Genomic DNA, 56,242 nt, shown 5'->3' on the forward strand with positions numbered 1-56,242 from the left:
AGCAGCTCGACGACCTGCGCGGTGCGCGCGGGGCGGCAGGCGGCGTACAGGCCGAACAGGCCCGCGTCGCGGTACCCGGCGCTGAAGGAGTAGACGGAGTAGGCGAGCCCCCGCTGCTCGCGGATGTTCTGGAATAGCCGCGAGGACATGCCGCCTCCGAGGACGGACATGAGCACGGACAGCGCATGACGGTCCTCGTCGACCGCGCTGATCCCGGTGCCGCCGAGGTAGATGTGGTTCTGCTCGGCGGGACGGTCCAGGCGGTGCGGGGCGAGCGCGGCGACCTCCCCCGCGCCGAGGGCGGGGCCGCCCGCAAGGGCCGCGTCCTGGCGCGGGCGACGGCGGGGCAGCGCGCCCTCCGCGAGGTCCCAGCCGCCGCGGCGCAGGCCCTGGGTGATCCACGCGGCCAGCTCGTGGTGGTCGAGGTCGCCGACGGCGGTGACCACGAGGTTCTCGGGGCGGTAGTGCTCGCGGAAGTGGGTGCGCACCTGCTCGATGCCGAGCGCGGTGACGGTCTCCGCGGTGCCGCCGACGGGGCGCCCGATCGGGGTGTCGGGGCCGAGGACGTCGGCGAGGAAGGTCTCGTAGCCGACGTCCTGCGGGTCGTCCTCCGCCATCGCGAGCTCCTCGAGGATCACCTCGCGCTCGGTCGCGAGCGCCTCCTCCTCGAGCAGGCTCGAGGTGATCATGTCGGTGAGGACGTCGACGGCCATGGGGAGGTCCGCGGAGCGCACGCGCCCGTAGTAGAGGGTGTGCTCCTTCGCGGTGACGGCGTTGGAGTCGCCGCCCACCTCGTCGAAGGCGGCGGCGATGTCGAGGGCGCTGCGACGGGAGGTGCCCTTGAACAGCAGGTGCTCGAGGACGTGCGTGGAGCCGGCGTGCTCGGGTCGCTCGTCGCGGGACCCGACGGGCAGCCAGAGGCCCACGGTCGCGCTGCGCACGGAGCGGTCGGTCTGGGTCAGCAGCCGCACACCGCCGGGGAGGACGCTGCGGCGCACCCCGGCGGCGGGGTCGAGCAGGACGTCGGACGCGGGGTCGTCGAAGGCGAGGTCGAGAGGCATCGATCGATTGTTCCACGCCCGCAGGGGGTCACGGCCGAGTCCTCGCTCACAGCGGACGCGCCGCGTGCCGGGCGCGGACGCTCCGAGGGCGGCACCCCGTGCGGGGTGCCGCCCTCGGCGGCGGGGGGCGGTGGCCGGATCGCTCCGGGTCACCGCTCCCCCGAGGGGATCACTCGGCGGGGGTCTCCGCCGGCGCCTCGGAGGACTCCGGGGCGTCGTCCTCGACCACGGCGAGGCTGATCTTGCCGCGCGCGTCGATCTCGCGGATCTCGACCTCGATCTTCTGGCCGACCTTGACGACGTCCTCGACGCTGTCCACGCGCTTGCCGTCGTTCAGCTTGCGCAGCTGGGTGACATGCAGCAGCCCGTCCTTGCCCGGGGTGAGGGACACGAAGGCGCCGAAGTCCACCACGCGCACCACGGTGCCGAGGTAGCGCTCGCCGACCTCGGGGACCTGCGGGTTCGCGATGGCGTTGACCGCGGAGCGGGCCGCCTCGGCCGAGGGGCCGTCGGTCGCGCCGATGTAGACGGTGCCGTCGTCCTCGATCGTGATGTCCGCGCCCGTGTCGTCCTGGATCTGGTTGATCATCTGGCCCTTCGGGCCGATGACCGCACCGATCTTGTCCACCGGGATGGTGACGGCGAGCACGCGCGGGGCGTGCGGCGACATCTCGTCCGGGGTGTCGATCGCCTCGGCGAGGACACCGAGGATGTGCAGGCGCGCCTCGCGGGCCTGGGACAGCGCGGCGGCGAGCACGGAGGCCGGGATGCCGTCGAGCTTGGTGTCCAGCTGGATCGCGGTGACGAACTCCGAGGTGCCGGCGACCTTGAAGTCCATGTCGCCGAAGGCGTCCTCCGCACCGAGGATGTCGGTGAGGGCGGCGTACTTGGTCTCGCCCGCTACCTGGTCGGAGACCAGGCCCATGGCGATGCCGGCGACGGGGGCCTTGAGCGGCACACCGGCGTTGAGCAGCGCGAGCGTCGAGGCGCACACGGAGCCCATCGAGGTGGAGCCGTTGGAGCCGAGCGCCTCGGACACCTGGCGGATCGCGTAGGGGAACTCCTCGCGGCCCGGGAGCACCGGCACCAGGGCGCGCTCGGCGAGCATGCCGTGGCCGATCTCGCGGCGCTTCGGGGAGCCGACGCGGCCGGTCTCGCCGGTGGAGTACGGCGGGAAGTTGTAGTGGTGGATGTAGCGCTTGCGGTCGACCGGCCCGAGGGAGTCGATCTGCTGCTCCATCTTGAGCATGTTCAGCGTGGTGACGCCCAGGATCTGGGTCTCGCCGCGCTGGAACAGGGCGGAGCCGTGCACGCGCGGGAGCACCTCGACCTCGGCGGAGAGCTGGCGGATGTCCCGCAGCCCACGGCCGTCGATGCGCACACCGTCGGTGAGGATCTTCTGGCGCACGAGCTTCTTGGTCAGGGCGCGGTAGGCACCGGAGACCTCCTTCTCGCGGCCGGCGAGCGGCTTACCCTCGCCGGCGAGCTCCTCGAGGGCCGCGGCGAGCAGCTCCTCGGTCTTCTCCTCGCGCTCGGTCTTCGCGGCGATCTGCATGACCGCGGCGAGACGCTCGGAGACGGCGCCCTTGACGATGCCGTAGGCGTCCTCCTGGTAGTCCAGGAAGAGGGGGAACTCGCGGACCGGCTTGGCGGCGGTGCGGGCGAGCTCGATCTGCGCCTCGCAGAGGCTGCGGATGAAGACCTTGGAGGCCTCGAGGCCCTCGGCCACGACCTCCTCGGTGGGGGCGATCGCGCCCTGCTCCTTGATGAGGCTCCAGGAGTTGTCGGTGGCCTCGGCCTCGACCATCATGATCGCGACGTCGTCGCCGACGATGCGACCGGCGACGACCATCGAGAAGACGGCCTCGTCGAGCTGGGCGAAGGTCGGGAACGCGACCCACTGGCCGCCCTGGGCGGTCGGCATGAGCGCGATGCGCACGGCGCCGATCGGGCCGGAGAAGGGCAGGCCGGAGATCTGGGTGGAGGCGGAGGCGCCGTTGATGCCCACCACGTCGTACGAGTCGTCGGGGGCGCAGGCCATGACCGTGAGGACGACCTGGACCTCGTTGCGCAGGCCCTTGACGAAGGCGGGGCGCAGCGGGCGGTCCGTGAGGCGCGCGGCGAGGATCGCGTCGGTGCCGGGGCGGCCCTCACGACGGAAGAAGGAGCCGGGGATGCGGCCCGCGGCGTACATCCGCTCCTCGACGTCGACGGTGAGGGGGAAGAAGTCGAACTGGTCCTTGGGCTTGTTCGACACGGCGGTGGCCGAGAAGACCATCGTGTCGTCGTCGAGGTAGACGGCGACGGCGCCGGCGGCCTGCTGGGCGAGGCGGCCGGTCTCGAAGCGGACCTCGCGACGGCCGAACGAGCCGTTGTCGATGACCGCGGTGGTCGCGGTGATGTCAGGGCCTTCCATGGCCATGAGGTATCTCCTTGTGTTCGGTGGTGCCCCTGCCGGTGCGGCCATCGTCAGTCACGCGCGGGATCGGATCGCGGGGATCCGCTCCGCAGGTCACTGCCGAGGACCGAACCTGGTCGGGGGCGGGGTTCCGGTGCCCGCCGAAGTGCGGGCACATCGAACCGCCGCCCGCCCCGGAGGGCGAGCGGCGGTGAGGATCAGCGGCGGATGCCGAGGCGCTGGATCAGCGCGCGGTACCGCTCGATGTCGACGCCCTGGAGGTACTTCAGGAGTCGCTTGCGCTGGCCGACGAGCAGCATCAGGCCACGACGCGTGTGGTGGTCGTGCTTGTGCGACTTGAGGTGCTCGGTCAGGTAGGTGATGCGGTGGGTGAGCAGCGCGATCTGGACCTCGGGCGAGCCGGTGTCACCCTCCGAGGTGCCGTACTCCGCGATGATCTGCTGCTTGGTGGCGGTGTCGAATGCCATAGCTCTCCCTGGTCGTTGCGCGGCGCCGCGGGTCCTGCTGACCCGGGCTCTCTGTGCGAGCGTCCTGCCCGCGCGCGGCTCTCCCGTGAGGGGTGCTGCGAGGGGGTGCGGACTGCTCTCCGCGGCCGATGTCACGGCATGGCCAGGGTATCAGCCGGCGCTCTCCGGCCGGGAGGCGTCGACCTCGAGAGTGCGGCGGGTCACCTCGACATCCTCGTGCATCTGGACCACGAGCGCGTCCACGGACTCGAAGCGCAGCGTGGGCCGCTGGTAGTCCACGAACTCGAGCCGCACGGTGTCCCCGTAGAGGTCCAGCGTGTGGTCGCCGTGCACGTAGGCCTCGACGACCCGCTGGGGGACGCCGTCCACGGTGAACGTGGGGTTCGTGCCGATCGAGATCGTCGCGGGCGCGCCCGCGAGCGGCGGGCAGCCCTCGTGGCGGGGGTCCTGCTCGAGCACGGTCAGCCGGCCCGCGTAGACGCCGTCGGCCGGGACGAGTCCCGCGGGGTGCGGGCCGAGGTTCGCGGTGGGGAAGCCGAGCTCCCTGCCGCGCTGGAAGCCGTGGTGGACCGTGTCGGTCACCGTGTGGCGGCGGCCGAGCATCTCCGCGGCGGCGGCGACGTCGCCCCGCAGGAGGTCCGCGCGGATCGCGGAGGAGGAGATGCGGCCGCTCCCCTCCCCCTCGGGGCCGACGTCCGCGACGGTGACGACCTCGAAGCCGAGCTCCTCGCCGAGCGCGCGCATCGTGTGGATGGTCCCCGAGTTCCCCTTGCCGAAGAGGGCGTCCTCGCCGAGCACGACGCAGCGGGCGCCGAGCCCCTCGACGAGGAAGGTGCGCACGAAGTCCTCGGGGCTGTGCTGAGCGAACTCGAGGGTGTACTCGAGATCCAGGACGCCCGCGACCCCGGCGAGCAGGAGCAGGCGGTCGCGGTCCGCGTGGCCCGTGAGCAGGGGCGGCTCCGCGACGCCGGTCATGACGTGGCGGGGGTGGGGCCAGAAGGTGAGGGCCACGGGGGCGAGGTCGCGCGCCTCGGCATGGCGCACGAGCTGGTCGAGCACGGCGCGGTGGCCGCGGTGGACGCCGTCGTAGTTGCCGATCGAGACCGCCGTCGGGCCGAGGTCCGCGGGCACCTCCGCCGGGGAGTGCCAGATGGGCGTGGGGGTCACGGGGCAGCGGATCCTTCCGGGCAGGGCGCGCGGCCCACGGCGGTGGCGCGGGGGCTCCCGGACGCCGTGGGCCACTGTAACCCCGGTGCTCCCGGCCCGCGGGCGGCCGCGCGGCCACGATGTGACCTCCCTGTGACGAACATCGGAGAGTCCTGCAGGACCCCGGGGTACCGGGCTCGGCTATCGTGGACAGGAAAGGGTGGTATGGGGCTCTCCCCGTCGCCTCCGCGCGAGCGCGCGGTGCGGCACCGACGCCGCCCGGGAACGGAACGATGACCATGACGAACGTGACCGACACGGCCACGGGCCGCCACGGCCGCCGGCGCGTGGCCCTCGTGCTGCTCGCGATCCTCGCGGTGCTCGCGGTGATCCTCGCGGGCGGCGCGCTGGCGTACGCCAAGCAGTTCGACGGCAAGGCGCTGCCCGGCACCACGGTGCTCGGCCAGGACGTCTCCGGCAAGAGCGCCGAGGAGATCGCCGCCCTCGTGGCGGGGAAGGCCGACGACGTCACCGTCACGATCGACGCCGGCGAGAACAGCAAGGACGTCTCCCTCGCCGATCTCGGCGTGAGCGTGGACGCAGACGCCACCGCCGCCTCCGCGCTCGACCGCGACCGGGCACTCCCCGACGTCGTCGCCTCGACCTGGTCCGGCGAGCACGCCGTGACGCCGGTCGTGGACGTCGACCGGAAGAAGGCCGCCGAGGTCGCGAAGGGGCTCGTCCCCGCGGACCGCACCCAGCCGGTCGACGCGAAGGTCGAGTACGACGAGGACGCCGGCACCTGGAACGCGGTGCCCGGCACCGCCGGCCAGGGCGTCGACCCGACGGCCCTCGTCGACACCGTCACCGAGAAGGCCGCCTCCCTCGAGTCCTTCACCGTCGAGCAGCCCATCGAGGAGATCGCCCCCGCGATCACCACCGACGAGGCGGAGAAGACCGTGGGCGAGATCGCCTCGCTCCTGGACCAGTCGATGGTCATCAAGGACGCCGACGGCGAGGTCCTCGAGATCTCTAAGGAGCGCCGGAGCAGCTGGCTCTCGGTCGCCGCCGACGAGGCCGGATCCGCCCTCGAGGTCTCCGTCGACGAGGACGCCGTGCGCGACTGGGTCGCCGAGCGCGCCGAGAAGCGGACCAAGGAGAAGAAAGACGGCATCGAGCAGGTCGACGAGTCCGGCAAGACCGTGAAGGTCGTCGCCGAGAAGCAGGACGGCGTCGAGATCACGAACACCGACGCCGTCGCGGACCAGCTCATCTCCTCCCTCCAGGGCACGAGCCCCTTCGAGGGAACCTTCGAGACGAAGTCCGTCGCCGCCGAGATCCAGAAGGTCGACGCCCCCGCCGAGGAGGACGAGGACAAGGCCAAGGACGACAAGGACAAGGCCACCTCCGAGGACTCCGAGGAGAAGGAGGAGGAGAACGCCACGCCGACCGGCGAGAAGTGGATCGACGTGAACCTCTCCGACAAGACCGTGACCGCCTACGTCGGCGACACCCCCGTGTGGGGCCCGCGCTCGATGGTCGACGGCAAGTCCGGCTACGAGACCGTCGAGGGCTCGTTCGAGGTCTACCTGACCTACGAGAAGCAGGACATGACCAACGCCTCCCGCTACCCGGTGGGCCACGAGAAGTACTACTACACCGAGGACGTCCCCTGGGTGCAGTACTTCCACGGCGGCTACGCCTTCCACGGCGCGCCCTGGCGCTCCTCCTTCGGCTACTCCGGCTCGCACGGCTGCATCAACCTGCCGGTGTCCGATGCGAAGTGGCTCTACGACTGGGGCGGCATGGGCACCCGGGTCGAGGTCCATCGCTGACCATCCCCTCCCCCGCATGCGCAGCGCCCCCGTCCGGTGATCCGGGCGGGGGCGCTGTGCGTGCGGCGGGGACGGAGCGAGCGACGGCGGGCCGAGCGGCGCCGGGCTCCGCTCAGCTCCGGGCGTCGAGGGGGACGACGAGCAGCGGCTTCCAGCGGCCCTTCTCGGCGCGGACCACGGCGCACAGGGCGCCGGCCGCGTCGAGGGCCGCGACGAGCTGCTCGGAGGTGCCCTCCGCCCCGGGGAGGGGCCGGCCGACGGCGAGGTCCGATGCGCCGGACTCGTCGACCGTGATCGTCGGGAGGACCGCCGCGGCGGTCGTCCCGAGGCCCCGCAGCGGGAGCTCCACGTCGTCGCCCTCGCCGCGGGCGGGGACATGCAGACCCTCGTCCACTCCGAAGGGGCCGACCGCGGTGCGCCGCAGCGCCGTGAGGTGGCCGCCGACGCCGAGGGCGGCGCCGAGGTCCCTGGCCAGGGCACGCACGTACGTGCCCGAGGAGCAGCTGACCACGACGTCGAGGTCGAGGTGCGGGCCCTCCTCACGACGCCCGAGCACCTCGAAGCGGGAGATGCGGACGCCGCGCGCGGCGAGCTCCACGTCCTCCCCCGCGCGGGCGCGGGCGTAGGCGCGCTTCCCGTCGACCTTGATCGCGGAGACGGTCGACGGCACCTGCTGGATCTCCCCGCGCATCGGGACCAGCGCCGCCTCGACCTGGGACTCGGTGAGGTGGGCGGCGGGGACGACCTCGCCGATCTCCTCGCCCTCACAGTCGTCGGTGGTCGTCGCGCGGCCCAGCCGGATCGTCGCGGTGTAGGTCTTGTCCAGACCCACGAGGTAGGTCAGCAGGCGGGTGCCCTGGCCGACGCCGAGCACGAGCACGCCCGTGGCCATCGGGTCGAGCGTGCCGGCGTGGCCGACCTTCTTCGTGCCGAGCAGCCAGCGGACGCGGGCCACGACGTCATGGCTCGTGCGGTCCGGCGCCTTGTCGACCAGGAGGATGCCGTGGGGACCGCTCACGCGGTGGTGCCCCCGCGCACCTCGTCATCGGCGTCGAGCTCCTCGGAGTCGTCCTCGAGGTCGTCCTCGATGTCCTCACGAGGGGTCCGGTAGGGGTCCTCCTCGCCGGCGAAGGCGGCGCCCTCCTTCGTGCGGGCGAGGTCCTCGTCCCGGGTGCGGGCGGTCACGAGGAGGTCCTCGATGGAGCGGGCGTTCTCCGGGATCGCGTCGAGGATGAACTCGAGGGTCGGGGTGAGGCGCACGCCGGTCTCGCGGCCCACCTCACGGCGCAGCATGCCCTTCGCGCTCTCGAGCGCGGCGGCGGTGCCCTCGCGCTCCTCGTCGGTCCCGTACACGGTGTAGAAGACCGTCGCGTGCTGGAGGTCCCCGGTCACGCGGACGTCGGTGACGGTCACGGTCCCCAGACGCGGGTCCTTGACCTTCGTGTCGAGCTGGGTGGCGACGATCTGCTGGATGCGATGGGCGAGGCGCCGCACGCGGGGGTTCTCGGTCATGAGGGGTCCTCCTGGGGACGGGTATCCGTCGCGGCGCCGAGGGCGGTGAGCTCCTCGAGCCGCGGGTGGGTCGTGGGCACCGCGAGCAGGACGTCGCGGTCGATGGACTGGTCCACGCGGTGGCGGAACGCTCCGTCGTGGCTGATCAGGCGCAGGCCCGCCGCCTCGAGCGCGCGGGAGGCGTCGGCGTGGCCCAGAGTATGCCGGTTCACCGCGAGCGCCACCCCGGCGCCGTCGCGCAGCAGGGCGCGCCAGCGGGGCGCGACCTCCTCGAGCACCGTCAGCGGGGAGCGGTCCCAGCCGCCGGCGGAGCGGGAGCCGTGCTGGACGCCGTAGGGCAGATCCGCGACGAGGGCGTCGATCGAGGCGTCCGGGAGCAGCTCGCCGAGGCGGCGGGTGTCGCAGCCCAGCAGTGTGAGGCGCTGGCCGCCGGTCTCGCGCTGGACGCGCTTGTCCTCCGCGAGCTCGACGTCCACGCGAGTGCCGAGCTGCTCGCCGCGCACGCTGAGCCGGCTCGCGGCGACCGTGTGCTTGTAGCGGTGGGTGCGCAGGTAGGTGGAGAGGAACGCCCGGTAGGCGTCGACGTCCTTGCGGTCGATCTCCGCGCCGACGGGGCTGAGCCCGAGCCGCAGCGCACGGTTCAGGGTGGTGCCGCGGCCGGCCATCGGGTCGAGCAGCCGCAGGCTGCCGTCGCGCAGTCCGGCGCGGCGCGTGGAGAGCGCGGCGGCGAGGTTCACGAGCAGGGCGGTGAACTGCTCGTTGGTCTTGCCGGGGTACTTCAGGATGGTCTCGAGGTCGTCCCGGTGACGCAGGGTCGAGGGGACCGCGAGCGGCCGGAGCAACGGCTCCTCCGGATCCCCCGGCTCATCCCCCACGAGCTCGAACAGCCCGTAGGTCGCGGAGAGCGTGGAGAGCAGGGCGGGGAGCTCGCGCGCGGAGTCCGCATCACCACCGGTCAGGGACACCTCGAGGGCGGGGATCCCACCCACCGGGCGCTCGCGCACGGCGACGCCGGACCCCAGGTGCGCACCGAGGACCCAGCGGGCCTCGGCGAGCACGAGGGGCCCGGCGGCGGAGGTGTAGACGCGGTTCGCGGACGGGGCGCGCAGCGCCAGGAGGGATCGGGTCATCTCGGGTCACCTCCTGATCGGGAGGTCCGGGTGCCGCTGGTGCGGCACCCGGACCCTCGACGATCAGCTGCGGGGCTTCTCCTGCATCTCGTAGGTCGTGATGACGTCCTCGAGCTGCAGATCGTTGTACGAGCCCAGGTTGATACCGCACTCGTACCCGTCGCGCACCTCGGTGACGTCGTCCTTGAAGCGACGCAGACCGGCGATCTCGATGTTCTCCGAGACGACCACACCACCACGGGTGATGCGGGCCTTCGCCCCGCGGCGGATGATGCCGCTGCGGACGATCGAGCCGGCGATGTTGCCGAACTTCGAGGAGCGGAAGATCTCGCGGATCTCCGCCGAGCCGAGCTCGACCTCCTCGTACTCCGGCTTGAGCATGCCCTTGAGGGCCTGCTCGATCTCGTCGATGGCGTTGTAGATGACCGAGTAGTACTTGATCTCCACGCCCTCGCGGTCGGCGTACTCCGCGTTCTGACCCTCGGCGCGCACGTTGTAGCCGATGATGACGGCATCCGAGGCGACGGCCAGGTTGATGTTGTTCATCGTGATGGCGCCGACGCCGCGATCGATGATGCGCAGCTGCACCTCCTCGCCCACGTCGATGCCCAGCAGCGACTCCTCGAGCGCCTCGACCGCACCCGCGGCGTCACCCTTGAGGATGAGGTTGAGGGTCTCGATCTTGCCGTCGGCCATGTGCTGCGTGATGTCCTCGAGGCTGATGCGCTTGCGCACCTTGGAGAGCGACGCGGCGCGCTTGGCCGCCTCGCGCTTCTCCGCGATCTGACGAGCGGTGCGCTCGTCGGCCGCGACCAGGAAGTTGTCACCGGCACCGGGGACCGAGGTCAGACCGAGCACCTGGACGGGACGGGACGGACCCGCCTCCTCGACCGGGGTGCCGTCCTCGTCGAGCATGGCGCGCACACGGCCGTGGCCGATGCCGCAGACGATCGCATCGCCCACGCGGAGCGTGCCCTGGCGCACCAGCACCGTCGCGACCGGACCGCGACCACGGTCCAGGTTCGCCTCGATCGACACGCCGCGGGCGTCCTTGTCGGGGTTCGCCCGCAGGTCGAGGGACGCGTCCGCGGTGAGCAGGACGGCCTCGAGCAGCTTGTCGATGTTGAGGTTCTCGCGAGCGGAGACGTCGACGAACATCGTGTCGCCGCCGTACTCCTCGGCGATCAGGTTGTACTCGGTCAGCTGCTGACGGATCTTGTCCGGGTTGGAGTCCGGCTTGTCGATCTTGTTGACCGCGACCACGATCGGCACGTTCGCCGCCTGGGCGTGGTTGAGCGCCTCGATGGTCTGGGGCATCACGCCGTCATCCGCGGCGACCACGAGGATCGCGATGTCGGTGACCTCGGCGCCGCGGGCACGCATGGCGGTGAACGCCTCGTGGCCCGGGGTGTCGATGAACGTGATCGCGCGCTCGGCGCCCTCGTGCTCGACCGCGACCTGGTACGCACCGATGTGCTGGGTGATGCCGCCGGCCTCGCCCGCGGCCACCTTCGAGGACCGGATCGTGTCCAGCAGTCGGGTCTTGCCGTGGTCGACGTGGCCCATGACGGTGACGACCGGGGGCCGCGGGAGGCGGTCCTCGTCGTCCTCGTCCGCGAGCTCCGCGTCGAGATCGATGTCGAACTGCTCGAGCAGCTCGCGCTCCTCGTCCTCCGGGGAGACGATCTCGATCTTGTAGCCGAGCTCCTCGCCCAGCAGGCCGAAGGTGTCCTCGTCGAGGGACTGGGTGGCCGTGGCCATCTCGCCCATCGCGAAGAGCACGGTGATCAGCGATGCGGGGTTGACGTCGATGCGGTCCGCGAAATCGGACAGCGAGGCGCCGCGGCGCAGCCGGATGGTCGCACCGTTGCCGCGGGGCAGCGAGACGCCGCCCGGGGCGGGAGCCTGCTGCTGCTCCCATTCCTGGCGCTTCGCGCGCTTCGACTTGCGCGAGCGGGCGGGCTTGCCGCCGCGCCCGAAGGCGCCCTGGGTGCTGCCGCGACCGCCGCGGCCGCCGCGGGGGCCGCCACCGCCGCCGGGACCGCCGCCGGGGCGGGCACCGGGGCCGCCGCCGGGACGTGCGCCGCGGGGGCCACGACCGTCGGCGCCCTTCGCGGCGTCCTGGAGACCGCCGTGGGCGTGCTGGTTCATGACGCCCGGCGTGGGCATGCCCGGACGCGGGCCGCCGGGACGGGGACCGCCCGGACGGGGACCGCCGGGACGCTGCGCGCCCTGGCCCTGACCCTGGCCGTCGCGCTGCGCGGGACGCGGGCCGCCCGGACGGGGCATGCCCTGCGAGCTCGCGAAGGGGTTGTTGCCCGGACGCGCGCCGCCGCCCTCGCGGGGGCCGCGGCCGCCGGCACCGGCACCGCCCGGCTTGCGACCGGGACGGGGCATGCCCTGCGAGCTGGCGAACGGGTTGTTGCCGGGACGGGCCCCGCCCGGACGCGGCGCGGGACGCTCACCGCCGGGCTTCGGGGCGCCGGAGGGACGCTCCTCCCTCGCGGCGGGGCGCTCGTCCTTCGGCGCGGGGCGCGGGGCGCCCGGCTTCGGGGCTCCGGCGGGCTTCGCGGCGGGGCGCTCGGCACCGGCGGAGGCGGCCGACGCGGCGGGGGCCTCGGCGGCGGGAGCCGACTGCTCGGCCGGTGCGGCCTCGGCGGCAGGCTTCTGCTCGGCGGCGGGCGCCGGGGCGGCACCCGGCTTCGGGGCGCTCTTGGCACCGGGCTTGGGGGCTCCGCCGGGCTTCGGGGCGCCGGAGGGCTTGGCGGACGGCGCCGGGGCCGATGCGGTGGAGCCGCCGGAGCCGGCGGGGAACTCCCCGCGCAGACGACGGGCGACGGGTGCCTCGATGGTCGACGAGGCGGAACGGACGAATTCGCCCATGTCCTGCAGCTTCTGCAGGACGACCTTGCTGGGCTGTCCGAGCTCCTTGGCGAGCTCGTGGACGCGGACCTTAGCCACTTTTCTCCTGTCTCGGTCCGGCCGACAGAAGGGCTCGGACCATTAATTCCAGAGGGTGCTCATGAGTGAGTACTCATCGGATGTCCATGGGTTCTTCTACTTCCACTGGATGGTGGGCTCGAAAGCCTCGAGATCCCCGAGCAGCTGATCGGTGCGCACCGCGCCGCGGAAGAACCGGGCGAGGCCGCCCCGTCGCAGGGCGAGGTCGAGGCACGACGCATCGGGATGGAGCCAGGCCCCGCGACCCGGGGCGACCTTGCGGGGGTCGAGCCGGATCTGCGGTGCGGTCCCATCGGGAGCGGGCTCCCGGACCAGACGCATCAGCTGATCGCGCGGGGCCGTCTCACGACAGCCGATGCACGTGCGCTCGGGGCGGTGGGGCGAAGGGCCAGCCATCGGTCCCTCCCTCTCCGTTCCGAGCGCCCTCCCCGGTGACGATCCGCCTCCCCGGAGGGCACGGACCAGCCAGGAATCCTGGAAGGACAGCTGGTCCAGTGTAGCGGACACGCCCGGGGCGCCGGGCACCGGGGAGTCGTGCGACACACCACCCCGCGCACGGGCCCGCCGGGCCCGCGGCGCCGGTCAGGCGCCCGCGTCCTCCGCGGGGGCCGGGCCGTCGGGGTGGATGTCGATCTTCCAGCCGGTCAGCTTCGCCGCCAGACGCGCGTTCTGTCCGTCCTTGCCGATCGCGAGCGAGAACTGGGTCGCGGGGACCGTCGCGCGGACCGCCCGACCGACCTCGTCGACCACGACGACGCTCGTGACCTTCGAGGGCGAGAGCGCGTTGGCGACGTAAGCGGTCGGGTCCTCCGAGTAGTCGACGATGTCGATCTTCTCGCCGCTGAGCTCGCTCATCACGGCGCGCACGCGGGCGCCCATCGGGCCGATGCAGGCGCCCTTGGCGTTCAGTCCCGGCACGGTCGCGCGGACCGCCATCTTGGTGCGGTGCCCCGCCTCGCGGGCGATCCCGGCGATCTCGACGGAGCCGTCGGCGACCTCGGGGACCTCGAGGGCGAACAGCCGCCGCACGAGGTTCGGGTGGGAGCGCGAGAGCGTGATCTGGGGACCCTTGGGGCCGCGACGGGCCTCGGTGACGTACGCGCGCAGGCGCTTGCCGTGGGAGTAGTCCTCCCCGGGGACGCGCTCGTGCGGCGGGAGCACCGCCTCGACCTCGCCGAGGTCCACGAGCACCATCCGCGGGTCGCGGCCCTGCTGGATGATGCCCGAGACGATGTCGTCCTCGCGATCCGCGTACGTGCCGAGCACGGCGTCGTCCTCGAGGTCGCGGATGCGCTGGAAGATCACCTGGCGCGCGGTGGAGGCGGCGACGCGACCGAAGTTCTCCGGGGTGTCGTCCCACTCCTCGAGGACGTTGCCCTCGGCGTCGCGCTCGCGGGCGATGACGGCGACCTCACCGGTGCGCTCGTCGATCAGCACCTCGGAGTCCCGCACGGGGTGGTCGGTGTGGAGGTACGCGGCGTGGAGCGCGGAGCGGATGGCGTCCAGCAGCACGGGCAGGCTGATCTCGCGCTCGCGCTCGAGCGCGCGCAGCGCCCCCATGTCGATGTCCATCTCAACTCTCCTTCGGTGCGGTGTGGCCGGCCTCGGCGAGCAGCTGCTCGAGATCGGCGGGCGGGTCGAACTCGATCTGCACCCGTGCCGACTCGACCTCGGCCACGGGGATCTCGAGGCGGTCGGGGGTGCCGGCGGGCAGCCTGCGCGGCCGGCCGCGGTCGTCGCGGCCCGCCTCCGGGCGCAGGAGCACCGCCTCGGCCTCGGTCACGGCGAGGATCCGGGCACGGTGCTCCTCGCCCTGCGCGGTGCGCAGCTCGACGAGGCGGCCGCGGGCGCGACGGAAGTGGCGAGCGGCGGTGAGCGGGCGGTCCACACCGGGCGTGGTCACCTCGAGCAGCGCGGGATCGGGGCCCAGCAGCGCATCGTCCTCGTCGACCATGTCGTTCAGCGCACGGGAGACGAGGGCGACGGTGTCGAGGTCCACGCTGCCCGAGCGGTCCTCGGGGAGGTCGACGACGATGCGGATCTCCGGCATCCCGGAGCGGGGCCGCACCTCGATGTCCTCGAGCACGAGATCGTGGTCCGCGAGCAGGCGCTCCGCGGCCTCCCGCAGGGCCGGATACGGGTCGAGGGTGCTCATCGGCGCTCTTCTCCTCCTGCGTATGGCACCCGCGCGGGGCGGGGCGTGGGGTCCGGGCGCCGGGGTGCCGGCGGGGACCGCTCCAGGATAGTGGTCCACCGCCCTGAACGCGCCCCGGGAGGCCTCCGGTGCGACAATCCTCCCGTGCTCCGCATGCTCGCCGATCCCTCAGACCCCGGCCGTCCGGCCCCCGGCCGCCGGGCGACGCCCGCCCGCCCGGCCCCGGTGCCGCGGCCGGGGCGCCGTGCCGTGCTCCTGGCCGGGGCGTCGACCGGTCTGCTCGCGCTCGCGGGCTGCGGCACGGTGCGCCTGGGCGGGCCGGCCCCCTACACCCCTCCCCCTCCCGGCATCGACGACCTCTACCGCGAGGACCTGCTCGCCTCCCTCGAGACCTGCCTCGCCGGGGCCCGGGCCGTCGAGGAGGCGACGGATCCGGGGACCGACGCGGCGGCCGCCGAGGTGCTCTCCGAGCTCGTGGGCGTCCTGCCGGCGCAGCGGGACTCCCTGCGCACCGGCGCGGAGCTCGAGGACGCCGCGAGCGCCGAGGCCGCCGGCTCCCCGACGGCGACGGTCTCCCCCTCCGCCTCCCCCGCCGCCGACGCCGCCGCCCTCGTCGCGGCGCTGTCCGATCTGCGCGTGCTGTGCACCGCGGCCGCACGCCAGGTCTCCGGCTCCCTCGCCCGGCCCGTCGCCGCCATCGGCGCGCACGTGCACTGGGCGGCGCTGCGGCTCGTCGCGGCGAGCGGATCGGGCGAGGTCGCCGCGCTGCCCCCGGCAGAGGAGATCGTCCCCACCCGGACCGTGCCCGAGACCGACCCGCCGTCCATCGGCGCCGAGTCCGACTACCACCTCACGATCGAGGCGGCGCAGGACCAGGAGTGGTACGCCGGATACGTGCACGAGGTCCTCGCAGCGCGCACCGCGGACGAGGAGCGCACCGCGCACGAGGAGGCGAGCACGCTGCACCGGGACCGGGCGGCGGCCCTCGCGGCGGCCGCGCAGGAGGACGGCGCCCCCGTGGTGGAGCGGAAGGCGGTCTACGCCCTGCCGGTCGAGCCCCTCGACGAGGACACCGCGGCGAAGCTCCCCGCACAGGTCTCCACGGCGCTTCTCGACGCGCATCTCGCCCTCACCGGCGCGGCGCCCTTCGCTCGGCGCCCGCTCGGCATCGCGGCCGCGCTCGCGGAGGCGGGCGTGCTCGCCCCGCTCACCGGCGCGATGGATCCGCTGCCCTCCCTGGACATCACGCAGCGGGGCGCCGACGGCTGAGCCGTCGGCGCCCCGGGCGTCGTCCCGTCCGTGGGATCAGGCGTCGGCGAGCGCGCGCACCGTCCCGACGACGGCCTCGGGCGCGACCTCCTGGACGGATCCCGCGACGCGGTCGCGGACCTCGACGATGCCCTCGGCGAGCCCGCGGCCCACGACCACGGTGGTGGGGATGCCGATGAGCTCGGCGTCCTTGAACTTCACGCCCGGCGAGACCTTGGGACGGTCGTCGTAGAGCACGTCGTAGCCGGCGGCCTCGAGCTGCTCCGCGAGCTCCGCGGCCTTCGCGAAGATCGCCTCGTCCTTGCCCGTCGCGAGCACGTGCACGTCCATCGGTGCGACGGAGCGCGGCCACGCGAGGCCCTTGTCGTCGTGGTGCAGCTCGGCGATCGCGGCGACCGCACGGGTCACACCGATCCCGTAGGAGCCCATCGTGACCGTGACGGCCTTGCCGTTCACGTCGAGGACCTTGACGTCGAGCGCCTCGGCGTACTTGCGGCCCAGCTGGAAGATGTGGCCCATCTCCATGCCGCGGGTCAGGCGCAGCGGACCGGAGCCGTCGGGCGCGGGGTCGCCGTCGCGCACCTCGGCCGCCTCGATCATGCCGTCGGCCGTGAAGTCGCGGCCGAAGACGAGGTCGTAGACGTGCTTGCCGGCCTCGCCCGCGCCGGCGACCCAGCGCGTCCCCTCGGAGACCCGCGGGTCCACGACGTAACGGATCTTCGACGCCGACTCCAGGCCCAGGCCCGCCGGGCCGATGTACCCCTTGGCGAGCACGGGGTGACGGGCGAAGTCCTCCTCCGTGAAGGGCGCGGCGACCGCCGGGGCGACCGCGACCTCGAGGCGCTTCTCGTCGATCTCGCGATCGCCGGGCAGCGCGATGACGAGCGGCTCGGTGCTGCCGTCGGGGTAGGTGAGCAGGTAGACGAGGTGCTTGAGCATCTCGTAGCGGGTCCAGCTGCCGTCCTCCGCGACGTAGCCGCCACCGGGGTATGTCGCGTTGGAGAAGTCGGTGAGCGCCGCGATGGTCGAGGCGCCGGGGGTCTCCTCGACATGGGCCGCGGGCAGCGCGGCGATCTCCTCCGCGGACAGCGGCGCCGGTGCCACGGTCGTCACGGCCTCGACGTTCGCGGCGTAGCCGCCGTCGGTCACCACGAAGGTGTCCTCGCCGACGGGCGTGGGGTGGAGAAACTCCTCGGAGCGGGAGCCGCCCATGGCGCCCGCGTCCGCCTGGCAGATGACGACGGGCAGGCCCAGGCGCGAGAAGGTCCGCTGGTACGCCTGGCGCTGACGGTCGTAGGAGGCGTCGAGACCGGCGTCGTCGACGTCGAAGGAGTAGGCGTCCTTCATGACGAACTCGCGCACGCGCAGGAGCCCGGCGCGGGGGCGCGCCTCGTCGCGGTACTTGTGCTGGACCTGGTAGAGCATGACCGGGAGGTCCTTGTAGGAGCTGAACAGGTCCTTCACCGCGAGGGCGAACATCTCCTCGTGGGTGGGGGCGAGGAGGTAGTCCGCGCCCTTGCGGTCCTGGAGACGGAACAGCGTGGGCCCGTACTCCTCCCAGCGACCGGTCGCCTCATAGGGCTCGCGGGGCTGCAGCGCGGAGAACAGCAGCTCCTGGGCTCCGATCGCGTCCTGCTCCTCGCGCACGATCTGCTCGACCTTGCGCATCACCTTCAGGCCCAGCGGGAGCCAGGTGTACACACCCGGGGCGGAGCGGCGGATGTACCCGGCGCGCACCAGCAGCTTGTGGCTCGCGACCTCGGCATCCGACGGGTCCTCGCGCAGCGTGCGGACGAACGAGGAGGACATGCGGATCATGGAGGGGCCTTTCGGACGTGGGGGGCGGCCGGCTCTCGCGCGGGCACCGGGACCATGGTAAGGGCGCGCACGTACGCTGGTGCGCACGCGCGACGAGCAGGGAGGTGCATGCCATGGAGGGGACCTCCTCCCTCCCTGCCCGCCGGTCGCTGCTCCTGGGCGGCGGGCTGCTCGGGGCGGGCGCGCTCGGCGCCGGGGCCCTCGCCCTGCGCGAGGATCCCCGCACCGAGGCGCCGCTGCTCTCGGCGACCGTCGCGATCGCCGCGGACGGTCGCCGCCACCTGGTGGGCGGCGACTCCTCGATCCCCGCCTCCCGACTGCGACCGGGCACCCGGCTGCTCGCCTCCGTCCCCGAGGACGCCGCGCCCGCCCGCCGCGCCGACGCGTTCATGGCGACGGCACGGCCGTGGCTGGACACGGTGCCCGCGGCGCACGCCGAGCTCGCCGCCTCCGCCCTCGCGGACCTCTGGGTGCTGGGCGACGACGCCCCCGCCCCGGTCGCCGGATGGTCGCGCAGCTGGCGCTACCTGTGGCCGCGCGACGGCGCCTTCTGCGCGGTCGCCCTCGCCCGCGCCGGGCTGCACGACGAGGCGCTCGGCATCCTCTCCCACCTGCAGTCCCTGCAGCGGGAGGGGAGCTGGTTCGAGGCCCGCTACGACCTCGCCACCGGCCGTGCCCCGGACGACCGGCCCCCGCAGTTCGACGGGACCGGGCTCGTCCTCTGGGCGGTGGCGGAGGTCCTGGAGGCGCTCCCGACCCCCGAGCGGCGCGCGACCGCCGCCGCCGGGCTCGAGCGCCTCGTCACCCGCTCGCGGGACCTGCTGCGCTCGGGCACCGGCCACGGCGAGCAGCTGCCGCCCGTCTCCCCCGACTACTGGGAGCTGCGCGAGCGCTCGGTGACGCTCGCCCTGATGGCGACGACCCTCGCCGGCTGGCAGGCCGCTGCGACCGTCACCGGCGAGAGCGGGGACGCCGAGGCCGCGGAGGCCTTCACCGCGCTGCTGCGCGAGGAGTTCGGGCCGGCCGGGTACCAGCGCTACGCCCGGCGCGGGGGCGCCGACTCCGCCCTTGCCCTGCCGACGGCGCTCGGCGCCGCGGACCTCGTCCCCACCGCTGACCTCACGCGTCTCGGGGACCTGCTCCGCCGGCCCGCCGGCGGCATCGCCCCCGGGGCCCGCTGGAAGCAGGACGGCATCAGCTGGACCCCGTCCACGAGCCTGCTCGCCCTGGGCCTCGCCCGCGCCGGCGCCGACGACGAGGCGGGCTCGCTCCTGACCTGGCTCGCCGAGCACCGCACCGCCGCCGGCTCGCTCAGCGAGAAGGTGCTCTACGACGGGCGCCCCGCGGCCGTCGCCCCGCTCGCCTGGACGGCCGCGAACACGATCCTCACGATCGACGCGCTGCGCGAGGGCTGACCTCCCGACCCTGACCGTTGTCACGGTGCCGCCATGACGGCACCCACGGCGGGAGGCGCGCTCGCCCAGCGAGGCTGAGGTCATGCGCACTGATCCCTCGCCCGCGACCCCGCTCCTGCCGATGGCCCTGTTCATGGGCGTCATGACCTGTGCCTGGTCCACGAACGCCTGGCAGGCATCTCCGATCCTCTCCGCGCTCGGCCTGCTCGCCGGGGCCGGCGTCGCGCTGGCCGCCGTGCTGGGGACCGGCCGGCGCGGGCGCCAGGACCCGCCGGCGGGGACTTTAGGGCGCGCCGGGTCCAGGGGCGTCCCCGGCCCGGTCGTCGGGCTCTTCGCGCTCATCGAGGTCGTCGTGATCGCCGGGGTGACCCTGCTGCTCGCCCGCGCCGGACGCGGAGAGCTCGTGATGCCCGCCGTCGCCCTCATCGTCGCAGCGCACTTCGCCCTGTTCCGGCTGGTCCAGCGCTCCCGCCTGCACCTGCTCACCACGGCCCTCGGCGTCGCGGGCGCGGGTGCCGCCCTGCTGCTCGCCACGACCGGCGCCCTCGACGCGGCCGCGGCGCGTGCCCTCGCGGGGCTCTCGCTCGCCGCGTGCACCCTCGCCTACGGCGCCGTGTTCCTCGTCGCCGACCGCGGCTCCCGGCCCCGGACGGGGGCTCGGCACCCGGTGAGGAGGCGCTCACCGCTCAGAACAGGATCGTGGAGAGCTCCCCGGCCTCGTGGAACCCGGCCGCCGCATAGGCACGGCGCGCGGGCTCGTTGAAGTCGTTCACGTAGAGGGAGACCTGCGGGGCGAGGTCCGCGCGCACCTGCGAGACGAGCTGCGCCATCGCCGCCCGCCCGAGGCCGCGGCTGCGGTGCCCCGGTCGCACCCACACGCCGTGCACCTGGGCGACCGGACCGAAGATCGCGCCGACGTCGGCCTTGAACAGCACGAGCCCGTCGTGCATGACGACGTAGGTGCGGCCCGCGCGGATGAGCTCGGTGACGCGGTTCCCGTAGGAGCGGCCGCCGTCGCCGCGCGTGGGATCGGCGCCCACCTCCTCGCGGAACATCGCGACCGCGGCGGGGAACACGGCGGACTCCTCCCCCGGGCGCGCGCGGCGCAGGCCGACGTCCGCGAGGGCCGCGGGCGTCTCGTCCGCGACGAGCAGCGGCTGGCTCCAGCGGTACTCCCGCACCTGGCCCGCCCAGGTGGGCGCCATCGGTGCCCACATCGCCTCGACCGCCTGCCGCGGGCCCACCACGGAGCTCGAGCGCCGGGAGCGGCCCGCGAGATGGCGGCCGAACTCCTCGAGCGCCTCGGGCCCTGCCCCGAGCGGCGACAGGTTCACCCCGTGCCAGAGCAGACCCTCGGGGGCGTCGTCCTCGCCCAGCACGGAGAACTCGGCGGCGGTGCTGCCGGCACGGGCGAGCTCCGCGAGGCGCGCACCGCCCAGGGTGTTGAGCACGGGCTCCTCGAGCGCGAGGGAGAGGGCGGGGTCGACCGCCGCGCCCCGCAGCGGGCGCACGCGGCCCCCGCGGCGGAACACCGGTGACCTCAGCTCACGGAGACGGACGGCGCGCCCTCGGCGCCCTCGCCCATCTCGGCGGCGATGCGGTTCGCCTCTGCGAGCAGGGTCTCGACGATCTCCGCCTCCGGCACGGTCTTGATGACCTCTCCCTTGACGAAGATCTGGCCCTTGCCGTTGCCGGACGCGACGCCGAGATCCGCCTCGCGCGCCTCGCCCGGCCCGTTGACGACGCAGCCCATGACGGCGACGCGCAGCGGGACCTCGAGGTGCTTGAGGCCCTCGGTGACCTCCTCGGCCAGCGTGTACACGTCGACCTGGGCGCGGCCGCAGGAGGGGCAGGAGACGATGTCGAGCTTGCGCGGCTTGAGGTTCAGCGACTGCAGGATCTGGTTGCCGACCTTGACCTCCTCCACCGGCGGGGCGGAGAGGGACACGCGGATCGTGTCGCCGATGCCCTCGCCGAGCAGGATGCCGAAGGCGACGGAGGACTTGATGGTGCCCTGGAAGGCGGGGCCGGCCTCGGTGACACCGAGGTGGAGCGGCCAGTCGCCCTCCGCGGAGAGCTGCCGGTAGGCCTCGACCATGATCACCGGGTCGTTGTGCTTCACGGAGATGCCGAAGTCGTGGAAGTCGTGCTCCTCGAACAGCGAGGCCTCCCACTTCGCGGAGGCCACGAGCGCCTCCGGGGTGACCCGGTCGCCCTTCATCATGCGGGGGTCGATCGAGCCGGCGTTCACGCCGATCCGCAGGGCCGTGCCGTGGTCCTTCGCGGCCTTCGCGATGTCCTTGATCTGGTCGTCGAAGCGACGGATGTTGCCGGGGTTCACGCGGACCCCCGCGCAGCCCGCCTCGATCGCGGCGAAGACGTACTTGGGCTGGAAGTGGATGTCCGCGATCACGGGGATCGGGGACTTCGCGGCGATCGCGACGAGCGCGTCGGCGTCCTCCTGCCGGGGGCACGCGACGCGGACGATGTCGCAGCCCGCGGCGGTCAGCTCCGCGATCTGCTGGAGCGTCGCGTTGATGTCGTGGGTGGGGGTCGTCGTCATCGACTGCACCGTGATCGGCGCGTCGCCGCCCACGAAGATGTCGCCCAGCTTGACCTTGCGGGTCCTCCGCCGGGGGGCGAGGACCGGCGGGGGCGTCTTGACGGAGGGGATGCCGAGGCTCACGGAAGTCACCGCTCCATTATCGCCCCACCGCGCCCCGAGGGGGAGGCGAGGTGCGACACCTCCACCACTCCCCCACGCCCCGCGTGGCCCCGCGCACAGCCGACATCGCGTCGGCCCCGCCTCAGAACAGCGTGATCGGGTTGACGACGTCCGCGTAGATCAGCAGCACCGTCATCCCGATGAACAGCAGGGCGACCGCGTTGGTGAGCGGCAGCATCCGCGACATGTCCACGGGGCCCGGGTCCGGACGGCCGCGCAGCCGGGCGAACGCACGGCGCACGCCCTCGATGAGCGCGCCCAGCACGTGCCCGCCGTCCAGGGGCAGCAACGGCACCAGGTTGAACACGAACAGGGCCATGTTCAGCGAGGCCAGCATCGAGATCAGCGACGCGACCTTCTGCTGGAGGGCGAAGCCCGGCTCGTCGGCCGCGACGATCTCCCCCGCGAGACGGGAGACGCCCACGACACCGACGGGGCCGTTCGGATCCCGCTCCCCGGAGCCGAAGGCCGCGACGGCCACGTCGTACAGGCGCACCGGGAGGGTCACGACGACCTTCGCCGTGCCGACGAAGGCGCTGCCCACCATGCCCGGCACCTTGAGCGGGGACTGGCGCACGAGCGCCGGGGTGCCGGAGACCCCGAGGAAGCCAACCTCCTCGGTGACGTCGTCACCGTTCTCGTCGGTCTCCGCGCTGCCGTCCGCCGCGTAGACGGGGCGGTCGTCGAGGATCGGGGTCGCCGTGAGGTCCAGGCGCTCCCCGTCCCGCTCGACGATCACGTCGATCTCGCGGCCGCCCGCGGCGCGCACCGCGGTGGTGACGTCGTCCCAGGTGGAGATCTCGGCGCCGTCGATCCGGAGGATCTCGTCCCCGGGGCGGATGCCCGCGGCCATCGCCGGGGCCTCCTGCTCGCCGGCGCAGGAGGCGTCGGCCGCGGCGTCCGCCGGCAGCACGCACTGCGAGACCGACTGTACCCGGGGCGTGACCTCCGGCATGCCGATCCCGCAGGCGAGGACCGTCATGAGCATGGTCGCGATGAGCAGGTTCATGACCGGCCCGCCGAGCATCACCACGAGCTTGCGGGGCACGCTGAGGGCGACGAAGGTGCGGTGCGCGTCCTCCGGCCCGTACTGGGAGGACTCGTACTCCTTCGCCTCGTCCGCGAGCTGCTGGAACATGCCGGTGGAGTCCTCGCGGACGGTGCCCTCGGGCTCCCCCTTGTGCGGCGGGTACATGCCGATCATGCGGATGTAGCCGCCGAGCGGGATCGCCTTGAGGCCGTACTCGGTCTCCCCGCGGCGCCAGGAGCGGACCGTGGGGCCGAAGCCGATCATGTACTGCGTGACCTTGACGCCGAAGCGCTTGGCAGGCAGGAGGTGCCCGAGCTCGTGGAGCGCGATCGACACCCCGAGACCGAGGGCGACCAGCACGATGCCCAGCACGAAGAGCAGGACGCTCACGAGGCGGACCCCGCGAGCGCGATCTGCTCCTGCGCGGCACGGCGGGCCCAGGCCTCGACCTCGAGCAGCGCGGCGGCGCCGCCCGCGAGATCGGCACGGGGGCGGTCGGGGCGGGAGAGGACCTCCGCGACCAGGTCGACGATGCCGAGGAAGCCGAGCCGACCCTCGAAGAAGGCGTCGACGGCCTCCTCGTTGGCGGCGTTCAGCACGGCCATCGCACCGCCGCCCTCGCGGTGGGCGCCGCGGGCGAGGCGGATCGCCGGGAAGGTCTCCTCGTCCACCGGCTCGAAGGTCCAGGACTGCGCCGCCGTGAAGTCGAGCGGCGCCGCGAGGCCGGGCAGCTTCTCGGGATGCGCGAGGGCCCAGCCGATCGCGTGGCGCATGTCCGGCGGGCTCGCCTGCGCGATCGTCGAGCCGTCCACGAGCGTCGCCATGGAGTGCACGATCGACTGCGGGTGCACGACGACGTCGACGCGGTCCTCGGGCAAGTCGAAGAGGAAGCAGGCCTCGATCACCTCGAGCGCCTTGTTCACGAGTGTCGCGGAGTTCGTGGTGATCACGCGCCCCATCGCCCAGGTGGGATGGGCGAGCGCCTGATCGGGGGTGACGTCGGCGAGCTCGGCCCGCGTGCGGCCGCGGAAGGGGCCGCCGGAGGCGGTGACGACGAGCCGGCCCACCTGGTCGGGTCGCACGCCCGCGAGGGCCTGCGCGATCGCGGTGTGCTCGGAGTCCACGGGGAGGATCTGCCCGGGGGCCGCGGCGCGCGTGACGAGGGGGCCGCCCACGACGAGCGACTCCTTGTTCGCGAGGGCGAGCCGTGCGCCGGAGTCGAGCGCGGCGAGGGTGGGCAGCAGGCCCACCGAGCCGGTCACGGCGTTGAGGACCACGTCCCCGTCGCCGAGCGCGCCCGCGAGGGCGGTCACCTGCTCCTGCCCGGCGTCCAGGTGCGGGGCGGGGATCCCCTCCGCGGTGCACGCGGAGGTCACGGCCGCGGCGACCGCGTCGAGCTGTGCGGCATCGGCGACGACGACCCGCTCCGGGCGGTGCGCGAGGACCTGCTCGGCCACGAGCTCCGGGCGGGAGCCGCCAACGGCGAGGCCGTGGACGCGGGCCGTGCCCGGGTAGCGGGAGACGACATCGAGGGTCTGCGTGCCGATCGAGCCGGTCGAGCCGAGCAGGACGAGCCGGCGTGACGGGGCGGAGGTCACGGCACGGAGGCCATCACGTCCGCGACGTGGTCGAGGTACACGTCGACGACGGCCTCGCGGTAGCCGTCACCGCCGCGGCGCCGACGGAAGGCGGCGCGGCGCACGTCGTCCACGCTCATCGGGTGCCCCTCGGTGAAGTACGCGACGAGCTGGTCGCAGAGGGCGTCGACGTCGGCCCGGTCGTACGCGGCCTCGCCGTCGGCCCCCGGGGCGAAGCGCTCCCCGGCGGGACGCTCGAGGCGCTCCTTGAGGACCTCCGCGCGCTCGGTGAGCTCCGCGATCCAGGACTCCTCGCCCTTCTCCGCGATCGCATCGTCACGGGCCTGCAGGGCGAAGGCGTCGGAGAGACGGTCCAGCGCCTCGTCGACGACGCGCATGTCGTAGCCGCCGCGCTCGGTGCCGAAGCTCGCGGAGGTGATGTCCGCCCCGTCGAAGCCGGCCTCGCGGCCCTCGTAGGCGGTGCGGGCACGGGCCAAGAACTCGTCGACCTCGTGCATGTCGTACCCGACGCTGAACCGCGAGACGCGCTCGAACGATGTGCTCACCAGATGGGTCCTTCCTCGGTGCTGTCGGTGCCCCACTGTAGCGGCGGGGCCGGGGGCCGCCTGGGAGGCGGCGCGGCGGTCACTCCGCCTGGGAGGCGACGGCCTCGACGCGGGCGACGCGGGCCTCGCGGTCCGCGCGGTGCTCGTCGGTCTCGATGACCTCGGCGGCGAGCTGGCCGCAGGCGCCGTCGATGTCGCTGCCGCGGGTGTCGCGGATCGTCGCCGAGATCCCGTTCTCCCGCAGGATCTCCACGAAGCGCTTCTCGTCCCGCGGGTCCGAGGCCGTCCACTTGGACCCCTTCACGGGGTTCAGCGGGATCGGGTTCACGTGGATCCAGTGGGCGCCGCCGTGCGCGATCAGGCGGTCCGCGAGCAGCTGGGCCCGGTGCGCCTGGTCGTTGATGTCCCGGATGAGGGCGTACTCGATGCTCACCCGCCGGCCGGTCGCCTCGAAGTACTCGAAGGCCGCGTCGAGGATCTCGTCGACGTCGAAGCGCGTGTTGATCGGGACGAGCTCGTTGCGCAGCTCGTCGTCCGGGGCGTGGAGGGAGACGGCGAGGGTCACCGGGATCTCCTCCTTGATCAGCTTCCGCACGGCCGGCGCGAGGCCGACGGTGGAGACGGTGATGTGGCGGGCGCCGATGCCGAAGCCCTCCGGCGCGGGCGCGTTCAGCCGCTTGCAGGTGGTCGCGACGGGGCGGTAGTTCGCGAGCGGCTCCCCCATGCCCATGAAGACGATGTTCGAAACGCGGCCCGGGCCGCCCGGCAGCTCGCCGCTCGCGAGCAGCCTGTTCGCCACCCGGACCTGCTCGAGGATCTCCGCGGCGGAGAGGTTGCGGGTCAGGCCCATCTGCCCCGTCGCGCAGAAGGGGCAGTTCATGCCGCAGCCGGCCTCGGAGGAGATGCACAGCGTGACCCGGTCGCTGTAGCGCATGAGCACGGACTCCACGAGGGAGCCGTCGAACAGCTTCCACAGGAACTTCTGGGTCGCTCCGTGATCCGCGGACTGCCGGGAGACCGGCTCCAGCAGCGTCGGGAAGAAGCGCTCCACGAGGCGCTCGCGGAGGTCCTTGGGGATGTCCGTGAGGTCCTCGGGGTCGGTCGTGAAGTGCTCGAAGTAGTGCACGGAGAGCTGCTTGGCCCGGAAGCCCGGGAGACCCATCTCCTTCACCGCCTCGACGCGCTCGGCGAGGGTGAGGTCCGCGAGGTGGGCCGGCGGCTTGCCGCGGCGCGTGGGGCGCAGCTGCAGCTGCCCCGGCGCGAGCGCGATCGCCTGGCCGGGGACGGCCTCGCGGGAGAGGTCCGGGTTGCCGCCGGGGGCGGCGGAGGACGGACTGGTCATGGCAGGAGGACCTCCAGCAGGATGAACGTGGTGGGAGCGGCGAGGAGGATCGAGTCGATGCGGTCCAGCACGCCGCCGTGGCCGGGGAGCAGGTGGCCCATGTCCTTGATGCCCAGGTCTCGCTTGAGCAGGGACTCGGCGAGGTCGCCGCAGGTAGAGATCACGACGAGGACCACGCCGAGCACGGCGCCGATCCACCAGTCGAGGTCCAGGGCGAGGACGGAGATGCCGATCGCGATGCCTGTGCCGAGCACGAGGGAGCCCGCGAACCCCTCCCAGCTCTTCTTGGGGCTGATGCTCGGCGCCATGGGGTGCGAGCCGAAGAGCACGCCGGAGATGTAGCCGCCCACGTCGTTGCCGACAGGGACGAAGATCGCGAGCAGGACGAGGACCGCCCCGTCCTCGCGGTCGTGGAGCAGGAGGATGAAGGAGCCGAGGAAGGCGACCCAGGCGAGGGCGAACACGCCGCCGGTGACGTCCCGCAGCGCGGAGAGCCCCATGGACTCCGTGACGCGCCACAGGATGATCACGCAGACCGCCGCGGCCGTCGCGATGAGCAGCCCCTCCGGTCCGAGCACCACGGTCGAGACGACGATCCCGGCGATCCCCACGAGCAGGGGCACCGGCGGGACCCGCAGGCCGCCCTCGCCGAGCGCGCGCACGACCTCGAGCCCCGCGAGGACCATCGCGATCCCGACGAGCACCGGGAAGGCTTGCGGGACGACGAAGAGGCTCACGAGCACGACGGCGACGAGCACGAGGCCGACGGCGATCGCGGCCGGGAGGTTGCGTCCCGGTCCGCGCCGCTTCGGCGCCTCCTCGCTCACCGCTCCCCCGCCGCTCCCCTCGCCGGGCACGGCGACGGCCGCCCCGAGGGTCATCGGGGCGGCCGGTCGGCCCGCGGGCTCAGCGGTCGCAGTCATCGCAGGAGGACGGTCAGACCGTCGCGAGCTCCGTCTCCTTGGCGGCGAGCGCCTCGTCGATCTGCTCGATGTGCTTCTTGGTCAGCGCCTCGAGCTCCTTCTCGGCGCGCGTGCCCTCGTCCTCGCCGATCTCCTTGTCCTTGACCAGCTTCTCGATGGCCTTCTTCGCGTTGCCGCGCGAGCCGCGGATGGCGACGCGGCCGTCCTCCGCCTTGTTCTTCGCGAGCTTGATGTAGTCGCGGCGGCGCTCCTCGGTGAGGGCGGGCAGGACGACGCGGAGGTTGTCACCGTTGTTCGTGGGGTTCACGCCGAGATCGGACTCGCGCAGCGCCGTCTCCACCGCGGTCGTGGCGGTCTTGTCGTACGGGGTGACGATGACGGTGCGCGCCTCGGGGAACTGCAGGGAGGCGAGCTGGTTCAGCGGCGTCGGCGCGCCGTAGTACTCGACGTCGATGCCCTGGAACATGGCGGCCGTCGCCCGCCCGGTGCGGATCGCGGTGAACTCGTCCTTGGTCACCTCGATGGACTTGCTCATCTTGGACTCGGCGTCCTTGAGGATGCCGGGGATGTCGTCGCTCATGTCGTTGTGTCCTCGTTCTGCTCAGAATCTGCTCGTGGATCAGGTCCATTGTCCCGCATGCGCCGGTGCGCGCGGGGACGACCCGGTGGGAAGCCGGGAACGCGGGGTCAGTCGCCGGTGACGACCGTGCCGATGCGCTCGCCGAGCATGGCCCGGGTGATGTTGCCGGGGGCGTCCAGGCCGAACACCATCATCGGCTGGCTGTTGTCCATGCACAGGCTGAAGGCGGTGGCGTCGACGACCTTGAGACCCTTCTGCAGGGCCTCGTTGTAGGTGATGGCGGAGAGCTTGGTCGCGCTCGGGTCGGTGCGCGGATCCGCGGTGTAGACGCCGTCGACGCCGTTCTTCGCCATCAGCACCTCCTGGCAGCCGATCTCGAGCGCACGCTGCACGGCGACGGTGTCGGTGGAGAAGTAGGGCATGCCGGCCCCGGCGCCGAAGATGACGACGCGGCCCTTCTCGAGGTGGCGCACGGCGCGCAGCGGCAGGTAGGGCTCCGCGACCTGGCCCATCGTGATGGCGGTCTGGACGCGCGTGGTGACGCCCTTCTGCTCGAGGAAGTCCTGGAGCGCGAGGCAGTTCATGACGGTGCCGAGCATGCCCATGTAGTCGGCGCGCTGGCGGTCCATGCCGCGCTGGGAGAGCTCGGCGCCGCGGAAGAAGTTCCCGCCGCCGACGACGATCGCGCACTCGACGCCCTGGGCGACGCCCTCGGCGATCTCTGCTGCGATCCTGGAGATGACGTCGGGATCGACGCCGACCTTCCCGCCGCCGAACGCCTCGCCGGAGAGCTTGAGGAGGACGCGGCGTCCCCCCTGCTTCCTCGGGAGGACGGGGAGGGTGGAGGTGATGGTCTGGGTCATGACGATCCTTCCGCGCGCACTGGGTCCTGGGCGAGGATACCGGAGCGGGGCCGCACCGATGGTGCGGGGCCGCTCGCGGGTGGGCACGCTCACGCGCGCCGGGTAATGCTGGGTGTCAGCTGCCGACGCGGAAGCGGACGAAACCGGTGACGGTGCCGCCGACGGCCTCGACGACCTTGCCGACCGTCTGCTTCGGGTCCTTGGCGAACGCCTGGTCGAGCAGGACGTTCTCCTTGTAGTAGCCGTTGAGGCGACCCTCGACGATCTTGGGGATCGCCTTCTCGGGCTTGCCCTCGTTCTCGGCGGTCTCCTGGGCGATGCGACGCTCGTTCTCGACGACGTCCGCGGGGACCTCGTCGCGCGTGAGGTAGGTCGGGGAGTACGCGGCGATGTGCATCGCCACGTCGCGCGCCACCTCGGCGCCGGCCTTGTCGGTCGCGACGAGGACGCCGACCTGCGGGGGCAGGTCCTTGTTCGTGCGGTGCATGTACGAGGAGACGGCCTCGCCGGAGACGCGGCCGATGCGGCGCACCTCGATCTTCTCGCCCATCGTGGCGCCGGCGTTGGTGAGCGCCTCGCCGAAGGGGGTCTCCGCCAGCTCGGCCGGCTCGGAGGCGCCGGACTCGACGGCGGCGGCCACGGCCTCGTCGCCGAGGGCGACGAACTTGTCGTTCTTCGCCACGAAGTCGGTCTCGGAGTTGATCTCGACGAGGGTGCCGGTCTGGCCACCCTCGGTGTCGCGCACGTCGACGGCGATGAGGCCCTCGGAGGCGGTGCGGCCCTCGCGCTTGGCGATGCCCTTGAGACCCTTGATGCGGATGAGCTCGACGGCCTTGGCCTTGTCGCCATCGGCCTCGTCCAGAGCCTTCTTGACGTCGAGCATGCCCGCGCCGGTGGACTCGCGGATCTCCTTGATGTCGGCTGCCGTGTAGTTAGCCATGGTCCTCTTCCTGGTGGGAGGTGCGTGGTGAGGGGAGGGGCCGGGCGGAGCGCCCGGAGGGGGACGGGGGCGCCGGGCGGCGTCCCCGTCCCCGCCGGGTCACTCGGCGGCGGGAGCCTCGGTGGACTCGGCGGCCTCCGCGGCCGGGGCCTCGGCGGCCGGGGCCTCCGCGGTCTCGGCGGCGGGCGCCTCGGCCTCGACCGACTTCTCGGCCGGGGCATCCTGCTGCTGGACCTCGGACTGGGCCAGGAGCTCGCGCTCCCACTCGGCCAGCGGCTCGGCGTCGACGGCGGAGACGTTCTTCTCGCCGCCGGTGGACTTCGCGTGACGCTCCTGCAGGCCGGCGGCCACGGCATCGGCGATGACGCGGGTCAGAAGGGTGACGGAGCGGATCGCGTCGTCGTTGCCCGGGATCGGGTACGCGACCTCGTCGGGATCGCAGTTGGTGTCCAGGATCGCGACGACGGGGATGTTGAGCTTCTGCGCCTCGTCGACGGCCAGGTGCTCCTTGTTGGTGTCCACGACCCACACGGCGCTCGGCGCCTTGCCCATGTCGCGGATGCCGCCGAGGGTCTTCTCGAGCTTCTCCTTCTCGCGGCGCATCATCAGCAGCTCCTTCTTGGTGCGGCCGGAGGAGGCCACATCGTCGAAGTCGATCTGCTCGAGCTCCTTGAGGCGGTTGACCCGCTGGGAGACGGTCTGCAGGTTGGTGAGCATGCCGCCCAGCCAGCGCTGGTTCACGTAGGGCATGCCCACGCGGGTGGCCTGCTCCTGGATGGACTCCTGGGCCTGCTTCTTGGTGCCGACGAACAGCACGGTGCCGCCGTGGGCGACGGTCTGGCGCACGAACTCGTAGGCCTTGTCGATGTACGACAGGGTCTGCATGAGGTCGACGATGTAGATGCCGTTGCGCTCCGTGAAGATGAAGCGGCGCATCTTGGGGTTCCAACGACGGGTCTGGTGCCCGAAGTGCACGCCGCTCTCCAGGAGCTGGCGCATGGTGACGACTGCCATGATCGGTGTCCTCTTCTGGCCCTGGGCTCGCACGGCGTACCTGTCGGGGCATCCGTGGTCCTCGCGCAGGACCTGCATTCTCGGTTGTTCCCCGCGACCGGGTGGTGCGGGGCCTGGTGCCCGGGTCACCGGCCGCCTCGTCCCGCCCCGGTCACCGATCCGGGGATCAGCGGCTCCGAGGACGATCGAGGACCGTCGGCCGGCGGACCCTGGTGGGCACGCGAAGTCATCCGGACGGACCGGATGCTGGGAGCAGTCTATCCGACGCCGAGGCACCGCATGGCGCGTCCTGCGTCACGTGGCGGCGGTGGATGCGCATGCCCCGGGGAGGGACGGCCGGTCTCTCCTCCCCCGGCGCGCACCGTCCACCGCCGGGCTCCCCGGGGACCGCGATGCGCCCCGGCCCGCTTCGATGGCGGCATGCCCCGGTCACGCCTGCCCTCCCCGCACCCGCCGATGCCGCCCCTCCGGCCTCTCTCCCGCCCGGCGCCCCCGCCTGTGCTGCGGCGGCTCCTCGTGGTGGTCGTGCTCGTCGCGCTCACCCTCCTCGCGCTCCCCGAGCCCGGGGCCGGCGCGGAGGGGTCGGGCCGGTGGCGCTGGCCCGCCGCCCCTCCGCACCCCGTGCTGCGCGCCTTCGAGTCCCCGGAGCACCGCTACGGAAGCGGCCACCGCGGTATCGACGTCGGCGTCCCGGCAGGGGCCGAGGTCCATGCCGTGGAGGCGGGCACCGTGCACTTCGCGGGGAGGGTGGCCGGCCGGGGCGTGGTCTCGGTGCGCCATGCCGACGGGCTGCTGTCCACCTACGAGCCCGTGGCGGCGACGGTCTCCGCCGGGGACGCGGTGGGGGCGGGGTCGACGCTCGGGACGATCGAGGCGGTCGACGGTGCACTGTCGCACTGCGCCCCGTCGACCTGCCTGCACCTCGGGGCGCGACGCGGGGAGGAGTACCTCGACCCGCTGCTCCTGCTCGGGATGCGCGGGCCGAGCGTGCTCGTGCGCTGGGACGGGGGCGGCTCGGGCGGCGCCGGGGCGGGGCCCGCTCCCCTGCTCAGCGGGGATGCGCTCGCCACCGCCGGGCCCTCGTCGTCACGGGTGGCCCCTGTTCCGGGAGGGTCGTCGGTGCGCGCTGGTGGCCGCGCGGCGACCGCGGACTGACACGGCACCGCTGCCGACGCCCGCTCCTCGTGCGGCCGGCGCCCACTCCGCCCGGGGCACGCGATCGGCCCCGGATCACGCCCGGGGGTGGGCCTGCTCGACGGTGCGCCGGAGCCGCTCGGCGCTGACGTGCGTGTAGATCTGCGTGGTCTGCAGGGAGGAGTGGCCCAGGAAGTCCTGGACGCTGCGCAGGTCCGCACCGCCCTCCACCAGATGCGTGGCAGCGCTGTGGCGGAGCGTGTGCGGGCTGATCCGCTTGTCGATCCCGGCAGCCCTCGCGGAGCGGTCCACGATCGTGCGCACGGCGCGATCCCCGAGCCGTGCCCCCCGGGCGCCGAGGAAGAGCGCCTCCCCCGATCGGCCCGGTCCGGCCGCGAGCACGGGGCGGCCCTCCTGCTCCCAGAGGGCGATCGCCGCGAGCGCGGGCCGCCCGACGGGCACCACCCGCTCCTTGTCCCCCTTGCCGCGGACGCGCACCGTGCCGCGATCGCGGTCGATGCCGCGCCGATCCAGCGCCACGAGCTCCGAGACGCGCAGTCCGGAGGAGTAGAGGAGCTCGAGCACGGCGGCGTCGCGCAGCGCGAGCGCCCGCTCCGTCGGGTCCGCGGTCTCCGGGGTCTCCGTCGCCTCTCCGCGCTCGGAGTGCCCGGAATGCTCGCGGGGCTGGACGCGCCCGGAGGGCTCGGGATGCTCGGTGTCGTCGAGCAGGTGCCCGGCCTGCTGGGCGGAGAGCACCGTGGGCAGGTGCCGGCCCCGCTGCGGGGCGCGGAGGCGGGAGCCGACGTCGTGGGGAGTCCGTCCCGAGGCGGCGAGCCAGGTGCAGAAGGTGCGTGCGGCGGCGGCGGAGCGGGCGAGCGTCGAGGGGCTCGCCCCCGTCTCCGCGCGGGCGGAGAGCCAGGAGCGCAGCGCCATGATGTCGATACCCGCGAGGTCGATCCGCTCGACCTCTCGCAGATGGGCGAGGAGATCCGCCGCCTCGCGCCGGTACGCGCGCACGGTGTGCTCGGAGCGGCCGCGCTCGAGCTGGAGGTGGTCGGCGAAGGCCTCGAGGACGCGGAGGTCCTCGGGATGCTCCTCGCGGGTGGCGGACATGGCTCCAGTGTCCCCCACGTGCCCTGTCGGGGCCGGCACCCCGCTCCTGTGGCGTCTCCGGCGACTCGGTCGTCCCGTTCCGCGGCCGACGCCGCGGGCGCTCCCCGACGGAGGCGGCGTCCGGGCCATGCCCTACTCCCGCCGCTCCGGCCGGGGACGCCGGATCCGCTCCCCGGCGTGCTCCACGTGGCCCAGGAGCTCGAGCCTCGCGATCGCTCCGGCCACCTGCGGCTCGGGGAGCGCGACCTCGCGGACGATGCCGGCCAGGTCGAGGGAGGAGCGGGGAGGCACGGCGTCGAGGACCCGGCGGTCCGCGGGTTCGAGCAGGTCCAGCCGGTCCTGCACGGCGAAGCCGCCCTCCCCCGCGGGGTCCCCGCCGGGCAGCAGCTCGAGGACGTCCTGCACCTCGGTCACGAGCACGGCGTCGCTCTCCCGTAGCAGTCGGTGGCAGCCGGCGCTCGCCGCGGAGGTGACCGGGCCGGGCACGGCCGCGACCACGCGTCGCAGGGAATCGGCCCGGCGCGCGGTGGAGAGCGCCCCGGAGCGCCAGGACGCCTCGACCACCACGGTCGCGTCCGCGAGCGCCGCGATGAGGCGGTTGCGGGCGAGGAACCGCCAGCGCGTGGGGGCCGTACCCGGCGGCGCCTCGGAGATCAGCACGTGGCGCGCGGCGATCCGCTCGAGCAGGTCGCTGTTGCCCCGCGGGTACAGGCGGTCCAGCCCGCCCGCGAGCACCGCCGCCGTCGCGCCGCCGGTCGCATGGAGCGCTCCGCGGTGCGCGGAGGCGTCGATCCCGTAGGCGCCGCCGGAGAGGACGGCCGCACCCCTCGCCGCGAGACCGGCGGCGAACGAGGTCGCGACGTCCTCCCCATAGCGGGTCGAGGCGCGGGCGCCCACGATCGCCGCGACGGGGCGTCCCAGCAGCTCGCCGAGGTCGCCGTCCCCGCGCAGCCACAGGCAGGACGGCTGCTCGTGCGCGAGGTCCGCGAGCCGCTGCCCGGGCCAATCGGGGGCCTCGGGGGTGAGCACCCGCAGCCGGCGCCGGCCCGCGTCGGCGAGCACCGCGCCGACGTCGAGCGAGCTCAGCCGGTGCCGCCAGCGGGAGAGCGCCTCCGTCGCCGCGCGCTCGGCACCCGGTCTCGGCTCTGTCCCGGTGCGGCGCAGGAGCTCCCGGGCGGTCCCGGTGCGGGCCAGGTCGAGGGCGTCGACCGGCCCGCAGTGCCGGCGCAGCGCGAGGGCGACCTCGTCGAGGGGCTCGGCGATGAGTGACCAGGTGACGCGGGCCAGGAGGTCCGGGGAGGGGCCGCTCATCGTCGGTCCTCGTCACGGAGGGTGAGGGCGGTGCCTACGTGCTCGGCCTCGGGCCTCTCGGCGCCGGTGAGATCCGCAAGGGTCCAGGCGAGGCGCAGCACGCGGTCGTGGCCGCGCAGCGAGAGCCGTCCCTGGGCGAGGGCGTGGTCGAGCAGTCGGGACTGGGAGGGCTCGGGGGCGAGGTCACGGCGCAGGTCCGGCCCGGGGATCTGGCAGTTCAGGTGCCAGGGCCTGTCGGCGAAGCGCCGTCGCTGGCGCTCGCGGGCCGCGGCGACCCGGAGCGCGATCTCGGCGGAGGACTCCCCCGCCGCGCCGTCGAGGAGGTGCACGTCCACCGGTGGGACGTCGAGGCGCATGTCGATGCGATCCATGATCGGGCCCGAGAGGCGGTGGAGGTAGCGGCGGCGCTGGAGCGGTGAGCAGCTGCAGGCCTCCCCGTGCCCGTACGACATCCCGCAGGGGCACGGGTTCGCGGCGAGCACGAGCTGGAAGCGCGCGGGATAGCGGGCGGTGCCGCCCGAGCGGTGGAGCGTGATGTCCCCGGTCTCGAGCGGCTCCCGCAGCGCCTCGAGCACGCGCGCGGGGAACTCCGGCGCCTCGTCGAGAAGGAGCACGCCGGCGTGGGCGCGGGAGATCGCACCGGGCAGGGCGATCCCTGATCCGCCTCCCACCACGGCGGCGGCCGTGGCGGTGTGGTGGGGGCTCTCGAACGGCGGGCGCCGTCGCAGCCCCAGGCGTGCGTCGAAGCGCCCGCAGACGGAGTGGATGGCGGATACCGCGAGCGAGTCCTCGGTATCGAGGTCGGGGAGGATCCCGGGGATCCGTGCGGCGATCATCGTCTTCCCCGCGCCGGGCGGCCCGGTGAGCAGCAGGTGATGTCCGCCCGCGGCGGCGACCTCGGCGGCGAAGCGGGCCTGCTCCTGCCCGAGCACGTCGCGGAAGTCCAGGGTGGAGCGGGGACCGGTGCCGTCGGCGTCCGCCCCGTCCCTCCCATCGGGGCCGCCGTCGTCGCCCCCGCCCGGACGGTCCGTGGGGTCCGGGCCCGGGGTGATCCGGGCGCCCCAGCGGTGCAGGACCGTCGCGAGGTCCCCGGCGGCGTCCACCGAGATGCCGTCCACGAGCCGGGCCTCGGCGAGGTTCTCCAGCGGCACCACGGCACGGTCGATCCCGAGGCCGCGGGCGGCGACGAGTGCGGGGAGCACACCGGGGACGGGCCGCAGCCGGCCGTCGAGACCCAGCTCGCCGAGGTGGACGGTGCGCTCGATGCCCCGGGAGGGCAGGTCGCCCTGCGCGGCGACGAGGGCGATCGCGATCGCGAGGTCGAAGCCCGATCCGTGCTTGGGGATCCAGGCGGGGGTCATGTTGACCGTCAGCCGGCGTTGGGCGAGGTGGATCCCGCTGCGCGCGGAGGCGGCCCGCACCCGCTCACGGGCCTGCAGCGTCGAGGGCCCGGGCAGTCCCACGAGGGAGAAGGCGGGGAGCCCCGGGGAGACGTCGGCCTCGATCTCGACGAGCGTCCCCTCGAGCCCCGTGAGCGCGACCGAGAGCGTGCGCGCCTGGCCCATCTCAGCCGACCGCCCGCAGGTGCTCGACGAGCACCGTGCCGTCGAGGTGCACGTGCACGGCGATCACGTCGATGCGCACGTCGCGATGCGGGGTCGAGCGCTCCATCAGATAGGTGCCGACCAGGCGGCGCAGCCGGGCGAGCTTGTCCGGGGTGACCGCGGCCTGCGGGACCCCGGTGACGAAGCTGCGGCGCGTCTTCACCTCGACGAAGACGAGGGTGTCCCCGTCCAGCGCGATGATGTCGAGCTCTCCGCGCCGGCCGAGGCGCAGGTTCCGCTCGACGACGAGCCATCCCTCGGCCTCGAGACGCTCAGCGGCGATGTCCTCCCCGCGGCGGCCGAGCTCCGCCGTGGAGAGGGAGCGCAGGGGGCGGGGCGGGCGCGGCGGCAGGGGCGGCGGGACGGGCGCGGGAGCGGGCTCCTGCGCGGCGGCTGATGCTCGGGAGGGGGCCTCGGTCCGGGGTCCGCCGGCGGCGGTGGCGCTGTTCATGCGGGACAGCCTGGGCGGTGCCAGGCTCCCGCGCCCGCTCGGATCCCGGACTGGGGACGGAGGGCCGTTGGGGAGGAACGATCGGATGCCGCGTCAGGGCAGCGAGATGTCCGGCTTGGACAGCTCCTCGATGTTCACGTCCTTGAAGGTCACCACGCGCACGGACCGCACGAAGCGGTGGGAGCGGTAGATGTCCCACACCCAGACGTCCGCGAGGCGCAGCTCGTAGAAGACCTCGCCGCCCGCGGAGCGCACCTGCAGATCCACCTGGTTGGCGAGGTAGAAGCGGCGCTCCGTCTCGACCACGTAGGTGAAGAGGCTGACGACGTCGCGGTACTCCCGGAAGAGCTGAAGCTCGAGATCCGACTCGTAGTTCTCGAGGTCCTGACTGTTCACTCTCGCTCCTCCACGCCGGTCCCGGGATCAGGGTCGTCCCACAGTACGCCAGTGAGAGGGGCCTGCCTCACCGGAGCCTGGACGCGCGCCGACGACCGGACCGGAGCGGGGGCAGGTGACCGGGCGGGCTTCGGCGCGGAGCCCAGGCGCCAGCTACGGCGGTGGTGGTCACTCGCACCGAGGGCGTCGATCGCCTCCCGGTGGGCGGCGGAGCCGTAGCCCTTGTTCCCCGCCCAGCCGTAGGCGGGCAGCTCCTCGTCCAGCGCGACCATGTGGGCGTCCCGCGCGACCTTCGCGACGACGCTCGCCGCGGCGACGCTCGCGCAGTCGCGGTCGGCGCTGACCTGCAGCGCGATCCGCGGGACGTGCCCGCCGCGGGAGACGAGCGCGGGGGTGAGCACGTCGGCGTCGCCGTCGAGCAGGATCGCGTCGATCCGTGCGCCGTCGGGGAGCTCGAGGCCGTCCAGCGCTCGCAGCGCGGCCCGGGTGAGGGCCGTCATGATGCCCGCCTCGTCGATCTCCGCGGCGCTCGCCCAGCCGGTCGCGACGGCGAGGGCGCTCTCGCGGATCGGCTCCACGAGCGCCTCGCGGCGACGCGCGGTGAGGCGCTTGGAGTCGCGGACCCCTGCGGGTAGCGGCGTGATCTCGCCGTCCACGGCGCGCACGGCGCAGGCGCCGAGGGTCACGGGGCCCGCGAGGGCGCCGCGGCCCACCTCGTCGATGCCGACGACGATCCGCTCCCCCGGGCCGCAGGCGGCGGCGAGGGCGCGCTCGACGTCGAGAGTGGGGACGACGGCCGGGCCGGCCGGGCTCACGGCTGGTCGGGGACGTCGGAGAAGGCGTCGTGGCCGTCGTTCAGACCCGTCCAGCGGCTCGCGGGCCAGAAGACGACCTCGGCGGTGCCGGTGACGTCGTCGAGGGGGACGAAGCCGTCCTCGCCCTGGATCTCGTGCCAGGCCGAATCGGCGGAGGCGTGCCGGTTGTCGCCCATGACCCACACCTTCCCCTCGGGCACCGTGACGTCGAAGGCGCCCTGGCAGGCGGTGGTCGCCGGGTTGATGTAGGGCTCGTCGAGGGCGACGCCGTTCACCTCGAGCTGCGAGTCCGCGGACTCGCAGACGACGTGGTCGCCCGGGAGGCCGATGAGGCGCTTGACGAGGTGGTCCTGGGAGGGATCCGGTGCGAGGCCGACGAGGCTCAGCAGCATCATCAGACGCACCCGCGGGGTGGGGTCCTCCGTCGCGTCCCCCTCGACCCAGTTCCCCGGGTCCGCGAAGACGACGACGTCGCCGCGCTGGAGGTCGAAGACCCCGGGGGTCAGCTTGGAGACGAGGATCTTGTCGTTCGTCTCGAGGGTGGGGCTCATCGACTCGGACGGGATGTAGAACGGCTGGATCAGGAAGGTCTTCACGAGCACCGCGATGACCAGTGCGACCGCCATGGTGACGACCATGTCGAGCCAGAGCGGCATCCGTCGGCGCTCGCGGGCCGCCCGCGGGGCGCCGGCGCGGTGGGAGTGCTCGGCGTCGCCGTGCGCCTCCGGGGAGGTCACGTCGCTGCGGGGTTCATCGGGCTCGTTCATCACCGCGATCCTAGCCGCGGTTCCTGCATGGCCCCGCCGCGCCACGGCGAGGGACACCGCGTGACCCGATCACCCCGGTCAGAGCGCGCCGCGGCGCGAGAGCGGCCAGGCGATCGCGTCGACGCTCCCCACGACCCGCGAGACGGGGATCATCCCGCCGCCGGGCGCGCCGAGCAGGTTCCGCGAATCCGTGGAATCGCCCCGGTTGTCGCCGAGCACGAACATGCGCCCCTGGGGCACCTCGAGGTCGAAGGGGATCTCGCTCGGGACGGTGCCCGCGGGGAGGTACGGCTCCTCGAGCGCCTCCCCGTTCACCGTGATCGCCCCGGCGTCCGTGCAGCAGGTGACGCGGTCACCGCCCACGGCGATCACCCTCTTCACCCAGAAGCGGCCGCTCGCCCCGGCGCCGTCGGTCCCGAAGTAGCCGGAGCCGTCGAACACGACGACCTGGCCGCGCTCGGCGGTGTCGCGGTCGGAGCGGTCCGCGAGGATCAGGTCGCCGGGCTGCAGGGCGGGCTCCATCGAGGCCGAGGGCACCGTGAACGGCTGGGCCACGAACTGGCGCACCAGCAGGGCGCCGAGCAGGAGCAGCACGACGAGGACGGCGGCGACCGCCACCGTGAGGTGGGATCGCCGCCGTCCGTCGTGGACCTGATCGGTCACCGGGAGAGCCGTGGCTCAGGAGTGCTCGCGCTTCTCCTTGATGCGGGCCTTCTTGCCGGTGAGCTTGCGCAGGTAGTACAGCTTCGCGCGGCGCACGTCGCCGCGGGTGACGACCTCGATCTTCTCGATGGTCGGGGCGTGCACGGGGAACACGCGCTCCACGCCGACGCCGAAGGAGATCTTGCGGACCCGGAAGGTCTCGCCCACGCCGTGGCCCTGGCGGCCGATGACGTAGCCCTGGAAGACCTGGACACGGGAGCGGTTGCCCTCGATGACCTTCACGTGGACCTTGACGTTGTCACCGGCGCGGAACGCGGGGATGTCCTCGCGCAGGGACGCCTTGTCGAGCTCGTCGAGCTTCTGCATCGTTCTTCTCCAGCCCTCCGCCTCAGGTCGGACAGCATGTTCGCGGGTCTCCCGGGACGGGGGACCGTGATGAACCATCGATCCGGCGAGGGGCGGACCCCTCGTGCCGGTGTGCTGGGCCTCTGGCGGCGACTCCCATCGCCACGGACCTGCCCGGCCGCTTCCTGCGCCCCTCCCCTGAGGCAGGGGGGCGCGCGACACGCACGAGGACCCATTGTGCCAGCGCACACGGGCCGCGGCAAGCATCGGGCCCGCCGATCACGCTGGTCAGCGGGCGGTCACCGTGTCGGCTTGGTCACGGCCCCGGCGTCGCCGCGCCGCTCGGACGCCTCGAGGAGGTCCGGCCGGCGCTGCGCGGTGCGGGCGAGGGACTGCTCGCGCCTCCAGGCGGCGATGCGGCCGTGGTCCCCCGAGAGCAGGATCTCCGGCGCCTCGCGGAGGGTGCCGTCGGGATCCGTCCAGGACGCCGGACGGGTGTACAGCGGGTACTCGAGCAGGCCCTCCGAGTGGGACTCCTCGACGAGGCTCTCCGCGTTGCCGACGACGCCCGGCACCAGGCGCACGATCGCCTCGGTGATCGCGAGCACCGCGACCTCGCCGCCGTTGAGGACGTAGTCGCCGAGGCTCGCGAGGGCCACCTCGACGCCGCCGTCCGCGAGATGCTCGTAGACGCGCTCGTCGATGCCCTCGTAGCGCCCGCAGGCGAAGACGATCCAGTCCCGCCCCGACCACTCCTGGGCGGTCGCCTGCGCGAAGGGCGCCCCGGCCGGGTTCGGGAAGACGACCAGCGGGCGTGCCTGCTCGCCCAGCTCCGCGCGGCCCGCGGCCTGCACGGCCGCGAAGGCCTCCGCCCACGGCTCGGGCTTCATGACCATGCCGGCGCCGCCGCCGAGCGGCGTGTCGTCCACGGTGCGGTGGCGGTCGTGGGTGAAGTCCCGCAGCTGGTGGACGTGGAGGTCCACGATCCCCTCGCGACGGGCCTTCCCGATCAGCGAGAGCTCGAGCGGGGCGAGGTACTCCGGGAAGAGCGTGAGGACGTCGATGCGCACGGGTCAGCCCCGACCGGCTTCGTCATCGACGTCGGCGGGCAGCTCCTCGAAGAGGCCGCCCGGGGGGTCGGCGATCACCACACCGGACTCGAGGTCGACCTCCGGCACGAGCTCCTCGACGAGCGGCAGTTGCACGCGGGCGCGCTGAGGGGTGCGCACCACGAGCAGGTCCTGGGCCGGGTAGTGCTGGACGTCGACGACGGTGCCCAGCTCGCGACCGTCCACGTGGCGCACCGCGAGGCCCGTCAGCTGATCGGGGTACCAGGCGTCGGGGTCCTCCTCCGCCTCGACCTCCTCGTCGACGGTCATCGGGAGCTCGACGCCGCGCAGCGACTCGGCGTCGGTGCGGTCGGCGACCTCGTCGAAGCGCACGTACCAGCGGTCCTGCTGGCTGCGCACCGAGGCCACGGTGAGCGTGCGCTCCCCTCCCGCGGTCACCGCGGTGAAGACGGCGCCGGGGACGATGCGCTCCTCGGGAACGTCGGTGCGCAGGATCAGCCCCACCTCCCCGCGCAGTCCGTGGGCGCGGGCGATCGTCGCGACGATGACCTCTCGGGTGCTCATGCGGTTCCTCCGTCGGAAGGGTCGGGGTCCGTGCCCGCGAGCGGGTCGGGGACGTCGTAGCCGGCCGCGGTGCAGGCCGCGCCGAGCTCGGTGAGGGGGTCGTGGAGCCCGGGCGAGTCGAGGTCTCCCTGCAGCGCGTCCTGGAAGGGGGTGCGCACCTCCCGCAGCGCGGCGGCGACCGCGGGATCGTCCACGGCGACGCTCTGCGCGGTGAGCAGGTCGGAGGCCTCGGCGACCTCGGTCGCGGCGCTCGTGGGGACGGCCTGCGGGGAGGCGCCGGCGATCGCGGTCAGGTGCGGGGCGACCTGCTCGCGGTCCGCGAAGACGCTCAGCGTGCTGGGGGCCGTGAAGGTCTCCGCGCACACGAGCGCCGCGGGCTTGGCGCCCTGCTGGCCGAGGCCGGCGGCCCAGGTGGCCGCCGTCGAGTCGGGGGTGCAGGACTCGGCGAGACCCTGCCAGGTGACCGCGAAGGTGTCGAGGTCGGCGTGCTCCCCCGGGGCGGGAGCGGTGCGCAGCCAGGTCGCGACGTCGGCCGCGGCCCCACGGGTGTCCTCCGGGGCGTCGGCGAAGGCGGTCTCGACTCCGCTCGCGACGGCGGTCGCCGGGCTGCCGTCGGAGGGGCCGTCATCGGTGGAGGTGATCACGGCGGCGCCCTGGAGAACGCGCCAGGCCGGGGCCTCGTGGTAGTCGGCGTCCCCGAAGAAGCGTGTGCACGCGGCGGTGCGGGACGGGTCCGTGGAGGGACCGGTGCTCACGGCCCCCGCGTCGGAGCCGCCGGTCGCGCCGACGGGGTCGCAGCCGGAGATCAGCGCGGCCGCGGTGAGGACGGCGAGCGTCCCCGTCACCGTCCGGGAGAGCGAGGCCCTCCGGCCGGGCAACGCACGAGAGCGGCATCGCCGGGCGGACCCGGCCATGCCGCTCTCGTGAGAGGGGTGAGGCACCTCAGCGCCGGTCGACGTCGACGATGTCCACACGCACGTCATCGTCCGACAGCGCCGCCGTGACGGTGCGCAGGGCCCGGGCGGTGCGGCCCGAGCGCCCGATCACGCGACCGAGGTCGGCGGGACCGACCCGCACCTCGAGCAGCGGACCGCGACGGGTGGACTTCTCGGTCACCTGGACTTCGTCGGGGCTGTCGACGATCCCGCGGACCAGATGGTCGAGGGCTTCGGCGCGGGAGCTCATCTCAGGCCTCGTCGGCGGCGGCCGCGGCGTCCTCGGTGGACTCACCCTCGGCGGGGGCCTCCTCGGAGCCGGCCTCGACCTCGTCGGCGGCCGCGGGGGCCTCCGCCTCGGCCTTGGCCTTCTTCGCGCCCTCACGGGACGTGGAGGCGGCCTTGTCGGCCTCCGCGATGAGCTCCTCGGCGGACTTCTTCGCCTCCGCGGTCTTCAGGGTGCCGGCGGCGTCGCCCTCACCCTTGAACTTCTGCCAGTCGCCGGTGATCTTCAGCAGCGCGGCGACCTGCTCGGTGGGCTGCGCGCCCACGCCGAGCCAGTAGAGCGCACGCTCGGACTGGATCTCGATGAACGAGGGGTTCTCGGTGGGGTGGTACTTGCCGATCTCCTCGATCACGGCACCGTCGCGCTTCTTGCGCGAATCGGCCACCACGACGCGGTAGAACGGTGCACGGATCTTGCCCATGCGCTTCAGACGGATCTTGACAGCCACGTGTGTGGACTCTCCTTCGGGATGTTCGGGTGAGTCCCGCCGCTGCCTGTGGGGTATGCGGGCGCTGACGGTGCTCGGGGTGCTGTGCCGCGACGGGTAGAGGGCCGGTCGCGGCGCATACAGGGAGTGATTATGCCAGCTCGCCCCCGACCGGTTCCACCCGGGAGGGATGTGCGGCGGGGCACAGCGCTCCGCCGCTCCCCCGCACCCGGTCAACCGGCGATCGCATCGACGAGCTGGTTGACGCCGAGCACCACGAACAGCAGCGTCACGACGCCGAGGACGATGTTCCCCAGCGGGCGGTTGCGCCAGGCCGCGGGCATATGCCGGGAGTTCATGAGCACGAGCAGCGTGATCGCGAGGAAGGGCATGAAGAACGAGCCCAGCACGCCGTAGGCGATGATCACCTGCACCGGCTTTCCGAGCAGCAGCAGGAGCATCGGCGGGAAGGTGAGCCAGAGGATGTAGAAGCGGTAGTAGCGCCCGCCGATCTGCCGGTCCGGATGCCCCTCCTCCTTGCCGCGCACGTGGCCCCAGAAGTCCGCGAACATGATCGAGACGCCGTTCCAGACGCCGAGCACGGAGGAGAACGACGAGGCCCAGAACCCCAGCAGGAACACCCAGCTGAAGGCGGTGCCGTAGCGCGCGGCGAGCACGTCGGAGAGGTCGAGCAGACCGCGGTCGCCCTCGTCGATCGCGACGCCGGAGGAGTACAGCAGCTCCGCACCCACGATCAGCATCGCGACGACGAAGACGCCGGAGATGACGTAGGCCATCGCGTTGTCGATCCGCATGACCTTCATCCAGCGCGGCGTGGACCAGCCCTTCTCCGCGAGCCAGTAGCCGTAGGCGGCGAGCGTGATCGTGCCGCCGACGCCGCCCGCGATGGAGAGCGTGTAGAGCAGGCCTCCGTCGGGGATGCGCGGGACGAGCCCGCCGATGATCTGCGGGATGTTCGGCAGGGTCACGACGGCGGCGCCGACGACCGTGAGGAACATGATGCCGACGAGCACCGCGACGAGCTTCTCGAGCCGGTGGTAGCGGCCCATCCAGACGAGCGCGGCGCCGATCAGGCCCGAGAGGATCGCGTAGACGATGAAGGGCATGTCCGCGATCCAGCCGACGTCCCCGAGTCCCGGCAGCTGCGGGACCAGCGCCGCGAGCGGCAGGGCGGAGGCGCTCATGGCGGTCGCCCCGTACACGAAGCCCCAGATCATGATGTAGGGCCCGAAGTACCAGGAGGTCCAGCGGCCCACGCGCCGCCAGCCCTCGAAGATCGTGTGCCCGGTGGCGAGGGTCCAGCGGCCCGCGCCCTCGACGAGCACGATCTTGATGATCACGCCCGCGACGGCCGCCCACAGCAGGGCGTAGCCGTAGCGGGAGCCCGCGACGAGGGTCGCGACGAGGTCGCCCGCGCCGATCCCGGTCGCGGCGACCACCAGGCCGGGGCCGATGAGCTTCCAGCGGGGCGGGGGCATCGTGTCGGTCCCTCCGGTGGTCGGGCCGGGGTGCGCTGCGTCGTCGGAGTGCATCCCTGCACGCTACCGTGCCCCGGGCTCAGGCCACGACGCGACCTGCGAGGACGACGTGGCGGCGCTCGCGCAGCACCCGGTGGTCGGTCCGCGGGTCGCCGGGCAGGACGAGCAGGTCCGCGGGGTCGCCGTCCTCGAGGCCGGGCACGCCCAGGTAGGCGCGCGGCGCCCAGGTGGCCGCGTCGAGGATCGCGGCGGCGTCCAGCCCGCAGGCGGCAAGGGCGTCGAGCTCGTCGTGGATGATGCCGTGGCCGAGCACTCCCCCGGCGTCGGTGCCGGTCAGCAGCTGCACTCCGGCGTCGTGCGCGTCGCGAGTGCGCTCGTGACGGGCCGCGCGCAGGCGCCGCATGTGGGCGGCGTAGGCGGGGAACTTCCGCTCGCCCTGGCTCGCGTACGTCTCGAACTCGTCGACGTTCACGAGCGTGGTGACGACCGGGACGCCGGCCGCGGCGGCGCGGGAGATCGTCCCCGCGGTGAGGCCGGTCGCGTGCTCGAGGCAGTCGAAGCCGGCGTCGAGGACGAGCGGGAGCGTCTCCTCGTCGAAGGTGTGGGTGGTGATGCGGGCGCCGTGGGCGTGCGCGGCCTCGGCGGCGGCCCGGAAGTCCTCCCCGGACCAGGTGGGCGTCAGGTCCCCCACGCCTCGGTCGATCCAGTCCCCCACGAGCTTCACCCAGCCGTCGCCGCGCTCCGCCTCGGCGGCGACCGTCGCGGGCAGGTCCTCGGGGTCCACCTCGTGGGCGTAGCCGATGAGGTAGCGGCGGGTGCGGGCCACGTGCCGGCCGGCGCGGATGATCCGCGGGAGGTCCGTCTCCCCCTGCAGGGGTGCGGTGTCGGTGATCGATCCGGCGTCGCGTATCAGCAGCACCCCGGTGTCGCGGTCGGTGCGGGCCTGCGCCCTGGCCTCGTCGAGGCTCGTGGCAGTGCCCTCGTCGCTGATGCCGATGTGGCAGTGCAGGTCCGCGAGGCCGGGGACGACGACGCCGTCGATCTCCCGGATCTCCGTCCCGGCGGGCAGCTCGGGGCGCTCGTGGTGGATCCTGCCTCCGACGACCCAGGCGCCGCCGATCTCCTGATCGGGGCCGGTCAGGACCGGGCCCGTGAGGTGGAGGACGGTGTGGTCCGGCGCCTGCCGTGCGTAGGACGGGCTCTCCGTACCGGGGCGGAGCCCGGCGGAGAAGGCCTCACGGGCGGCGTGTGCGGAGCGTGCTTCGGTGCGCATGCCCCGAGGCTAGCGACTCCCGCCGCCCGGAGGCGCCGACGGGCTCAGCGGCCGCCGAGCAGCTTCTGCATCTCCGGCGGGAGCTGGCTGGGGTCGAAGTCCGCCACGTCCTGGCCGGACGGGGCGCCGCCGCCGAAGGCGGATCCGCCCTGGCCCTCGCCGGACCTCGCCTTCTTCGCGGCCTCGGCCTGCTCGCGGGCGGCCTTCGCCGGGTTCTTCGACTTGGCCTTCTTGGCCTGCTTGGGCGCCTGCTGCTTGCCGCGGGACTTCTTGCCCATGCCCATGCCGGGGCCGCCGGGCATCCCCGGCATGCCGCCGCCGGCCATGCCCTTGCCCATGGTGCGCATCATCTGCTGGGCCTGCTTGAACCGCTCGAGGAGCTGGTTGACGGCCTGCACGGTGGTGCCGGAGCCCTTGGCGATGCGGTTGCGGCGCGAGCCGTTGATGATCTTGGGGTCGTTGCGCTCCGCGGGGGTCATCGAGCGGATCATCGCCTCGATGCGGTCCACCTCGCGCTCGTCGAAGTTGTCCAGCGCCTCGCGGTACTGGCCCATGTTCGGCAGCATGCCCAGCATCTTCTTGATGCTGCCCATGTTCTTGATCTGCTGCATCTGGGTCAGGAAGTCGTCGAGGGTGAAGTCCTCGCCGCTCGCGAGCTTCTTCGCAGCCTTCTCGGCCTCCGCCTGGTCGAAGCTCTTCTCCGCCTGCTCGATGAGGGTGAGCACGTCGCCCATGTCGAGGATGCGGTTGGCCATGCGGTCCGGGTGGAAGCGCTCGAAGTCCTCGAGGCCCTCACCGGTGGAGGCGAAGAGGATCGGCCGCTCGGTGACCCCGGTGATCGAGAGCGCCGCACCGCCGCGGGCGTCGCCGTCGAGCTTGGAGAGGACCACGCCGGAGAAGCCGACGCCGTCGCGGAACGCCTCGGCCACGCGGGCGGCGTCCTGGCCGATCATCGCGTCGACGACGAACAGGGTCTCGTGCGGGTTGACGGCGTCGCGGATGTCCCGCGCCTGCTGCATCATCTCCTCGTCGATGCCGAGGCGGCCCGCGGTGTCGACGATGACGACGTCGTGCTGCTGGAACTGGGCGGTGGAGACGCCGTTCATGGCGACGAGCACGGGGTTGCCCACGCCGTTGCCGGGCTCCGGCGCGAAGACCGGCACGCCGGCCCGCTCACCGACGATCTGCAGCTGGTTGACGGCGTTGGGTCGCTGGAGGTCCGCCGCGACGAGCATCGGCGTGTGGCCCTCGGACTTCATCCAGCGGGCGAGCTTGCCCGCGAGGGTCGTCTTGCCGGCGCCCTGGAGGCCCGCGAGCATGATCACGGTGGGCGGGTTCTTGGCGAAGTGGAGCTCGCCGGTGGCGCCGCCGAGGATCTGTACCAGCTCGTCGTTGACGATCTTGACGACCTGCTGGGCCGGGTTGAGGGCCTTGGAGACCTCCTCGCCCAGCGCGCGCTCGCGCACCCGGGCGGTGAACTCGCGCACCACCGGGACGGCGACGTCGGCGTCCAGCAGGGCGCGGCGGATCTCGCGGACGGTCTTGTCGACGTCGGCCTCGGTGAGACGGCCGTGACCGCGCAGCCCCTTGAGGCTGGCGGTGATGCGATCGGAGAGGTTGTTGAACACGAAGAGCTTCCCCTAGGTCGTGTGGACCGCCCCAGTGTAGTGGCCATGCCCGGGGAGACCGAGGCGCACGGTGCCCGCGGAGTCGAGGGACACAGGAGCGCCCTCGCGCCTGGTGCCCGTCGCCGGCGGCCCGTGGGGGCGTGATCGCCCTGGAGCTGGAGGGGGAGGGCGCGAGGTGCGGCAACCGGGCGGCGCCGGGTCCGACGGTTGGCCGTCGCCGATGTCACGCCGTGCATCGGCCTGGTCCGCCGCCCCTCCGACCGTCGGGAGCGGTCAGGACCGGTCGGCCGGCGCGTCTCCCTCGTCGGACGCCGACGGGGTGAGCGTGATCGTCCCGCTGTCCAGGAACGACGATCCCGCCGTCGGGTCGACGTGCTCCGTCGCCCCGGACTCGTAGGCGATCTCGATGCCGTCGGCCCGCTCGTTCTGCCCCGGGAACACCTCGGGCAGCGACGGTGCGCGCCGCAGCCGGGGCCTCCGGCTCTCCTGCTCCTGCATCGCCGACCGCCTCCTCGCGATGGTCCGTCCCGTGCCCAGGACCCTACCCCCGGGGAGCTGCTCCCCGGGGACGGGAGCCCGATCAGGTCGCGGCGGCGTCCATGAGGCCGGCGATGATGCGGCCGACGGTCGGCGCGTCCAGCGCGCGACCCCGCTCGTCGGTCAGGTACAGCACGTCGATCGCGCGCTGACCCAGCGTCATCACGTGCGCGCTGCGCAGCTGCAGGCGGTGCACCGTGATCGTCTCCGCGACGTCCGCGAGCAGGCTCGGACGGTTGCGGGCGTTGACCTGCACGACGGTCGCCTCGCTCGAGGCGCCCGGCAGCAGGGTGACGACGGGCGTGTCGTCCGTGGTGCGGGGCGGCGGGGCGGGCGGCAGCTCGAGCACGCGGGCGTCCGCCCGGTCGCGGTGCTTGAGCTCCCGATCCAGCGCCTGGCGCAGCACGGTGGGGTGCGGGAGGTCCTCCTGCGTGCCGGAGACCCACCAGGTGTTCACCGCGATCCCGTTCATCGTGACGACGACGGCGCTGCGCACGTCGATCCGCTGGCGGGCGAGCACACGCGCCATGGCCGCGAACACGCCGGCACCATCGGGCGCGCCCAGGCAGATCTGCGAGATCGGCTCGTCCTCGGTGGGCGCCGGGTACAGCACCTGCGCGCTGCCGCTGCGCTCCACGGAGGCACGCACCGCCTCCTGCACCGAGCGCTGCGGCGTGAGCAGCAGGCGCGGGGCGGGAGAGCTGCCCGTGAGGGCGTCCCGGGCGAGGTCCGTGAGGTGGTCGACGAGGGTCGAGCGCCAGGTGGACCAGGCGGCGGGGCCGGCCGCGATGGCGTCCGCCTCGGTGAGCGCGCGGAGCAGCTCGAGGATCGTCGGGTCGAAGCGGATCTTCGTCAGCAGGTCCTGGAGCGTCGCCGGATCGGCGAGGTCGCGGCCCGTCGCGAGCGCCACGAGGGTCAGGTGCTCACGCACGAGGGTCGTGATGGTGCGCGTGTCCGTCTCGTCGAAGCCGAGGTGACGGGCGGCGGCCTCCGCGAGCGGAGCACCCTCCGCGGCATGGTCGCGGGCGTCGGCCCGCTTGCCGAGGTCGTGGACGAGCGCGGTGATGAGCAGGAGGTCCGGTCGGGCGACCTTCGGCAGGAAGCGCTGGACCTCCTTGACCGTCTCGATCTGGTGGCGGTCCACGGTGAAGCGGTGCACCGCGGAGCGCTGCGGGCGGTTGCGCACGTCGTGCCAGCCCGGCACCCAGCGCTCGAAGATGCCCTTGACGTCGAGGGCCTCGTAGACGTCGGCGATGTGCTCCCCTGCGAGGGCGTCGACGAACACGTCCCGCTGGGCGGCGGAGAGCGGACGCTCGGGGCTCTGGGCGATGCGGTCCAGGGTCGCGTCCGCGAGCGGCAGGCCCGTGGTCGCGGCGTGACGGACCGCGGCGAGGTCTCGCAGCGGGTCGGTGCCGCGCGGGTCCACGGAGATCTCCCCCGCCTGCACGATCACACCGTTGCCCACGCGCGTGATCGCGGGCCGGCGCTCGGAGCCCTGGCCGCGGGTCGAGGAGCCGCCGGGGGCGACGGCCGCCTCCGCGGCGCGGATCGTGCGGTGCAGCTCCCAGCTCACCGCGCGGGCGGCCTCGGCGAGCACCGCGAGGTGGTCGTCCGCGGTGGCGTGGCCGGTGAGCGCGGCGACGGCGTCCTGGTCAGCGCGGCCCAGCCGCGTCCCGGACTTCCCGGTGACGGCCTGCAGCGCGTCCCGGGCGTCGAGCAGGACCCGGGCGGCGGAGTCGACCACCGCGTGGTCGTGGTCCGCGAGCCAGCTCTCCGCGATCGCGCGGATCACGGTCACGTCCCGCAGGCCGCCGCGATCGGACTTGAGGTTCGGCTCCGTGGAGTGGGCGAGGGGGCCGTACCGGTCGGAGCGGTCGTGGGCGAGGTCCACGAGCTCACCGATGCGGCGTCGCGCCCCGCGCCGCCACTGCCCGCGCACGCGGTGCGCGGCGTCGTCCACGAGCTCCGCCTGCCCCGCGACGAGCCGCAGGTCCAGGAGGGAGATCGCGGCGCGGAGGTCCTCACGGGCCACCTGCTCGCACTCGAGCGGGCTGCGCATCGCATGGTCGAGCGAGGTGCCGGAGTCCCAGATCGGGTACCACAGGGCGCTCGCGAGCCGGGCGGACTCCTCGGCGCTCATCACCTCGGTGTCCACGAGGAGCACGAGGTCCAGGTCGCTGCCGGGGCCCAGGTCGCGCCGGCCCAGCGAGCCGATCGCCGCGAGCGCCGCGCCGGACGCGGGGGCGCCGGCCCCCTGCCAGAGCTCGATCAGCCAGGAGTCGACGAGCGACGCCTGATCGAGCCTGCGCTGGGGGCCGGCGGTGGGATCCGCGAAGCCGGCGTGGAGGACCTGGGTCAACCGGCGGCCGGGGAGCTCCTCAGAGGGCATCCGCGTCCCGCTCACCGGTGCGGACACGGACGACGGTGCCGACCTCGGTGGTCCACACCTTCCCGTCGCCGATGCGGCCGGTGCGGGAGGAGGCGACGACGAGGTCGATGATGTCCTTCTCGTCGGCGGGATCGGCGAGCACCTCGACCTTCACCTTGGGGATGGTGTCGATCGTGTACTCCGCGCCCCGGTAGACCTCGGTGTGACCGCCCTGGCGGCCCCATCCGGCGACCTCCGTGATGGTCAGACCGCTGACGCCGTACTCGCGCAGGGAGTCGGTGACCGCCTGCAGGGCGTGCGGCTGGATGATGGCGGTGATGAGCTTCATCGGGCGTCTCCTGCGGTGGCGGGCTGCGGGTCCTCGGTGGTCGACGGGGTGGGCGCCGAGCCGGTCGGCGCGGCGGGGGCCGCCGGTGCCGGGGCGATGCGGTCACGCCGGGTGATCAGCGAGCTGCCCAGATCGTATCCGGACTCCGCATGGTGGGTGATGTCGATGCCGGCGGCCTCGTCGGCCTCGGAGATCCTCCAGCCCATCGTGTACTTCAGGGCCAGGGCGATCACCAGGGTGAGCACGCCGGAGAAGACGAGCGCGGAGGCCGCGACGAGGATCTGCACCAGCAGCAGGCTCACGCCGCCGCCGAAGATCAGGCCGCCGTCGGAGGCGAGGACGCCGATGAGCACGGTGCCCACGAGGCCGCCCACGAGGTGGACGCCCACGACGTCGAGCGAGTCGTCGATGCCGAAGCGGTACTTCAGGCCCACGGCGAGGGCGCAGGCGATGCCGGCGACGAGACCCAGGACGATCGAGGTGACCGGGTTCAGCGCGGCGGCCGCCGGGGTGATCGCGACCAGACCGGCGACGACGCCCGAGGCCATGCCGAGGCTCGTCACGTGGCGGTCGCGGATCTTCTCGATGAGCGCCCAGCCGAGCATGGCGCCCGCGGTCGCGACGGTCGTGTTGACCCAGGCGAGGCCCGCGGTGCCGTCGGCCGTGCCGGCGGAGCCGGCGTTGAAGCCGAACCAGCCGAACCACAGCAGCGCGGCGCCGAGCATGACCAGCGGCAGGTTGTGGGGCTTCATCGGCTCCTTGCCGAAGCCCTTGCGGGCGCCGACGACGATCGCGAGGACGAGGCCCGCCATGCCGGCGTTGATGTGGACCACGGTGCCGCCGGCGAAGTCGACGGGCTCCGCGATCGAGGCGAAGATGCCGTCGGCGCCGAGCAGGCCGCCGCCCCACACCATGTGCGCGAGGGGTGCATACACGACGAGCACCCACACGAGCGCGAAGACCATCCAGGTGCCGAACTTGACGCGATCGGCGATCGCGCCGGAGATCAGCGCGGTGGAGATGATCGCGAAGGTCATCTGGAACCCGGCGGCGACGAGGAAGGGCACGCCGCTCCCGGCGAGGATCGACTGCTCGTCGGTGCCGGAGAGGCCGAGGAACTCGAGCGGGTTGCCGAAGAGCCCGCCGATGTCGCTGCCGAAGGCGATCGAGTAGCCGCCGAGGACCCAGGCGATCGCGACGACGGCCATCGCCCCGAAGGACATCAGCATCATGTTGAGGACGGTGCGCGCACGCACCATGCCTCCGTAGAACAGGGAGAGACCGGGGGTCATCAGCAGCACCAGGGCGGCACTGACGAGGATCCACGCGGTCGCCCCCGTGTCGAGGGTGAAGGGCTCCATGTCGGCTCCAGATTGTTCAGTGGGCGGTGCCGGCGCGCCTGCGCACGGACCGTCCGACCGGATCGGTCGTGTGTCTCATGGTGTGAGCACTGCCGAGATTCGCCTATGCCGAGAGGGCGCCGTGATCATTCCGTGATACGACGATCCGGACGGTGGACACGACGGGGTCTCCCCGGGGCCCCGGAGCCCGGGGGACGAGGAAGGGCCGGTGCGCGCCCCTGGCCGGGGACGCGCACCGGCCCTCGCCGGATCCGTGGCTCAGTCGCCCAGCAGGGCGTCCACGAAGGAGTAGGTGTCGAAGGGGGTGAGGTCGTCCATCCCCTCGCCGAGGCCCACCATCTTCACGGGCACGCCGAGCTCGCGCTGCACGTTGACGACGATGCCGCCCTTCGCGGTGCCGTCGAGCTTGGTGAGGACGATGCCGGTGATGTTCACGGCCTCGGAGAACACGCGCGCCTGCTGCATGCCGTTCTGCCCGGTGGTGGCGTCGATGACGAGCAGGACCTCGGCGACCTGGTCGCCGTGCAGGCCCTTCTCCGCGACCCGGCGTACCTTGCCGAGCTCGTCCATGAGGCCCTTCTTGTTCTGTAGGCGCCCCGCGGTGTCGATGATGACGACGTCGACGCCCTGGTCGATGCCCTGCTTCACGGCGTCGAAGGCGACGGCGGCGGGATCGGCGCCGTCCTTGTCCGAGCGCACAGTGTCGACCCCCACGCGGGAGCCCCAGGTGGCGAGCTGGTCCGCGGCGGCGGCGCGGAAGGTGTCCGCCGCGCCGAGGACGACGCTGCGCTCCGCGGCCACGAGCACGCGGGCGAGCTTGCCGACGGTCGTGGTCTTGCCGGTGCCGTTGACACCCACCATGAGGATGACGGAGGGGACGGTCTCGCCGTCCGGCGCGGTGCGCACGGTCGCGGCGATCCGGCGGTCCAGCTGCGGGTCCACGAGGCCCACGAGCTCCTCGCGGAGCACCTCGCGCACGGCGGCCGGGTCCTCGGTGCCGAGCACCTGGATGCGGCGGCGGAGGTTCGCGAGCAGCTCGTCGGTCGCGTCGGGGCCGAGGTCCGCGAGCAGCAGCGTCTCCTCGATCTCGTCCCAGGTGGACTCGTCGACGGTGGAGCGGGTGAGCAGCCCGAGGATGCCGCGGCCGATCGAGCCGGAGCGGGAGAGCCGGTCGCGGAGGCGGACCATGCGGTCCTGCGGGGCCTCGGGGGTCTCGATGACCGCGACCGACGGGCGCTCGGTGGTGGGGGTGCCGGCGACGTCCTCGACCGGGGCGGACTCCTCGGCCGACTCCTGCGCGGAGGGCTGCGCGGCAGGCTCCGCGGCATCGGGCTCGACGGCCGCCGTCGCGGGCTCCGCCGCGGTGGGCGCGTCGGCGCGGGTCGCCTCGTCGCCCGCCGGTGCGGCGGTCTGCTCGGGCGCCTCGGCGGTCGGGGCGTCCTCGGTGGGGGCGGCGGCGGTGTCCTCGGCGGGCGGCGCCGCGGGCTCGGCCGGTGCGGAGAGCGTGTCCGCCCAGGTGGGCGCCGCGGGGCGCTCCTTCGTGGCGGTCGGCGCCCCGGTCGAGCCGGTGCCCTCGGGGCCCTGCTGGTCGTCCGTGCCGGCATCGGGGCTCTTGCCGCCCCGGCCGCGCAGCACGGCCCAGGCGCCGGCGCCGATCACCAGGAAGACGCCACCGCCTCCGGCGATCAGGGCGAGGATGTCGTTCGGATCCACGGGTCACCTCCGAGGTCGGGGAAGCCGGTCGAAGCGGCGGGCCAGCGGCCAGTCTAGGCGGCGGTCCCCGGGAGGCGTCCCGGACCCGGGATCAGGAATCCGCGGTCCCCGAGCGTCCGGAGACGTCCGTGCGGGAGGTGCGCGAGCTGTGACGCGCGGCGGAGCGGCGCTCCGCGCTCGCCTGGAAATACGCGGCAGGATCCCCGTCGCGGTCACCGCGCAGGTTGGGCAGCGCGACGGCGGCGAGGATCACCAGGGCCACCACCAGGGCGACCAGGAGGAAGACGACGGTCACCAGCGTCATGGTCATTCCCACATTGTGCACGCCGAGCCCGCCCGTGACCGGGAGATCCGGGCGGGCGCGGCGCAGTGCGACGGAGTTCTCATCGCTCGGTGGGCGCCGGAGCGCCCGGGACGGGGCGGATCAGCCCAGCTCGGGGAACCAGATGCCGATCTCGCGAGCGGCGGACTCCTCGGAGTCGGAGCCGTGCACGAGGTTCTGGATGACGGGGAGGTCCTGCTCGCGGGCGAGGTCGCCGCGGATGGTCCCCGGGGCGGCGGCGGTGGGGTTGGTCGCCCCGGCGAGGGAGCGGAAGCCCGCGATGACCTCGACGCCCTCGACGACGAGGGCGACGAGCGGGGCGGCGCCCATGTACTCCACGAGGCCGGGGTAGAAGGGCTTGCCCTCGTGCTCGGCGTAGTGGGCGGCGAGCTCCTCGGCGGTGGCGGTGCGCTGGGCGAGGGCGACGATGTCGTAGCCCTTCGCCTCGATGCGACGGATGATCTCCCCACGCAGGCCGCGCTGGACGGCGTCGGGCTTGAGCAGGACGAGGGTGCGCTGTGCGGTCATGGCACCAGGGTACCGGCGACGCGGACTGGGACGGCCGACGCCCCTCCCCCGACGCCGGGCGCCGAGGGGACGGAGCTCAGCGGTCGGCGTCCTCGGCGCCGTCGGCCCCGCGCTCGGCGAGGAACCGGGCGTCCACGGCGTCCTTCTCCGCGTCGAAGCGGTGCCCCGCGAACAGGCCGTAGACGTAGAGCAGGGCGAAGAAGGTGCCGACCACCCACATCAGCCCCACCTGGAGCCCCAGCAGGATGACGGGCACCTGCAGCGCGACGCCCACCAGGTAGGGCCACGCGCCGCGCCGCAGCAGGCCGCCGCAGGCGACGAGCGCGAGCACGGTGAGCAGACCCCAGGTCCAGGTGAGGGCGCGCTCGTCCGGCACCAGCTGGTGCGCGACGAGGACGGCGAAGAACACGACGACCGCCTCGACGGTGAGCGTCGTCGCGGCGAACATGCGCTGGGCGCCGTGCGCGCGCCCCGAGGGCGCGAGCGCGGCGAGCGGGGAGCGGCGGGGCGCGCCGGCGGTGCGATCGGCCATGGTCACTCCCCCTCCGCGCCGAGCAGCTCGCGGACCTCGGCGGCGAGGGTCACCGACCCGGCGACGACGACGCCGCCGAACTGGTCGCCCTCCTGCTCGGCGAGGTCCACCGCGAGCTGGATCGCGTCGGGCAGGCTCGCGGTGTCGACGACCCGGTCCTCGTCGTCGAACACGTCCCGGGCGAGGTCGGCGAGGACGTCGGCCGGGATGGCGCGCGGGGAGGAGGACGCCGTCACGACGACCTGGTCCAGGAGCGGCTCGAGCACGGCCAGGATCTGCTCGGCGTCCTTCTCCTGGAGGATGCCGACGATGCCGACGGTGCGGGTGAAGCGGAAGTTCTCGCGGACGGTCGCGACGAGGGTCTCCGCGCCCGCCGGGTTGTGGGCGGCGTCGACGATCATGGTCGGCGACTGCCGCACGACCTCGGCGCGACCCGGCGAGGTCACCGTCGAGAGCGCGGCGGAGAGCATCTCGCCGTCCAGCGGGATCGTGCCCCCGCCCAGCAGCGCCTCCGCGGCGGCGACCGCAAGCAGCGCGTTGCTCGCCTGGTGCTCGCCGAGCAGCGACAGGAACACCTCCTCGTAGCGACCCGCGATCCCCTGGATCGTGAGCATCTGGCCGCCCACGCCCGGGGTGCGGGCGATGACGCCGATCTGCTCGTCCTGCACGGCGGCCTCCGCGCCGAGCTCCGTGACCCGCTCGCGCAGCACGTCCATGGCCTCGGGCTCGACCTGCGCCCCGAGCACGGCGATGGCGCGCTCGGTGAGGATCCCGGCCTTCTCCCCCGCGATCAGCTCGATCGTGTCCCCCAGGTACTCCTGGTGGTCCAGACCGATCGGGGTGATCACGGCGACGTCCGGATCCGCGACACCGGTCGCGTCCCAGGTCCCGCCGAGGCCCGTCTCGACGACGGCCACGTCCACGGGGGCGGAGGCGAAGGCCTGGAACGCCATGGCGGTGAGGTACTCGAAGAAGGTCAGCGGGGGGCCGCCCGCCGCGGCGGACTCCTCGTCGACGATCAGCGCGAAGGGCAGGACGTCCTCGTAGGCCTGGACGAAGCCCTCGTCGTCGATCGCCTCGCCGTCGATCGCGATCCGCTCCGCCGGGGAGTGCAGGTGCGGGCTCGTGGTGCGGCCCGTGCGCAGGCCCGCCTCGCGAAGGATCCGCTCGAGGATCCGCGCGGTCGTGGTCTTGCCGTTCGTCCCGGCGATGCGCACGGTGCGGTAGGAGCGCTGCGGGTCCCCCATGAGCTCCATGACCCTCCGGATGCGGGAGAGGTCCGGCTCGATGCGGTTCTCGGGGGCGCGCCGGAGGAGCGCGGCGTAGACCTCGCGCAGCTCGGGAGAGAGGACCCGATGGGACTTCGGGGGCACGGTGGGGCTCCTTCGACGGCTGAGCGGGACGCCGGCCAGTCTACGAGGGCGGCCCCGGCCGCCGGCGGTGCGGGAGCGGCCGTGTGACGAGGCGGACCCCGCGGCCGTTCCTCCCCATCGTCCTTGCGTC

At 73.4% G+C, this 56,242-nt stretch carries 54 protein-coding genes (1 of these 54 running past the window's edge); 5 read left to right on the forward strand and 49 right to left on the reverse strand.

Going from position 1 to position 56,242, the window contains the following annotated elements; genetic code table 11:
• The 4 genes from ABD080_RS01555 to ABD080_RS01570 all read right to left on the reverse strand — a co-directional run.
• Positions 1 to 1,061, reverse strand: the 5' portion of a protein-coding gene (locus ABD080_RS01555) for a M16 family metallopeptidase (RefSeq protein WP_137771262.1). 277 nt of this gene lie to the left of the window's left edge; the window shows 1,061 of its 1,338 coding nt (coding positions 1-1,061); the start codon lies at positions 1,059 to 1,061; the stop codon falls past the left edge of the window.
• A gap of 169 nt (positions 1,062 to 1,230) precedes the next feature.
• A complete protein-coding gene (locus ABD080_RS01560) occupies positions 1,231 to 3,477 on the reverse strand; it encodes a polyribonucleotide nucleotidyltransferase (RefSeq protein WP_343903395.1) in 2,247 nt (748 codons plus the stop codon).
• Between the two features lie 200 nt (positions 3,478 to 3,677).
• Positions 3,678 to 3,947 carry a 30S ribosomal protein S15 gene (rpsO, locus tag ABD080_RS01565; protein ID WP_137771264.1) on the reverse strand — a complete coding sequence of 90 codons (270 nt, stop codon included), beginning with the start codon at positions 3,945 to 3,947 and terminating at the stop codon, positions 3,678 to 3,680.
• A 150-nt stretch (positions 3,948 to 4,097) separates the two neighbouring features.
• On the reverse strand, positions 4,098 to 5,114 hold the full coding sequence (locus ABD080_RS01570; protein ID WP_137771265.1) for a bifunctional riboflavin kinase/FAD synthetase: 1,017 nt from the start codon (positions 5,112 to 5,114) through the stop codon (positions 4,098 to 4,100).
• A gap of 278 nt (positions 5,115 to 5,392) precedes the next feature.
• Between ABD080_RS01570 and ABD080_RS01575 the strand changes: the two genes are divergently transcribed.
• Positions 5,393 to 6,928: a L,D-transpeptidase gene (locus ABD080_RS01575; protein WP_137771266.1), complete on the forward strand. Its 1,536-nt coding sequence runs from the start codon at positions 5,393 to 5,395 to the stop codon at positions 6,926 to 6,928.
• A gap of 112 nt (positions 6,929 to 7,040) precedes the next feature.
• Here the strand turns inward: ABD080_RS01575 and truB are convergent, their stop codons facing one another.
• The 7 genes from truB to ABD080_RS01610 all read right to left on the reverse strand — a co-directional run bounded on the left by truB (position 7,041) and on the right by ABD080_RS01610 (position 14,686).
• The gene (gene truB, locus ABD080_RS01580) at positions 7,041 to 7,946 is read right to left on the reverse strand and encodes a tRNA pseudouridine(55) synthase TruB (RefSeq protein ID WP_343903396.1); all 906 of its coding nucleotides are present in this window, start codon (positions 7,944 to 7,946) and stop codon (positions 7,041 to 7,043) included.
• A complete protein-coding gene (rbfA, locus tag ABD080_RS01585) occupies positions 7,943 to 8,440 on the reverse strand; it encodes a 30S ribosome-binding factor RbfA (protein WP_137771268.1) in 498 nt (165 codons plus the stop codon). Before rbfA ends, truB begins: the two co-directional genes overlap by 4 nt.
• A complete protein-coding gene (locus ABD080_RS01590) occupies positions 8,437 to 9,570 on the reverse strand; it encodes a TRM11 family SAM-dependent methyltransferase (RefSeq protein ID WP_343903397.1) in 1,134 nt (377 codons plus the stop codon). The genes rbfA and ABD080_RS01590 overlap by 4 nt, the downstream gene beginning before the upstream one ends.
• Positions 9,571 to 9,633: 63 nt before the next feature.
• Positions 9,634 to 12,531 (reverse strand): translation initiation factor IF-2, encoded by a 2,898-nt coding sequence (infB, locus tag ABD080_RS01595; RefSeq protein WP_343903398.1) that lies wholly within the window; start codon positions 12,529 to 12,531, stop codon positions 9,634 to 9,636.
• 96 nt (positions 12,532 to 12,627) lie between these two features.
• A complete protein-coding gene (locus tag ABD080_RS01600) occupies positions 12,628 to 12,927 on the reverse strand; it encodes a YlxR family protein (protein ID WP_343903399.1) in 300 nt (99 codons plus the stop codon).
• A gap of 186 nt (positions 12,928 to 13,113) precedes the next feature.
• Entirely contained in the window at positions 13,114 to 14,103 is a 990-nt protein-coding gene (gene nusA / locus ABD080_RS01605; protein WP_343903400.1) for a transcription termination factor NusA, read from the reverse strand.
• Position 14,104: 1 nt separating this feature from the next.
• Positions 14,105 to 14,686 carry a ribosome maturation factor RimP gene (locus ABD080_RS01610; RefSeq protein ID WP_343903401.1) on the reverse strand — a complete coding sequence of 194 codons (582 nt, stop codon included), beginning with the start codon at positions 14,684 to 14,686 and terminating at the stop codon, positions 14,105 to 14,107.
• A 153-nt stretch (positions 14,687 to 14,839) separates the two neighbouring features.
• Here ABD080_RS01610 and ABD080_RS01615 point away from each other — a divergent pair, with 153 nt between their 5' ends.
• Complete coding sequence (locus ABD080_RS01615; protein ID WP_137771769.1) at positions 14,840 to 15,955, forward strand: DUF4439 domain-containing protein; 1,116 nt, start codon at positions 14,840 to 14,842, stop codon at positions 15,953 to 15,955.
• A 36-nt stretch (positions 15,956 to 15,991) separates the two neighbouring features.
• Here ABD080_RS01615 and ABD080_RS01620 read toward each other — a convergent pair whose 3' ends face one another.
• Entirely contained in the window at positions 15,992 to 17,773 is a 1,782-nt protein-coding gene (locus ABD080_RS01620; protein WP_343903402.1) for a proline--tRNA ligase, read from the reverse strand.
• A gap of 113 nt (positions 17,774 to 17,886) precedes the next feature.
• On the opposite strand from ABD080_RS01620, the gene ABD080_RS01625 reads away from it, so the two are divergent.
• Both ABD080_RS01625 and ABD080_RS01630 read left to right on the forward strand, forming a co-directional pair.
• The gene (locus ABD080_RS01625; protein WP_240811144.1) at positions 17,887 to 19,188 is read left to right on the forward strand and encodes a glycoside hydrolase family 15 protein; all 1,302 of its coding nucleotides are present in this window, start codon (positions 17,887 to 17,889) and stop codon (positions 19,186 to 19,188) included.
• 82 nt (positions 19,189 to 19,270) lie between these two features.
• Positions 19,271 to 19,951 (forward strand): hypothetical protein, encoded by a 681-nt coding sequence (locus tag ABD080_RS01630; RefSeq protein ID WP_343903403.1) that lies wholly within the window; start codon positions 19,271 to 19,273, stop codon positions 19,949 to 19,951.
• On the opposite strand, the gene ABD080_RS01635 is transcribed toward ABD080_RS01630, so the two are convergent.
• The 11 genes from ABD080_RS01635 to rpsB all read right to left on the reverse strand — a co-directional run bounded on the left by ABD080_RS01635 (position 19,875) and on the right by rpsB (position 30,748).
• On the reverse strand, positions 19,875 to 20,720 hold the full coding sequence (locus tag ABD080_RS01635) for a GNAT family N-acetyltransferase (RefSeq protein WP_343903404.1): 846 nt from the start codon (positions 20,718 to 20,720) through the stop codon (positions 19,875 to 19,877). The two genes, ABD080_RS01630 and ABD080_RS01635, sit on opposite strands and share 77 nt — an antisense overlap.
• A gap of 8 nt (positions 20,721 to 20,728) precedes the next feature.
• Entirely contained in the window at positions 20,729 to 21,883 is a 1,155-nt protein-coding gene (gene ispG, locus ABD080_RS01640) for a flavodoxin-dependent (E)-4-hydroxy-3-methylbut-2-enyl-diphosphate synthase (RefSeq protein ID WP_137771277.1), read from the reverse strand.
• A gap of 112 nt (positions 21,884 to 21,995) precedes the next feature.
• Positions 21,996 to 23,333, reverse strand: a complete 1,338-nt coding sequence (locus ABD080_RS01645) for a M50 family metallopeptidase (RefSeq protein WP_343903405.1) — start codon at positions 23,331 to 23,333, stop codon at positions 21,996 to 21,998.
• On the reverse strand, positions 23,330 to 24,541 hold the full coding sequence (gene dxr, locus ABD080_RS01650; protein ID WP_137771279.1) for a 1-deoxy-D-xylulose-5-phosphate reductoisomerase: 1,212 nt from the start codon (positions 24,539 to 24,541) through the stop codon (positions 23,330 to 23,332). The genes ABD080_RS01645 and dxr overlap by 4 nt, the downstream gene beginning before the upstream one ends.
• Positions 24,538 to 25,086, reverse strand: a complete 549-nt coding sequence (locus tag ABD080_RS01655; RefSeq protein WP_137771280.1) for a DivIVA domain-containing protein — start codon at positions 25,084 to 25,086, stop codon at positions 24,538 to 24,540. The genes dxr and ABD080_RS01655 overlap by 4 nt, the downstream gene beginning before the upstream one ends.
• A gap of 79 nt (positions 25,087 to 25,165) precedes the next feature.
• Positions 25,166 to 26,428 carry a dual-specificity RNA methyltransferase RlmN gene (gene rlmN / locus ABD080_RS01660; RefSeq protein ID WP_137771281.1) on the reverse strand — a complete coding sequence of 421 codons (1,263 nt, stop codon included), beginning with the start codon at positions 26,426 to 26,428 and terminating at the stop codon, positions 25,166 to 25,168.
• Positions 26,425 to 27,351 (reverse strand): phosphatidate cytidylyltransferase, encoded by a 927-nt coding sequence (locus ABD080_RS01665; protein ID WP_343903406.1) that lies wholly within the window; start codon positions 27,349 to 27,351, stop codon positions 26,425 to 26,427. Before ABD080_RS01665 ends, rlmN begins: the two co-directional genes overlap by 4 nt.
• Before the next feature lie 13 nt (positions 27,352 to 27,364).
• A complete protein-coding gene (gene frr, locus ABD080_RS01670) occupies positions 27,365 to 27,931 on the reverse strand; it encodes a ribosome recycling factor (protein WP_137771282.1) in 567 nt (188 codons plus the stop codon).
• A gap of 107 nt (positions 27,932 to 28,038) precedes the next feature.
• Entirely contained in the window at positions 28,039 to 28,794 is a 756-nt protein-coding gene (gene pyrH, locus ABD080_RS01675; RefSeq protein ID WP_137771283.1) for a UMP kinase, read from the reverse strand.
• A 115-nt stretch (positions 28,795 to 28,909) separates the two neighbouring features.
• A complete protein-coding gene (gene tsf, locus ABD080_RS01680; RefSeq protein ID WP_137771284.1) occupies positions 28,910 to 29,734 on the reverse strand; it encodes a translation elongation factor Ts in 825 nt (274 codons plus the stop codon).
• A gap of 99 nt (positions 29,735 to 29,833) precedes the next feature.
• On the reverse strand, positions 29,834 to 30,748 hold the full coding sequence (gene rpsB, locus ABD080_RS01685) for a 30S ribosomal protein S2 (RefSeq protein ID WP_137771285.1): 915 nt from the start codon (positions 30,746 to 30,748) through the stop codon (positions 29,834 to 29,836).
• Positions 30,749 to 31,168: 420 nt separating this feature from the next.
• Here rpsB and ABD080_RS01690 point away from each other — a divergent pair, with 420 nt between their 5' ends.
• A complete protein-coding gene (locus ABD080_RS01690) occupies positions 31,169 to 31,903 on the forward strand; it encodes a murein hydrolase activator EnvC family protein (protein WP_343903407.1) in 735 nt (244 codons plus the stop codon).
• Positions 31,904 to 31,978: 75 nt separating this feature from the next.
• Here ABD080_RS01690 and ABD080_RS01695 read toward each other — a convergent pair whose 3' ends face one another.
• The 26 genes from ABD080_RS01695 to ABD080_RS01820 form a co-directional block, all read right to left on the reverse strand.
• A complete protein-coding gene (locus ABD080_RS01695; RefSeq protein ID WP_343903408.1) occupies positions 31,979 to 32,995 on the reverse strand; it encodes a tyrosine recombinase XerC in 1,017 nt (338 codons plus the stop codon).
• A 132-nt stretch (positions 32,996 to 33,127) separates the two neighbouring features.
• Entirely contained in the window at positions 33,128 to 34,306 is a 1,179-nt protein-coding gene (gene dprA, locus ABD080_RS01700) for a DNA-processing protein DprA (protein ID WP_343903409.1), read from the reverse strand.
• The gene (locus ABD080_RS01705; protein WP_343903410.1) at positions 34,303 to 35,871 is read right to left on the reverse strand and encodes a YifB family Mg chelatase-like AAA ATPase; all 1,569 of its coding nucleotides are present in this window, start codon (positions 35,869 to 35,871) and stop codon (positions 34,303 to 34,305) included. Before ABD080_RS01705 ends, dprA begins: the two co-directional genes overlap by 4 nt.
• A gap of 1 nt (position 35,872) precedes the next feature.
• On the reverse strand, positions 35,873 to 36,361 hold the full coding sequence (locus tag ABD080_RS01710; RefSeq protein WP_343903411.1) for a YraN family protein: 489 nt from the start codon (positions 36,359 to 36,361) through the stop codon (positions 35,873 to 35,875).
• A gap of 93 nt (positions 36,362 to 36,454) precedes the next feature.
• Positions 36,455 to 36,757: a DUF2469 domain-containing protein gene (locus ABD080_RS01715; RefSeq protein ID WP_137771291.1), complete on the reverse strand. Its 303-nt coding sequence runs from the start codon at positions 36,755 to 36,757 to the stop codon at positions 36,455 to 36,457.
• The gene (locus ABD080_RS01720; RefSeq protein WP_137771292.1) at positions 36,754 to 37,572 is read right to left on the reverse strand and encodes a ribonuclease HII; all 819 of its coding nucleotides are present in this window, start codon (positions 37,570 to 37,572) and stop codon (positions 36,754 to 36,756) included. The genes ABD080_RS01715 and ABD080_RS01720 overlap by 4 nt, the downstream gene beginning before the upstream one ends.
• The gene (lepB, locus tag ABD080_RS01725) at positions 37,569 to 38,339 is read right to left on the reverse strand and encodes a signal peptidase I (protein ID WP_137771293.1); all 771 of its coding nucleotides are present in this window, start codon (positions 38,337 to 38,339) and stop codon (positions 37,569 to 37,571) included. Before lepB (ABD080_RS01725) ends, ABD080_RS01720 begins: the two co-directional genes overlap by 4 nt.
• A 78-nt stretch (positions 38,340 to 38,417) precedes the next feature.
• Complete coding sequence (gene lepB / locus ABD080_RS01730) at positions 38,418 to 39,002, reverse strand: signal peptidase I (protein WP_240811145.1); 585 nt, start codon at positions 39,000 to 39,002, stop codon at positions 38,418 to 38,420.
• A 15-nt stretch (positions 39,003 to 39,017) separates the two neighbouring features.
• Positions 39,018 to 39,368 carry a 50S ribosomal protein L19 gene (gene rplS / locus ABD080_RS01735; protein WP_103385149.1) on the reverse strand — a complete coding sequence of 117 codons (351 nt, stop codon included), beginning with the start codon at positions 39,366 to 39,368 and terminating at the stop codon, positions 39,018 to 39,020.
• 278 nt (positions 39,369 to 39,646) lie between these two features.
• Entirely contained in the window at positions 39,647 to 40,417 is a 771-nt protein-coding gene (trmD, locus tag ABD080_RS01740; protein WP_137771294.1) for a tRNA (guanosine(37)-N1)-methyltransferase TrmD, read from the reverse strand.
• A gap of 3 nt (positions 40,418 to 40,420) precedes the next feature.
• Positions 40,421 to 40,981, reverse strand: coding sequence for a ribosome maturation factor RimM (rimM, locus tag ABD080_RS01745; protein WP_137771295.1), 561 nt, complete (start codon positions 40,979 to 40,981; stop codon positions 40,421 to 40,423).
• A complete protein-coding gene (locus ABD080_RS01750; protein ID WP_343903412.1) occupies positions 40,978 to 41,826 on the reverse strand; it encodes a hypothetical protein in 849 nt (282 codons plus the stop codon). The genes rimM and ABD080_RS01750 overlap by 4 nt, the downstream gene beginning before the upstream one ends.
• A 97-nt stretch (positions 41,827 to 41,923) precedes the next feature.
• Positions 41,924 to 42,166 carry an RNA-binding protein gene (locus tag ABD080_RS01755; protein WP_137771297.1) on the reverse strand — a complete coding sequence of 81 codons (243 nt, stop codon included), beginning with the start codon at positions 42,164 to 42,166 and terminating at the stop codon, positions 41,924 to 41,926.
• A gap of 1 nt (position 42,167) precedes the next feature.
• Positions 42,168 to 42,650, reverse strand: a complete 483-nt coding sequence (gene rpsP / locus ABD080_RS01760) for a 30S ribosomal protein S16 (RefSeq protein ID WP_137771298.1) — start codon at positions 42,648 to 42,650, stop codon at positions 42,168 to 42,170.
• Positions 42,651 to 42,862: 212 nt separating this feature from the next.
• Positions 42,863 to 44,182: an Nramp family divalent metal transporter gene (locus ABD080_RS01765; protein WP_377827218.1), complete on the reverse strand. Its 1,320-nt coding sequence runs from the start codon at positions 44,180 to 44,182 to the stop codon at positions 42,863 to 42,865.
• A 25-nt stretch (positions 44,183 to 44,207) separates the two neighbouring features.
• Complete coding sequence (locus ABD080_RS01770; protein WP_343903413.1) at positions 44,208 to 45,401, reverse strand: amidohydrolase family protein; 1,194 nt, start codon at positions 45,399 to 45,401, stop codon at positions 44,208 to 44,210.
• Between the two features lie 44 nt (positions 45,402 to 45,445).
• Positions 45,446 to 47,029 (reverse strand): signal recognition particle protein, encoded by a 1,584-nt coding sequence (gene ffh / locus ABD080_RS01775; protein ID WP_343903414.1) that lies wholly within the window; start codon positions 47,027 to 47,029, stop codon positions 45,446 to 45,448.
• A 273-nt stretch (positions 47,030 to 47,302) separates the two neighbouring features.
• A complete protein-coding gene (locus ABD080_RS01780; RefSeq protein ID WP_343903415.1) occupies positions 47,303 to 47,527 on the reverse strand; it encodes a hypothetical protein in 225 nt (74 codons plus the stop codon).
• Between the two features lie 82 nt (positions 47,528 to 47,609).
• Positions 47,610 to 49,955 carry a [protein-PII] uridylyltransferase family protein gene (locus ABD080_RS01785; RefSeq protein WP_137771303.1) on the reverse strand — a complete coding sequence of 782 codons (2,346 nt, stop codon included), beginning with the start codon at positions 49,953 to 49,955 and terminating at the stop codon, positions 47,610 to 47,612.
• The gene (locus ABD080_RS01790) at positions 49,945 to 50,283 is read right to left on the reverse strand and encodes a P-II family nitrogen regulator (protein ID WP_137771304.1); all 339 of its coding nucleotides are present in this window, start codon (positions 50,281 to 50,283) and stop codon (positions 49,945 to 49,947) included. The genes ABD080_RS01785 and ABD080_RS01790 overlap by 11 nt, the downstream gene beginning before the upstream one ends.
• Positions 50,280 to 51,644, reverse strand: coding sequence for an ammonium transporter (locus ABD080_RS01795; protein ID WP_343903416.1), 1,365 nt, complete (start codon positions 51,642 to 51,644; stop codon positions 50,280 to 50,282). Before ABD080_RS01795 ends, ABD080_RS01790 begins: the two co-directional genes overlap by 4 nt.
• Positions 51,645 to 51,902: 258 nt before the next feature.
• The gene (ftsY, locus tag ABD080_RS01800) at positions 51,903 to 53,357 is read right to left on the reverse strand and encodes a signal recognition particle-docking protein FtsY (protein WP_137771306.1); all 1,455 of its coding nucleotides are present in this window, start codon (positions 53,355 to 53,357) and stop codon (positions 51,903 to 51,905) included.
• A 91-nt stretch (positions 53,358 to 53,448) separates the two neighbouring features.
• The gene (locus ABD080_RS01805) at positions 53,449 to 53,667 is read right to left on the reverse strand and encodes a hypothetical protein (protein WP_137771307.1); all 219 of its coding nucleotides are present in this window, start codon (positions 53,665 to 53,667) and stop codon (positions 53,449 to 53,451) included.
• A gap of 114 nt (positions 53,668 to 53,781) precedes the next feature.
• Positions 53,782 to 54,207, reverse strand: coding sequence for a nucleoside-diphosphate kinase (gene ndk / locus ABD080_RS01810; protein WP_137771308.1), 426 nt, complete (start codon positions 54,205 to 54,207; stop codon positions 53,782 to 53,784).
• Between the two features lie 76 nt (positions 54,208 to 54,283).
• Positions 54,284 to 54,739 (reverse strand): DUF4233 domain-containing protein, encoded by a 456-nt coding sequence (locus ABD080_RS01815; RefSeq protein ID WP_343903417.1) that lies wholly within the window; start codon positions 54,737 to 54,739, stop codon positions 54,284 to 54,286.
• A gap of 2 nt (positions 54,740 to 54,741) precedes the next feature.
• Entirely contained in the window at positions 54,742 to 56,112 is a 1,371-nt protein-coding gene (locus ABD080_RS01820; protein WP_343903418.1) for a bifunctional folylpolyglutamate synthase/dihydrofolate synthase, read from the reverse strand.
• Positions 56,113 to 56,242 lie beyond the last annotated feature (130 nt).

The sequence above is a fragment of the Brachybacterium rhamnosum genome (assembly GCF_039526185.1).
In the GTDB taxonomy this organism is placed as follows: Bacteria; Actinomycetota; Actinomycetes; order Actinomycetales; family Dermabacteraceae; genus Brachybacterium; species Brachybacterium rhamnosum.

Bases quoted from the DNA above. Each gene is read 5' to 3' on its own strand.
- ABD080_RS01695 (WP_343903408.1), bottom strand. From the start codon at position 32,995: ATGTCCGCCACCCGCGAGGAGCATCCCGAGGACCTCCGCGTCCTCGAG.
- rplS (WP_103385149.1), bottom strand. From the start codon at position 39,368: ATGCAGAAGCTCGACGAGCTCGACAAGGCGTCCCTGCGCGAGGACATC.
- ABD080_RS01590 (WP_343903397.1), bottom strand. From the start codon at position 9,570: ATGACCCGATCCCTCCTGGCGCTGCGCGCCCCGTCCGCGAACCGCGTC.
- ABD080_RS01770 (WP_343903413.1), bottom strand. From the start codon at position 45,401: ATGCGCACCGAAGCACGCTCCGCACACGCCGCCCGTGAGGCCTTCTCC.
- lepB (WP_137771293.1), bottom strand. From the start codon at position 38,339: ATGAACGAGCCCGATGAACCCCGCAGCGACGTGACCTCCCCGGAGGCG.
- ABD080_RS01610 (WP_343903401.1), bottom strand. From the start codon at position 14,686: ATGAGCACCCTCGACCCGTATCCGGCCCTGCGGGAGGCCGCGGAGCGC.
- frr (WP_137771282.1), bottom strand. From the start codon at position 27,931: ATGAGCGACGACATCCCCGGCATCCTCAAGGACGCCGAGTCCAAGATG.
- ABD080_RS01755 (WP_137771297.1), bottom strand. From the start codon at position 42,166: ATGAGCTCCCGCGCCGAAGCCCTCGACCATCTGGTCCGCGGGATCGTC.
- ABD080_RS01560 (WP_343903395.1), bottom strand. From the start codon at position 3,477: ATGGAAGGCCCTGACATCACCGCGACCACCGCGGTCATCGACAACGGC.
- ABD080_RS01575 (WP_137771266.1), top strand. From the start codon at position 5,393: ATGACGAACGTGACCGACACGGCCACGGGCCGCCACGGCCGCCGGCGC.
- tsf (WP_137771284.1), bottom strand. From the start codon at position 29,734: ATGGCTAACTACACGGCAGCCGACATCAAGGAGATCCGCGAGTCCACC.
- ABD080_RS01625 (WP_240811144.1), top strand. From the start codon at position 17,887: ATGGAGGGGACCTCCTCCCTCCCTGCCCGCCGGTCGCTGCTCCTGGGC.
- ABD080_RS01785 (WP_137771303.1), bottom strand. From the start codon at position 49,955: ATGCCCTCTGAGGAGCTCCCCGGCCGCCGGTTGACCCAGGTCCTCCAC.
- ABD080_RS01615 (WP_137771769.1), top strand. From the start codon at position 14,840: ATGCTCGCCGATCCCTCAGACCCCGGCCGTCCGGCCCCCGGCCGCCGG.
- ABD080_RS01705 (WP_343903410.1), bottom strand. From the start codon at position 35,871: ATGGGCCAGGCGCGCACGCTCTCGGTCGCGCTCACGGGGCTCGAGGGG.
- rlmN (WP_137771281.1), bottom strand. From the start codon at position 26,428: ATGACCAGTCCGTCCTCCGCCGCCCCCGGCGGCAACCCGGACCTCTCC.
- ABD080_RS01815 (WP_343903417.1), bottom strand. From the start codon at position 54,739: ATGGCCGATCGCACCGCCGGCGCGCCCCGCCGCTCCCCGCTCGCCGCG.
- ABD080_RS01690 (WP_343903407.1), top strand. From the start codon at position 31,169: ATGCCCCGGTCACGCCTGCCCTCCCCGCACCCGCCGATGCCGCCCCTC.
- ABD080_RS01710 (WP_343903411.1), bottom strand. From the start codon at position 36,361: ATGAACAGCGCCACCGCCGCCGGCGGACCCCGGACCGAGGCCCCCTCC.
- pyrH (WP_137771283.1), bottom strand. From the start codon at position 28,794: ATGACCCAGACCATCACCTCCACCCTCCCCGTCCTCCCGAGGAAGCAG.
- ABD080_RS01780 (WP_343903415.1), bottom strand. From the start codon at position 47,527: ATGCAGGAGCAGGAGAGCCGGAGGCCCCGGCTGCGGCGCGCACCGTCG.
- rimM (WP_137771295.1), bottom strand. From the start codon at position 40,981: ATGAGCACCCGAGAGGTCATCGTCGCGACGATCGCCCGCGCCCACGGA.
- ABD080_RS01805 (WP_137771307.1), bottom strand. From the start codon at position 53,667: ATGACCATGACGCTGGTGACCGTCGTCTTCCTCCTGGTCGCCCTGGTG.
- ABD080_RS01665 (WP_343903406.1), bottom strand. From the start codon at position 27,351: ATGACTGCGACCGCTGAGCCCGCGGGCCGACCGGCCGCCCCGATGACC.
- ABD080_RS01620 (WP_343903402.1), bottom strand. From the start codon at position 17,773: ATGATCCGCATGTCCTCCTCGTTCGTCCGCACGCTGCGCGAGGACCCG.
- ABD080_RS01765 (WP_377827218.1), bottom strand. From the start codon at position 44,182: ATGCACTCCGACGACGCAGCGCACCCCGGCCCGACCACCGGAGGGACC.
- dprA (WP_343903409.1), bottom strand. From the start codon at position 34,306: ATGAGCGGCCCCTCCCCGGACCTCCTGGCCCGCGTCACCTGGTCACTC.
- ndk (WP_137771308.1), bottom strand. From the start codon at position 54,207: ATGACCGCACAGCGCACCCTCGTCCTGCTCAAGCCCGACGCCGTCCAG.
- ABD080_RS01630 (WP_343903403.1), top strand. From the start codon at position 19,271: ATGCGCACTGATCCCTCGCCCGCGACCCCGCTCCTGCCGATGGCCCTG.
- ABD080_RS01790 (WP_137771304.1), bottom strand. From the start codon at position 50,283: ATGAAGCTCATCACCGCCATCATCCAGCCGCACGCCCTGCAGGCGGTC.
- nusA (WP_343903400.1), bottom strand. From the start codon at position 14,103: ATGGACATCGACATGGGGGCGCTGCGCGCGCTCGAGCGCGAGCGCGAG.
- rpsO (WP_137771264.1), bottom strand. From the start codon at position 3,947: ATGGCATTCGACACCGCCACCAAGCAGCAGATCATCGCGGAGTACGGC.
- rpsB (WP_137771285.1), bottom strand. From the start codon at position 30,748: ATGGCAGTCGTCACCATGCGCCAGCTCCTGGAGAGCGGCGTGCACTTC.
- rbfA (WP_137771268.1), bottom strand. From the start codon at position 8,440: ATGACCGAGAACCCCCGCGTGCGGCGCCTCGCCCATCGCATCCAGCAG.
- ABD080_RS01795 (WP_343903416.1), bottom strand. From the start codon at position 51,644: ATGGAGCCCTTCACCCTCGACACGGGGGCGACCGCGTGGATCCTCGTC.
- ABD080_RS01600 (WP_343903399.1), bottom strand. From the start codon at position 12,927: ATGGCTGGCCCTTCGCCCCACCGCCCCGAGCGCACGTGCATCGGCTGT.